The sequence below is a fragment of the Pseudocitrobacter sp. CD920760 genome (assembly GCF_057782505.1).
In genome coordinates, this window is the sequence record NZ_CM173490.1 from 4985363 (window position 1) to 5042557 (window position 57195).

General features: G+C 52.4%; 59 protein-coding genes and 1 pseudogene (2 of these 60 only partly in view). 29 read left to right on the forward strand and 31 right to left on the reverse strand.

The genetic code is table 11. The annotated features are described in order from the left end of the window. Both AC1MKH_RS23475 and avtA read left to right on the forward strand, forming a co-directional pair. Nucleotides 1-939 carry the end of an alpha-amylase gene (locus AC1MKH_RS23475; protein WP_276219023.1) on the forward strand. Its footprint begins 1095 nt before the window's first position, so 939 of the gene's 2034 nt are visible here — the last part of the coding sequence; its start codon lies off the left edge, out of view; it ends in the stop codon at nt 937-939. A gap of 173 nt (nt 940-1112) precedes the next feature. After that, the gene (gene avtA, locus AC1MKH_RS23480) at nt 1113-2372 is read left to right on the forward strand and encodes a valine--pyruvate transaminase (protein ID WP_253897268.1); all 1260 of its coding nucleotides are present in this window, start codon (nt 1113-1115) and stop codon (nt 2370-2372) included. A 5-nt stretch (nt 2373-2377) separates the two neighbouring features. Here the strand turns inward: avtA and AC1MKH_RS23485 are convergent, their stop codons facing one another. After that, complete coding sequence (locus AC1MKH_RS23485; protein ID WP_276219026.1) at nt 2378-2842, reverse strand: 4Fe-4S binding protein; 465 nt, start codon at nt 2840-2842, stop codon at nt 2378-2380. Nucleotides 2843-2969: 127 nt separating this feature from the next. After that, entirely contained in the window at nt 2970-3785 is an 816-nt protein-coding gene (yiaJ, locus tag AC1MKH_RS23490) for an IclR family transcriptional regulator YiaJ (RefSeq protein WP_108476478.1), read from the reverse strand. A gap of 260 nt (nt 3786-4045) precedes the next feature. Here yiaJ and yiaK point away from each other — a divergent pair, with 260 nt between their 5' ends. From yiaK to AC1MKH_RS23545, 11 genes are all read left to right on the forward strand, one after another. Continuing rightward, nucleotides 4046-5044: a 3-dehydro-L-gulonate 2-dehydrogenase gene (gene yiaK / locus AC1MKH_RS23495; protein WP_276219030.1), complete on the forward strand. Its 999-nt coding sequence runs from the start codon at nt 4046-4048 to the stop codon at nt 5042-5044. A gap of 11 nt (nt 5045-5055) precedes the next feature. Then, nucleotides 5056-5523: a YhcH/YjgK/YiaL family protein gene (locus AC1MKH_RS23500; protein ID WP_276219032.1), complete on the forward strand. Its 468-nt coding sequence runs from the start codon at nt 5056-5058 to the stop codon at nt 5521-5523. Between the two features lie 25 nt (nt 5524-5548). Then, nucleotides 5549-6475: a DUF4862 family protein gene (locus AC1MKH_RS23505; protein WP_276219034.1), complete on the forward strand. Its 927-nt coding sequence runs from the start codon at nt 5549-5551 to the stop codon at nt 6473-6475. Nucleotides 6476-6512: 37 nt separating this feature from the next. Next, nucleotides 6513-7829 (forward strand): MFS transporter, encoded by a 1317-nt coding sequence (locus tag AC1MKH_RS23510; protein ID WP_327621828.1) that lies wholly within the window; start codon nt 6513-6515, stop codon nt 7827-7829. A gap of 55 nt (nt 7830-7884) precedes the next feature. Then, complete coding sequence (locus AC1MKH_RS23515) at nt 7885-9390, forward strand: FGGY-family carbohydrate kinase (protein WP_327621827.1); 1506 nt, start codon at nt 7885-7887, stop codon at nt 9388-9390. Then, complete coding sequence (gene ulaD / locus AC1MKH_RS23520; protein WP_149463662.1) at nt 9387-10043, forward strand: 3-keto-L-gulonate-6-phosphate decarboxylase UlaD; 657 nt, start codon at nt 9387-9389, stop codon at nt 10041-10043. Before AC1MKH_RS23515 ends, ulaD begins: the two co-directional genes overlap by 4 nt. After that, on the forward strand, nt 10043-10903 hold the full coding sequence (locus AC1MKH_RS23525; protein ID WP_276219040.1) for an L-ribulose-5-phosphate 3-epimerase: 861 nt from the start codon (nt 10043-10045) through the stop codon (nt 10901-10903). The genes ulaD and AC1MKH_RS23525 overlap by 1 nt, the downstream gene beginning before the upstream one ends. Then, nucleotides 10897-11592, forward strand: a complete 696-nt coding sequence (gene araD / locus AC1MKH_RS23530; protein WP_276219042.1) for an L-ribulose-5-phosphate 4-epimerase — start codon at nt 10897-10899, stop codon at nt 11590-11592. The genes AC1MKH_RS23525 and araD overlap by 7 nt, the downstream gene beginning before the upstream one ends. A gap of 296 nt (nt 11593-11888) precedes the next feature. Continuing rightward, nucleotides 11889-12095 carry a hypothetical protein gene (locus AC1MKH_RS23535; RefSeq protein WP_488451400.1) on the forward strand — a complete coding sequence of 69 codons (207 nt, stop codon included), beginning with the start codon at nt 11889-11891 and terminating at the stop codon, nt 12093-12095. Then, a complete protein-coding gene (locus AC1MKH_RS23540) occupies nt 12056-12964 on the forward strand; it encodes a type I restriction enzyme HsdR N-terminal domain-containing protein (protein WP_488451402.1) in 909 nt (302 codons plus the stop codon). The genes AC1MKH_RS23535 and AC1MKH_RS23540 overlap by 40 nt, the downstream gene beginning before the upstream one ends. 154 nt (nt 12965-13118) lie before the next feature. After that, nucleotides 13119-13430: a hypothetical protein gene (locus AC1MKH_RS23545; protein ID WP_276219044.1), complete on the forward strand. Its 312-nt coding sequence runs from the start codon at nt 13119-13121 to the stop codon at nt 13428-13430. Here the strand turns inward: AC1MKH_RS23545 and AC1MKH_RS23550 are convergent. From AC1MKH_RS23550 to AC1MKH_RS23560, 3 genes are all read right to left on the reverse strand, one after another. Continuing rightward, nucleotides 13427-13834 (reverse strand): type II toxin-antitoxin system HicB family antitoxin, encoded by a 408-nt coding sequence (locus AC1MKH_RS23550; RefSeq protein WP_108476491.1) that lies wholly within the window; start codon nt 13832-13834, stop codon nt 13427-13429. The two genes, AC1MKH_RS23545 and AC1MKH_RS23550, sit on opposite strands and share 4 nt — an antisense overlap. Nucleotides 13835-13850: 16 nt before the next feature. Continuing rightward, entirely contained in the window at nt 13851-14036 is a 186-nt protein-coding gene (locus tag AC1MKH_RS23555) for a type II toxin-antitoxin system HicA family toxin (protein ID WP_015962514.1), read from the reverse strand. Nucleotides 14037-14253: 217 nt separating this feature from the next. Continuing rightward, the gene (locus AC1MKH_RS23560; protein WP_276219047.1) at nt 14254-14994 is read right to left on the reverse strand and encodes a MipA/OmpV family protein; all 741 of its coding nucleotides are present in this window, start codon (nt 14992-14994) and stop codon (nt 14254-14256) included. A 123-nt stretch (nt 14995-15117) separates the two neighbouring features. Between AC1MKH_RS23560 and AC1MKH_RS23565 the strand changes: the two genes are divergently transcribed. Further along, nucleotides 15118-16092, forward strand: coding sequence for a LysR family transcriptional regulator (locus tag AC1MKH_RS23565; RefSeq protein ID WP_276219049.1), 975 nt, complete (start codon nt 15118-15120; stop codon nt 16090-16092). Here the strand turns inward: AC1MKH_RS23565 and AC1MKH_RS23570 are convergent. The 9 genes from AC1MKH_RS23570 to AC1MKH_RS23610 all read right to left on the reverse strand — a co-directional run bounded on the left by AC1MKH_RS23570 (nt 16089) and on the right by AC1MKH_RS23610 (nt 26159). Continuing rightward, nucleotides 16089-17225: an HlyD family secretion protein gene (locus AC1MKH_RS23570; RefSeq protein WP_015962511.1), complete on the reverse strand. Its 1137-nt coding sequence runs from the start codon at nt 17223-17225 to the stop codon at nt 16089-16091. The genes AC1MKH_RS23565 and AC1MKH_RS23570 overlap by 4 nt on opposite strands. Before the next feature lie 5 nt (nt 17226-17230). Continuing rightward, complete coding sequence (locus AC1MKH_RS23575) at nt 17231-17554, reverse strand: DUF3302 domain-containing protein (protein WP_276219051.1); 324 nt, start codon at nt 17552-17554, stop codon at nt 17231-17233. Nucleotides 17555-17709: 155 nt separating this feature from the next. Next, the gene (gene aldB / locus AC1MKH_RS23580) at nt 17710-19248 is read right to left on the reverse strand and encodes an aldehyde dehydrogenase AldB (protein ID WP_189624094.1); all 1539 of its coding nucleotides are present in this window, start codon (nt 19246-19248) and stop codon (nt 17710-17712) included. A 94-nt stretch (nt 19249-19342) separates the two neighbouring features. Next, nucleotides 19343-20494: an L-threonine dehydrogenase gene (gene yiaY / locus AC1MKH_RS23585; protein ID WP_276219054.1), complete on the reverse strand. Its 1152-nt coding sequence runs from the start codon at nt 20492-20494 to the stop codon at nt 19343-19345. A gap of 166 nt (nt 20495-20660) precedes the next feature. Beyond that, nucleotides 20661-22517, reverse strand: coding sequence for a selenocysteine-specific translation elongation factor (gene selB / locus AC1MKH_RS23590; RefSeq protein WP_276219057.1), 1857 nt, complete (start codon nt 22515-22517; stop codon nt 20661-20663). After that, nucleotides 22514-23905, reverse strand: coding sequence for an L-seryl-tRNA(Sec) selenium transferase (gene selA / locus AC1MKH_RS23595; RefSeq protein ID WP_276219059.1), 1392 nt, complete (start codon nt 23903-23905; stop codon nt 22514-22516). The genes selB and selA overlap by 4 nt, the downstream gene beginning before the upstream one ends. Before the next feature lie 105 nt (nt 23906-24010). After that, entirely contained in the window at nt 24011-24619 is a 609-nt protein-coding gene (locus AC1MKH_RS23600; protein ID WP_276219060.1) for a glutathione S-transferase, read from the reverse strand. 68 nt (nt 24620-24687) lie between these two features. After that, complete coding sequence (locus AC1MKH_RS23605) at nt 24688-25824, reverse strand: HlyD family secretion protein (protein ID WP_276219062.1); 1137 nt, start codon at nt 25822-25824, stop codon at nt 24688-24690. A gap of 5 nt (nt 25825-25829) precedes the next feature. After that, entirely contained in the window at nt 25830-26159 is a 330-nt protein-coding gene (locus tag AC1MKH_RS23610) for a DUF3302 domain-containing protein (protein ID WP_276219064.1), read from the reverse strand. A gap of 536 nt (nt 26160-26695) precedes the next feature. Between AC1MKH_RS23610 and mtlA the strand changes: the two genes are divergently transcribed. The 3 genes from mtlA to mtlR all read left to right on the forward strand — a co-directional run bounded on the left by mtlA (nt 26696) and on the right by mtlR (nt 30434). Beyond that, a complete protein-coding gene (gene mtlA, locus AC1MKH_RS23615) occupies nt 26696-28603 on the forward strand; it encodes a PTS mannitol transporter subunit IICBA (protein ID WP_276219066.1) in 1908 nt (635 codons plus the stop codon). Nucleotides 28604-28698: 95 nt separating this feature from the next. Further along, on the forward strand, nt 28699-29847 hold the full coding sequence (gene mtlD, locus AC1MKH_RS23620) for a mannitol-1-phosphate 5-dehydrogenase (protein ID WP_276219068.1): 1149 nt from the start codon (nt 28699-28701) through the stop codon (nt 29845-29847). Beyond that, nucleotides 29844-30434 (forward strand): mannitol operon repressor MtlR, encoded by a 591-nt coding sequence (gene mtlR / locus AC1MKH_RS23625; protein ID WP_276219070.1) that lies wholly within the window; start codon nt 29844-29846, stop codon nt 30432-30434. Before mtlD ends, mtlR begins: the two co-directional genes overlap by 4 nt. A 5-nt stretch (nt 30435-30439) precedes the next feature. Here mtlR and AC1MKH_RS23630 read toward each other — a convergent pair whose 3' ends face one another. Beyond that, entirely contained in the window at nt 30440-30655 is a 216-nt protein-coding gene (locus tag AC1MKH_RS23630; RefSeq protein ID WP_015962499.1) for a glycogen synthase, read from the reverse strand. A gap of 272 nt (nt 30656-30927) precedes the next feature. Between AC1MKH_RS23630 and AC1MKH_RS23635 the strand changes: the two genes are divergently transcribed. From AC1MKH_RS23635 to trmL, 5 genes are all read left to right on the forward strand, one after another. Then, entirely contained in the window at nt 30928-31290 is a 363-nt protein-coding gene (locus AC1MKH_RS23635) for a YibL family ribosome-associated protein (RefSeq protein WP_276219073.1), read from the forward strand. 327 nt (nt 31291-31617) lie between these two features. Further along, entirely contained in the window at nt 31618-33273 is a 1656-nt protein-coding gene (gene lldP, locus AC1MKH_RS23640; protein ID WP_276219075.1) for an L-lactate permease, read from the forward strand. Then, nucleotides 33270-34046, forward strand: a complete 777-nt coding sequence (lldR, locus tag AC1MKH_RS23645; protein ID WP_231825922.1) for a transcriptional regulator LldR — start codon at nt 33270-33272, stop codon at nt 34044-34046. The genes lldP and lldR overlap by 4 nt, the downstream gene beginning before the upstream one ends. After that, on the forward strand, nt 34043-35233 hold the full coding sequence (gene lldD, locus AC1MKH_RS23650) for a quinone-dependent L-lactate dehydrogenase (RefSeq protein WP_276219077.1): 1191 nt from the start codon (nt 34043-34045) through the stop codon (nt 35231-35233). The genes lldR and lldD overlap by 4 nt, the downstream gene beginning before the upstream one ends. A 48-nt stretch (nt 35234-35281) precedes the next feature. Then, nucleotides 35282-35755 (forward strand): tRNA (uridine(34)/cytosine(34)/5-carboxymethylaminomethyluridine(34)-2'-O)-methyltransferase TrmL, encoded by a 474-nt coding sequence (gene trmL, locus AC1MKH_RS23655; protein WP_276219079.1) that lies wholly within the window; start codon nt 35282-35284, stop codon nt 35753-35755. A 1-nt stretch (nt 35756) separates the two neighbouring features. Here the strand turns inward: trmL and cysE are convergent, their stop codons facing one another. The 5 genes from cysE to AC1MKH_RS23680 form a co-directional block, all read right to left on the reverse strand. Beyond that, on the reverse strand, nt 35757-36578 hold the full coding sequence (cysE, locus tag AC1MKH_RS23660; RefSeq protein WP_015962494.1) for a serine O-acetyltransferase: 822 nt from the start codon (nt 36576-36578) through the stop codon (nt 35757-35759). Nucleotides 36579-36657: 79 nt separating this feature from the next. After that, complete coding sequence (gene gpsA / locus AC1MKH_RS23665) at nt 36658-37677, reverse strand: NAD(P)H-dependent glycerol-3-phosphate dehydrogenase (RefSeq protein ID WP_327621826.1); 1020 nt, start codon at nt 37675-37677, stop codon at nt 36658-36660. Further along, a complete protein-coding gene (gene secB, locus AC1MKH_RS23670) occupies nt 37677-38144 on the reverse strand; it encodes a protein-export chaperone SecB (RefSeq protein ID WP_041686358.1) in 468 nt (155 codons plus the stop codon). The genes gpsA and secB overlap by 1 nt, the downstream gene beginning before the upstream one ends. An 87-nt stretch (nt 38145-38231) precedes the next feature. Then, nucleotides 38232-38480, reverse strand: a complete 249-nt coding sequence (gene grxC, locus AC1MKH_RS23675) for a glutaredoxin 3 (RefSeq protein ID WP_015962491.1) — start codon at nt 38478-38480, stop codon at nt 38232-38234. 11 nt (nt 38481-38491) lie between these two features. Next, nucleotides 38492-38923, reverse strand: a complete 432-nt coding sequence (locus AC1MKH_RS23680; RefSeq protein WP_015962490.1) for a rhodanese-like domain-containing protein — start codon at nt 38921-38923, stop codon at nt 38492-38494. A gap of 250 nt (nt 38924-39173) precedes the next feature. On the opposite strand from AC1MKH_RS23680, the gene gpmM reads away from it, so the two are divergent. The 3 genes from gpmM to AC1MKH_RS23695 are packed head-to-tail and all read left to right on the forward strand — an operon-like array spanning nt 39174 to nt 42937. Further along, complete coding sequence (gene gpmM, locus AC1MKH_RS23685) at nt 39174-40721, forward strand: 2,3-bisphosphoglycerate-independent phosphoglycerate mutase (RefSeq protein WP_276219087.1); 1548 nt, start codon at nt 39174-39176, stop codon at nt 40719-40721. A 9-nt stretch (nt 40722-40730) separates the two neighbouring features. Beyond that, nucleotides 40731-42002, forward strand: coding sequence for a murein hydrolase activator EnvC (gene envC, locus AC1MKH_RS23690; protein WP_276219088.1), 1272 nt, complete (start codon nt 40731-40733; stop codon nt 42000-42002). A gap of 2 nt (nt 42003-42004) precedes the next feature. Then, complete coding sequence (locus AC1MKH_RS23695) at nt 42005-42937, forward strand: divergent polysaccharide deacetylase family protein (RefSeq protein ID WP_149463692.1); 933 nt, start codon at nt 42005-42007, stop codon at nt 42935-42937. A gap of 56 nt (nt 42938-42993) precedes the next feature. Here the strand turns inward: AC1MKH_RS23695 and AC1MKH_RS23700 are convergent, their stop codons facing one another. From AC1MKH_RS23700 to kbl, 3 genes are all read right to left on the reverse strand, one after another. After that, nucleotides 42994-44025 (reverse strand): glycosyltransferase, encoded by a 1032-nt coding sequence (locus tag AC1MKH_RS23700; RefSeq protein WP_276219329.1) that lies wholly within the window; start codon nt 44023-44025, stop codon nt 42994-42996. A gap of 284 nt (nt 44026-44309) precedes the next feature. Then, nucleotides 44310-45335 carry an L-threonine 3-dehydrogenase gene (gene tdh, locus AC1MKH_RS23705; protein WP_276219092.1) on the reverse strand — a complete coding sequence of 342 codons (1026 nt, stop codon included), beginning with the start codon at nt 45333-45335 and terminating at the stop codon, nt 44310-44312. Nucleotides 45336-45344: 9 nt separating this feature from the next. Continuing rightward, nucleotides 45345-46541: a glycine C-acetyltransferase gene (gene kbl, locus AC1MKH_RS23710; protein ID WP_276219094.1), complete on the reverse strand. Its 1197-nt coding sequence runs from the start codon at nt 46539-46541 to the stop codon at nt 45345-45347. Nucleotides 46542-46757: 216 nt separating this feature from the next. Between kbl and rfaD the strand changes: the two genes are divergently transcribed. From rfaD to AC1MKH_RS23730, 4 genes and pseudogenes are all read left to right on the forward strand, one after another. Then, on the forward strand, nt 46758-47690 hold the full coding sequence (gene rfaD, locus AC1MKH_RS23715) for an ADP-glyceromanno-heptose 6-epimerase (protein ID WP_231825916.1): 933 nt from the start codon (nt 46758-46760) through the stop codon (nt 47688-47690). 2 nt (nt 47691-47692) lie between these two features. Then, nucleotides 47693-48739 carry an ADP-heptose--LPS heptosyltransferase RfaF gene (rfaF, locus tag AC1MKH_RS23720; protein WP_276219096.1) on the forward strand — a complete coding sequence of 349 codons (1047 nt, stop codon included), beginning with the start codon at nt 47693-47695 and terminating at the stop codon, nt 48737-48739. Between the two features lie 3 nt (nt 48740-48742). Then, nucleotides 48743-49699: a lipopolysaccharide heptosyltransferase RfaC gene (gene rfaC / locus AC1MKH_RS23725; protein ID WP_276219098.1), complete on the forward strand. Its 957-nt coding sequence runs from the start codon at nt 48743-48745 to the stop codon at nt 49697-49699. Nucleotides 49700-50236: 537 nt separating this feature from the next. After that, nucleotides 50237-50713 (forward strand): annotated as a pseudogene (locus tag AC1MKH_RS23730) (O-antigen ligase family protein); the annotation flags it as partial. A 104-nt stretch (nt 50714-50817) separates the two neighbouring features. Here the strand turns inward: AC1MKH_RS23730 and AC1MKH_RS23735 are convergent. From AC1MKH_RS23735 to rfaP, 8 genes are all read right to left on the reverse strand, one after another. Then, on the reverse strand, nt 50818-50901 hold the full coding sequence (locus tag AC1MKH_RS23735) for a hypothetical protein (RefSeq protein WP_442961887.1): 84 nt from the start codon (nt 50899-50901) through the stop codon (nt 50818-50820). Nucleotides 50902-51021: 120 nt separating this feature from the next. Further along, entirely contained in the window at nt 51022-52083 is a 1062-nt protein-coding gene (locus tag AC1MKH_RS23740; RefSeq protein WP_276219103.1) for a glycosyltransferase family 9 protein, read from the reverse strand. A gap of 49 nt (nt 52084-52132) precedes the next feature. Beyond that, entirely contained in the window at nt 52133-52984 is an 852-nt protein-coding gene (waaZ, locus tag AC1MKH_RS23745) for a 3-deoxy-D-manno-oct-2-ulosonate III transferase WaaZ (RefSeq protein WP_276219105.1), read from the reverse strand. A gap of 199 nt (nt 52985-53183) precedes the next feature. Continuing rightward, complete coding sequence (gene rfaY, locus AC1MKH_RS23750) at nt 53184-53882, reverse strand: lipopolysaccharide core heptose(II) kinase RfaY (protein WP_276219107.1); 699 nt, start codon at nt 53880-53882, stop codon at nt 53184-53186. A 25-nt stretch (nt 53883-53907) separates the two neighbouring features. Beyond that, nucleotides 53908-54930, reverse strand: a complete 1023-nt coding sequence (locus tag AC1MKH_RS23755; RefSeq protein ID WP_276219109.1) for a glycosyltransferase family 8 protein — start codon at nt 54928-54930, stop codon at nt 53908-53910. Nucleotides 54931-54949: 19 nt separating this feature from the next. After that, nucleotides 54950-55966 (reverse strand): lipopolysaccharide 3-alpha-galactosyltransferase, encoded by a 1017-nt coding sequence (gene waaO, locus AC1MKH_RS23760; RefSeq protein ID WP_276219111.1) that lies wholly within the window; start codon nt 55964-55966, stop codon nt 54950-54952. Nucleotides 55967-56030: 64 nt separating this feature from the next. Then, entirely contained in the window at nt 56031-57035 is a 1005-nt protein-coding gene (locus AC1MKH_RS23765) for a glycosyltransferase family 8 protein (protein ID WP_276219113.1), read from the reverse strand. A gap of 21 nt (nt 57036-57056) precedes the next feature. Beyond that, nucleotides 57057-57195, reverse strand: the end of a protein-coding gene (rfaP, locus tag AC1MKH_RS23770; protein ID WP_276219115.1) for a lipopolysaccharide core heptose(I) kinase RfaP. 659 nt of this gene lie beyond the right edge of the window; only the last 139 of its 798 coding nucleotides appear in the window; its start codon lies beyond the right edge, outside the window; the stop codon is at nt 57057-57059.

Consider the following 57195-nt stretch of genomic DNA (forward strand, 5'->3'; position numbering starts at 1 on the left):
ATCAACTTCAGCGATAAAGCCGCATGGGAAAAATGGTGGGGGAAAGGCTGGATCCGCACCGATATCGGCGACTACGACAGCCCCGGTTTTGACGATCTCACCATGTCGCTGGCTTTCCTGCCAGATTTAAAAACCGAATCCGCCGCCGCCGTGGGCCTGCCCAATTTCTATGCCCATAAACCCGATACGCAGGCCAAAGCGCTGGCCGACTTCACGCCGCGCGATTACCTCACTCACTGGCTGAGCCAATGGGTGCGCGATTACGGCATCGACGGTTTCCGCGTGGACACCGCCAAACATGTAGAAATGGCGGGCTGGCAGCAACTGAAGACGCAATCCAGCCAGGCGCTGGCCGAGTGGAAAAAAGCCAACCCGGACAAAGCGCTGGATAACGCCCCCTTCTGGATGACCGGCGAAGCCTGGGGCCACGGCGTGATGGAGAGCGACTATTACCGTCACGGCTTTGACGCGATGATTAACTTCGATTATCAGGACCAGGCGGCGAAGGCGGCAGATTGCCTGGCGAATATCGATCTCACCTGGCAACAGATGGCCGACAAATTACAGTCGTTCAACGTGCTGAGCTACCTTTCATCCCACGACACCAGCCTGTTCCGCGAGAAAGGTAACAACGCCGCCGAGCTTCTGCTGCTGGCCCCCGGTGCGGTGCAGATTTTCTATGGCGACGAGTCGAATCGTCCGTTTGGCCCAACCGGCTCTGACCCGCTTCAGGGTACGCGCTCAGAGATGAACTGGCAGGATATCAGCGGGAAATCGGCCGCCAGCGTCGCGCACTGGCAGCGTTTAGGCCAGTTCCGCGCGCGCCACCCGGCGGTGGGCGCAGGCAAACAGACGACGCTGACGCTCCCACAGGGCTATGGTTTTGTGCGGCAAAACGGTGACGATAGCGTGATGGTTATCTGGGCCGGGAATCGCTAAAAATCCGCTATTTGGCCCGTTCTACGCAGAGCGGGCCACCGCAACATAAAGCTCCACATACGTAGATAATCGTAGGTAGTTATTCCGACGCACCTGTCATTAAGCCATTTGCACCGCGCGGGCGGTGGCGTTATGGTGAGCCTCTTTACAGCAATAGCAGTCGATGATCCGCGATGAAATTTTCACTTTTCGGCGATAAATTCGCCCGCCATTCAGGCATTACGCGCCTGATGGAAGACCTGAACGATGGCCTGCGCACTCCCGGCGCAATCATGCTCGGCGGCGGTAACCCCGCGCAAATCCCCCAGATGAATACGTACTTCAAAAACCTGTTGGCGGATATGCTTGAAAGCGGTAAAGCCACGGATGCGCTATGTAATTACGACGGTCCTCAGGGGAAAAGTGAGCTACTCGCGGCGCTGGCAGAAATGCTGCGCGAAGAATTAGGTTGGGATATTGAACCGCAGAACATTGCACTGACAAACGGCAGCCAGAGCGCGTTTTTCTACTTGTTCAATCTCTTCGCCGGTCGCCGTGCCGATGGCACCACCCGCAAGGTGCTGTTCCCGCTGACGCCGGAGTATATCGGCTATGCCGATTCCGGCCTGGAAGATGAACTGTTCGTCTCTACGCGCCCCAATATCGAGCTGCTGCCAGACGGCCAGTTTAAATATCACGTCGATTTTGACCGCCTGCCGATCAACGACGAAACGGGCATGATTTGCGTCTCGCGCCCAACCAACCCGACCGGCAACGTCATCACCGATGAGGAAGTGCTGCGTCTGGACGCGCTGGCGAATCAACACGGCATTCCGCTGGTGATTGATAACGCCTATGGTCTGCCGTTCCCGGGCATTATTTTCAGCGAAGCGCGCCCGCTGTGGAACCCGAACATTGTGCTGTGCATGAGCCTCTCCAAGCTCGGCCTGCCGGGCAGCCGTTGCGGGATTATCATCGCCAACGAAGAGATCATCACCGCCATCAGCAACATGAACGGCATTATCAGCCTTGCGCCTGGCGGAATGGGCCCGGCGATGATGTGCGAAATGATCAAACGCCGCGACCTGCTTAAGCTTTCAGAAACGGTGATTAAACCGTTCTACTATCAGCGTGTTCAGGAGACGATCGCGATCATTCGCCGCTATTTGCCGGAAGAACGCTGTTTAATTCACAAACCCGAAGGGGCGATTTTCCTCTGGCTGTGGTTTAAAGATTTGCCGATCACCACCGAACTGCTGTACCAGCGCCTGAAAAAGCGCGGCGTGTTGATGGTGCCGGGCGACTACTTCTTCCCGGGTCTGGAAAAACCGTGGCCGCATACACACCAGTGCATGCGTATGAACTACGTGCCGGAGCCGGATAAAATTGAAGCGGGCGTGAAAATTTTGGCGGAAGAAGTGGAACGCGCGTGGCAGGAAAGTAACTGCATCTGACCGCTTCAGGCAAACAGAGCCTTGATGCCAATTTTACTCGTGTCCACACAGCGCAATGCCGATGTCGGACACGCCTCCACACACGCTGGCCCCTGCGCGCGATGCTGACATAAATCGCATTTAATCGCCTGGGGCCGCGCATTCTGTACCACCACACGCATCGCGCCAAACGGGCACGCCACCATACAGCTTTTACAGCCAATACAACGCTGCTGTTCAACGGAAATGTACTCTTTTTCACGGCGAATCGCCCCCGTTGGGCACACGTTCATGCACGGCGCATCTTCGCACTGATGACACGCCACGGCGGACGAGAACGTATCGCCTTTCACCACCTGAATGCGGGGAAGGAAAGCCTCACGCGACACGGCTGCGCAATCCTGTTCCGCCTGATGCGACACCACGCAGGCCACTTCACAGGTACGGCAACCGATGCACTTCTGCGCATCCGCAACAATAAACGGGTTCATTCTCCACTCCATCCGGGGCTCCAGCCTTAAGAGTGCCAGAGCGGATGGCAGGCACGCCTTGATCCCGCGCGGGAAAGGCGTGTTTTTTGTCAGACGCCAGAGAGGATCTGGCGGTATGCCTGAAACGCTAGCTGCGAACGCTAAAACCGAGTTCGTTAGAAATAGCCAGCGCCGTTTCACGCAGCGGCTTCAGCAGGTTTTTCTCGCCTACCTGTTTAAGGCGCGACGTCGAGAGCGAAATCGAGATGGCGTAAGGCACACGACCATGAATATCAAACACCGGTACCGCAATACAGGATACGCCTAACTCATTCTCTTCCCGGTCCATCGCCATGCTGCTTTCGCGAATTTGCGCCAGCTCATCGTACATCGCCGGCAGGCCGGTAATGGTATTGCGGGTCAGCGGCTGAATTTGTTCCTTGTGGCTTTCCCAGTAGCTTTCGACGTAATCCGCATGGCCAAACGCCATATAAATTTTGCCCATCGCGGAGCAGTAGAGCGGCATGTGCTGGCCGATATAGGCACGCGTACGCAGCATCCCGGTAGTCGGTTCCAGCTTATAGATCAAAATCGCGTGGTCGTCTTCACGGCTGGAGAAGTTCACCGTCTCACCCGTCGCGAGGTTCAGCGCCTCAAGATGCGGCGCGGCAACGTGAATGATATTAAGCGACGAGAGCGCCTTTTGCCCGACGGCGATAAATTTAGTGGTCAGCCGATAGCTTCCGGCGGCAGGCGCGGGCGTCACATACCCGCACGATTGCAAACCTTGCAGCAGGCGGTGAACGGTACTCTTGTTTAACCCAGCCAGCTCAGACAAATGCGCCAGCGGGCAACCGTTGGGATAGTTACTTAAGATTTCAATCAGCATCAACCCACGAAACAGGCTCTGGCTTCCTGCTGGCCGCTCTTTCTCCGACGTCATTTCACTCTCTTTATCGCTCATGCCGCTGCTCCCGTTTTTATCGCGCTCTGATGGTAGCGCAAAGTGTGGCTCAGTTCACGATCTGGACAGAAAATTTGTAATCATTTGATTTTACGGTGTTTTGAAAAATATGGAACAGATTGCTTTGTTAAAAAACGATCGCTATATTTGAAATCAGATTTCGCAATGTGAAATATACAGATCAACAAGCACCCAGAAACAGCTTCCAAACGGATGCTTGCGCTGATGAAAAATCGAGCAAGATGTACTGGAGATGACGTATGTTAGTTAGCTTTGCAGACCTGAAAAATGAGTTCACCCGCGTCCTGCTGGCGCGTGGCGTGGCGGCAAATACGGCAGAAGCCTGTGCCGACATGTTCGCCCGCACCACCGAGTCAGGCGTCTATTCACACGGCGTCAACCGCTTCCCGCGCTTTATCCAACAACTGGAAAACGGCGACATCATTCCCGATGCCTTACCTGAGCGCATTACCAGCCTTGGCGCAATTGAACAGTGGGACGCGCAGCGTTCTATCGGCAACCTGACGGCGAAAAAGATGATGGATCGCGCCATTGACCTGGCTTCCGATCACGGTATTGGGCTGGTTGCGGTACGCAACGCTAATCACTGGATGCGCGGCGGCAGCTACGGCTGGCAGGCAGCGGAAAAAGGCTATATCGGCATTTGCTGGACGAACTCCATCGCGGTGATGCCCTCCTGGGGCGCAAAAGAGTGCAACATCGGCACCAACCCGCTGATCGTCGCGATTCCTTCCACGCCGATCACCATGGTGGATATGTCGATGTCGATGTTCTCTTACGGCATGCTGGAAGTGAATCGTCTGGCGGGTCGCCAGCTACCGGTCGATGGCGGCTTTGACGATGAAGGCAATCTCACCAAAGAACCAGGCGTGATTGAGAAAAACCGTCGCATTCTGCCGATGGGTTACTGGAAAGGTTCCGGCCTCTCTATCGTGCTGGATATGATTGCCACCCTGCTCTCTAACGGCGCATCCGTTGCCGAAGTCACCGAAGACAACAGCGATGAATACGGTATCTCGCAGATTTTCATCGCTATTGAAGTCGACAAACTGATCGACGGCGAAACGCGCGACGCCAAACTGCAACGCATCATGGATTACATCACCAGCGCCGAACGCGCGGATGAAAACGTCGCGATACGTCTGCCAGGCCATGAATTTACCCGACTTCTTGAAGAAAACCGCCGCAACGGCATTACCGTTGACGACAGCGTGTGGGCGAAAATTAAAGCCCTGTAAGGAGATGCGCCATGATTTTTGGTCATATTTCTCAGCCTAATCCCTGCCGGCTTCCGGCAGCGATTGAAAAAGCGCTCAATTTCCTGCGCACGACCGATTTCAGCCAGCTGTCGCCGGGCGTGGTAGAAATCGATGGCAAGACCATTTTCGCGCAGGTCATCGATTTAACCACGCGCGAACCACATGAAAATCGCCCCGAAGTACATCGCCGCTACCTGGATATTCAGTTTCTGGCGTGGGGAGAAGAGAAAATCGGTATTGCCATCGACACCGGTAATAATGAGGTGAGCGAAGAACTTCTTGAACAGCGCGACATTATTTTTTATCACCACAGCGAGAATGAATCGTTTATTGAAATGGTTCCCGGAAGCTACGCTATATTTTTCCCGCAAGACGTCCATCGCCCGGCGTGTAATAAAAACGGGGCAACGCCAATCAGGAAAATTGTGGTTAAAGTCGCGGTGTCGGCACTGAATTAACGAACTCAATTTTCAGGAGTGAAAAATGAATACTCATAACGCCGGTTATATTATCGGCGCGTATCCCTGCGCGCCGTCATTCCACCAGCAAAGTGAAGAGCAGGAAGCTGAATTCTGGAAGCAGCTTGCCGACACGCCGCATATTCGCGGGCTGGAACAACCGTGCCTGGAAAATCTGCATCCTTTTGGCGATGAATGGCTGTTAAAACACACGCCTGGTGAGTGGCAAATCGTGGTCACTGCCGTCATGGAAACCATGCGCCGTCGTGGGGGAAATGGTGCCTTTGGCCTGGCCTCTGCCGATGAAGAGCAGCGCCAGCAGTGCGTGGCGTATTATCGCCATCTGCTCAATAAAATTACAGCAGTAAATAAGGCGCACCCCGGCAAAGTTATCGCGCTGGAAATGCAGGCCGCACCGCAGGCGGGAAACAGCAATATACAGCAGGCCACCGCCGCTTTTGCCTGCTCAATCAACGAGATTACAGCCTGGGACTGGCCGTGCGAACTGGTGCTGGAACACTGCGATGCGATGACCTCCGCCGCGCCGCGCAAAGGCTTTCTTCCACTGGAAAATGTACTGGAGGTGCTCTCTGACCGCGACGTTGGCGTCTGCATCAACTGGGCGCGTTCCGCCATTGAAGGCCGCAACACCACTTTACCTCTCGAGCATACGGTGATGGCCAAACAGGCCGGGAAACTGCGCGCGCTGATGTTCTCCGGCACCACGCTTGAGGGTGAATATGGCGAGTGGCAGGATCTGCACGCACCGTTTGCGCCCTTCTGCCCGGACAGTTTAATGACCGCAGAACACGCCAAATCACTCTTTAATGCGGCGGGGCCTGCAACCTTACAATTTTCCGGTATCAAATTACTGGAAATTAATGCTAATGCCTCCGTTAATCACCGCGTAGAAATACTGCGTGACGGCATAAGCCAGTTACAGAAAATCTAATAATAAAAATACTTATCCTCTTTAAGAGAACATTATTATGAATACTTCATCATCTGTACCTACAGTAATACCACACCAGCGCTGGCTCAGAATTATTCCACCGATTCTGATTGCCTGTATTATTTCCTATATGGACCGCGTCAATATCGCCTTTGCTATGCCAGGCGGTATGGATGAAGAACTTGGTATTTCCGCCACTATGGCAGGGCTGGCGGGCGGGATATTCTTTATTGGTTATCTCTTTTTGCAGGTTCCCGGCGGCAAAATTGCCGTTCACGGTAGCGGTAAGAAATTTATCGGCTGGTCACTGGTGGCATGGGCTGTTATTTCCGTTCTCACCGGCGTGATCACCAACCAGTATCAATTACTGGTTCTGCGCTTCTTACTCGGTGTGGCAGAAGGCGGCATGCTGCCGGTGGTACTCACCATGATCAGCAACTGGTTCCCGGATGCCGAGCGTGGGCGTGCGAACGCGATTGTCATTATGTTCGTCCCTATCGCCGGAATTATCACGGCCCCGCTGTCAGGTTGGATCATCACGGTGCTCGACTGGCGCTGGCTGTTTATCATTGAAGGCCTGCTCTCTATCGTCGTCCTAGTGCTGTGGTCGCTGACGGTCTATGACCGCCCGCAGGAAGCGCGCTGGATAAGCGAAGCCGAGAAAAACTGGCTGGTGAAAACGCTGGCGGCAGAACAACAAGCTATCGCTGGCACAGAAGTGCGTAATGCTTCACTCAGCGCGGTGCTTTCCGATAAAACCATGTGGCAACTTATCGCGCTCAACTTCTTCTATCAGACCGGGATTTACGGCTACACCCTCTGGCTGCCAACCATTCTCAAAGAGTTAACCCACTCCAGCATGGGTCAGGTGGGGATGCTGGCGATTCTGCCTTATGTCGGCGCTATTGCCGGGATGTTCCTTTTCTCCTCGCTGTCGGACAAAACCGGCAAACGTAAGCTGTTCGTCTCTTTGCCGCTGATTGGTTTCGCGCTCTGCATGTTCCTTTCTGTAGCCCTGAAAGAGAACGTCTGGCTGGCCTATGCCGCTCTGGTTGGCTGTGGTTTCTTCCTGCAATCCGCAGCGGGTGTGTTCTGGACCATTCCGGCCCGCCTGTTCAGCGCCGAAATGGCCGGTGGCGCACGCGGCGTGATTAACGCCCTCGGTAACCTCGGCGGCTTCTGCGGCCCTTACGCAGTCGGCGTGCTGATTACCCTCTACAGCAAAGACGCGGGCGTTTACTGCCTGGCGATATCTCTGGCACTGGCGGCACTTATGGCCCTGCTGCTGCCAGCGAAATGCGATGCCGGCGCAGCACCAACGAAAGCCGTCACACCACGCAAACACGCAGCATAAGAAATTCGCCCGGTGAGCACTTTTCACCGGGCGCGTCAGCACACGGGAAAGAAAGATGAGTGATAAAGAAACCTTCTGGCTGGGTATCGATTGTGGCGGTACTTATCTGAAAGCCGGGTTGTATAACCGCCAGGGAGAGGAGTTCCGCGTGGAGCGCCAGTCGCTTCAAACGCTCAGCCCAAAACCGGGTTATGCCGAGCGGGATATGCCGTCGCTCTGGCAGGCCTGCGCCGACACCCTTCGTCGGCTAATACAAAACAGTGGTATTAGCCCCCATCAGGTGCAAGGCGTAGGCATTTCCGCTCAGGGTAAGGGGCTGTTTCCTCTTGATAAAAACGATAAACCGCTCGGTAACGCCATACTGTCTTCCGACCGCCGGGCGCTGGAGATCGTCCGTCGCTGGCAGCAGGATGGCATCCCAGAAAAACTCTACCCGCACACCCGCCAGACCTTATGGACCGGGCACCCCGTTTCGCTGCTGCGCTGGCTAAAAGAGAACGAACCGCAGCGTTATACGCATATCGGCTGCGTGATGATGGGCCACGATTTTCTGCGCTGGTGCCTTACCGGCGTGAAAGGCGCGGAAGAGAGCAATATCTCTGAATCCAACCTCTACAACATGAACAGCGGGCGTTACGACCCACAACTCACGCGCTGGCTGGGTATCAGTGAAATTGACGACGCGCTGCCCCCAGTCATCGGTTCAGCAGAAATTTGCGGGGAAATCACGCCTCAGGCGGCCGCTCTTACCGGTCTGGCTGCGGGAACACCCGTTGTTGGCGGTTTGTTTGACGTGGTTTCCACCGCACTCTGCGCGGGCCTTGAAGATGAACACACGCTTAACGCCGTGATGGGCACCTGGGCGGTGACCAGCGGTATTACCCAGGGGCTACGCGACCATGAACCACACCCTTATGTTTATGGCCGCTATGTGAATAACGGCGAATACATCGTTCACGAAGCCAGCCCCACGTCATCCGGCAATCTGGAATGGCTGACGGCGCAATGGGGCGATATCTCTTTTGATGAGATAAATCAGTCCGTCGCCAGTCTGCCCAAAGCGGGAAGCGGCCTCTTTTTCCTGCCTTTCCTCTACGGCAGTAACGCCGGGCTGGAGATGACCAGCGGCTTTTACGGCATGCAGTCATTACATACTCGTGCGCACTTACTTCAGGCCGTTTACGAAGGCGTGGTGTTCTGCCACATGACCCATCTCAACCGGATGCGCGAGCGCTTCACCAATGTTCACGCCCTGCGTGTCACCGGCGGCCCGGCCCACTCCGATGTCTGGATGCAAATGCTCGCCGACGTCAGCGGCCTGACGGTCGAACTGCCGCAAGTGGAAGAGACAGGATGTTTTGGCGCCGCGCTGGCCGCGCAGGTGGGAACAGGCCTTTTCGTCGATTTTCATGCCGCGCAACACGCCCGTCAGCTAACCATCCGCACGTTGAAGCCCGACGCCGCAGCTCACACGGCCTATCAGAAAAAATATCAGCACTATCAATTTCTTATTGAAGCCCTTCAGGGCTTCCATGCCCGCATCAAGGAGTACAACGCATGAGCATCCCTCTGTTACAACTGGCGCTCGACCACACCAGTCTGCAGGCCGCCCAGCACGACGTGGCGCTGCTGCGCGACCATGTGGATATCGTCGAAGCCGGAACCATTCTCTGCCTGACCGAAGGCCTGAACGCCGTTCGCGCGCTGCGCGAACAGTGCCCCGATAAAATCATTGTTGCCGACTGGAAGGTCGCGGACGCCGGTGAAACCCTGGCGCAGCAGGCGTTCAATGCCGGAGCGAACTGGATGACCATTATCTGCGCTGCTCCACTGGCGACCGTCATTAAAGGCCATGAAGTGGCACAGCAACACAACGCAGAAATTCAGATTGAGCTGTTCGGCAACTGGACGCTGGACGACGCTCGCGCCTGGTACGCCGCCGGTATCCGTCAGGCCATCTACCATCGCGGGCGCGATGCGCAGGCCAGCGGGCAACAGTGGGGCGAAGCAGACCTGTCACGTATGAAAGCGCTCTCCGATATCGGGCTGGAACTCTCCATCACCGGTGGTGTGACGCCCGCTGACCTGCCGCTGTTTAAAGAGATCAACGCCAAAGCCTTTATTGCCGGGCGAGCGCTGGCTGGCGCGGCGAACCCTGCACAGGTCGCGGCGGAATTCCACGCGCAGATCCACGCTATCTGGGGAGAGAAATAATGCGTCGTCACCCGTTAGGTATTTATGAGAAAGCGCTGGCGAAAGATCTCAGCTGGCCAGAAAGGCTGGTACTGGCAAAAAGCTGCGGCTTTGATTTTGTCGAGATGTCCGTCGATGAAACCGATGAACGTCTGTCCCGCCTCGACTGGAGCACCGCACAGCGTGCCTCTCTGGTAGAAGCGATGCTGGAAACCGGCGTCGCCATTCCATCAATGTGCCTGTCTGCGCATCGTCGTTTTCCATTTGGCAGCCGCGATGAAAATGTGCGCGAGCGTGCGCGCGAGATCATGACCAAAGCCATCAAACTGGCGCGCGACCTCGGCATTCGCACCATCCAGCTTGCGGGCTATGACGTTTATTACGAAGAACATGACGAAGGCACACAACAACGATTCGCTGAAGGGCTGGCGTGGGCAGTAGAGCAAGCCGCTGCCGCACAGGTCATGCTGGCGGTGGAGATCATGGACACCGCGTTTATGAACTCCATCAGCAAGTGGAAGAAATGGGATGAGATGCTCTCTTCCCCGTGGTTCAGCGTCTACCCGGACGTCGGCAATCTGAGCGCCTGGGGCAACGATGTGCCCGCTGAACTGGCGTTAGGCATTGACCGCATCGCCGCGATTCACCTGAAAGACACCCAACCGGTAACGAAACAAAGCCCAGGCCAGTTCCGCGATGTACCGTTTGGCGAAGGGTGCGTGGATTTTGTCGGCGTCTTCAATACGCTGCAAAAGCTCAATTATCGTGGTGCCTTCCTGATTGAAATGTGGACGGAAAAAGCCAAAGAGCCGGTGCTGGAAATTATTCAGGCGCGCCGCTGGATTGAAGCGCGCATGCAGGAGGGAGGATTCACATGTTAGAACAACTGAAAGCCGAAGTGCTGGCAGCAAATCTGGCGCTGCCTGCGCATCAACTGGTGACCTTCACATGGGGCAACGTCAGCGCAGTGGATGAAACGCGTAAACTGATGGTGATTAAACCTTCCGGCGTTGAATACGACGTGATGAGTGCGCAGGATATGGTGGTGGTGGATATCGCCACGGGTCAGGTCGTTGAAGGCAGCAAAAAACCCTCTTCCGATACGCCGACGCATCTGGCGCTCTACCGTCGTTACGCAGAGATTGGCGGTATTGTGCATACCCACTCGCGCCACGCCACGATTTGGTCACAGGCCGGGCTGGATCTCCCGGCATGGGGCACCACGCATGCCGACTATTTTTACGGTGCCATCCCCTGTACACGGCTGATGACCGACGCTGAAATCAACGGCGAATACGAATATCAAACCGGTGAAGTCATCATTAAAACCTTCGAGGAGCGCGAGCTAAATCCAATGCAGGTACCGGCAGTACTGGTACATTCTCACGGCCCGTTTGCCTGGGGAAAAAACGCCGCCGATGCGGTACACAATGCCGTGGTGCTGGAAGAGTGTGCGTATATGGGGCTGTTCTCCCGCCAGCTCGCACCACAGTTGCCGGAAATGCAAAATACGCTGCTTGATAAGCATTATCTGCGTAAGCATGGGGCGAAGGCGTATTACGGGCAGTAAGCTCTTTAGCCAGAGTTAATATGCTCCTTACAATACCGCCGCTTCCACGCGGCGGGTGTCAGATCATTGATATAACTCTCTAGGTTTATCAAATTAATTTGAAAAATGTGATTTACCTTCAAATAGATTTTTTTAAATTACCGCACCATCACTGATCTCAGACATATTTATTTCAAAGACATCATTCGTCATGAATGAATAATCATAAAATCATTTAATTCACAAATGCATTAAGAAATAGTTAGTGAATTCCGTAAAAGTCACGAATACGTTATCGCAAGAAGGAAATTGTTTAAATGATAGAATTTATAGAAAAGCTGAATGCTTTAGCATCAAAAATCAAACAACAGTCACATGCTATTGAGACGGAAGAGGCCACTAAAAATGCCTTTGTCATGCCATTTATTAATAATGTCTTAGGTTACGATGTTTTTGACCCTACAGAAGTCATACCCGAATTTGTTTGCGACATTGGTACAAAGAAATTGACTATGCTATTCTGAAGAATAGTGAGGTACAAATACTTATTGAGTGCAAAAAAATTGGTGACCCCTTAAACATCAATCATGCATCTCAGCTTTTTCGGTATTTTCATGTAACGAATGCAAGGATATCTATCCTTACGAATGGCCAACAGTACAAATTTTATACTGATCTTGAGGCCACTAATAAAATGGATGAAAAACCGTTTTTAGAAATAGATCTTCTTGATATAGATGAAACTGTTACTCCCGAATTGAAGAAACTAACAAAAACAGCATTTGATCTCGAATCTATTATCAATGCTGCTGGCGAGTTAAAATATGTCAGTCAGATCAAAAAATTGCTCCATACGCAGATGAGCGATCCGGAGGAAGATTTTGTCAAATTTTTTGCATCTAGAATTTACGATGGAATGCTAACCCAGAAAGTACGAGACACTTTTACACAACTAACAAAAAAAGCAGCGAGTCAGTATATTAATTCTCAGATTAATGAGAGATTAAAATCAGCTATGGGTGGAACCATAACCCATTCAATTGAATCCTCCACTTCTGATCAACACAATGAAAGCACTGAGGATATTACGAAAGATGAATCGAGTATCACAACGACAGTCGAAGAACTAGAAGGATTTCATATTGTCAAAGCAATAGTTAGAAAGGTAATTGATGTACAGAGAATCACACATCGAGACACTAAAAGCTACTTTGGTATTTTAATTGATGACAATAACAGAAAACCACTCTGTCGATTACACTTCAACAGGAATCAAAAATATATTGGTCTATTCGATCTTGAAAAAAATGAAACTCGTCATCCAATTGAATCATTAGATGATATTTATTCTTACAGCGATGAGTTAGTAGCAGCAGCAACATTATACATATAAAAATTTTGGGGGGGTGACAAGCTATCCCCGACTGATTTGTAATGGAAGAACAGTTGAAGCCTTATTGGATTTCAAATCCAATAAGGCTTGCAACAGCAAACTCATTTCCTCATGATATAATCACGCCACCTTACCTTCCCATGAGAAAATAAAAATGAGCAAGGACAGCAGTACCGACGTCACCCTGAAGCGCATCAAACCGTCATCCATCTATCGGCTGATGCTGATAGGTCTGGGTATTCCATTGCAAATTTTTGCGGTGGTGTGCGGGGTAATGGGGATCTTTGGCGCCGATATGGTGAAATGGAACGATCAGCCGGTACATGGCATTCTCGCGCTTCCTGCCGCGATATTCAGCGCCCTGTTCGTAACCGTCCTCTTTACCGCATTCCTGGGGTCCGTCGCTTGTCTGGGGCTGTGGATCTACAGCCGTTTCCGCCCGCTTGAGGTGAAAACGCTGGATTAACCCGGCAACACTCGCCGTGCAGCTTCAGCCAGAAACGCGCTTCTGTTGGCATAGTCAGGATTGTTACGAACAAACGAATCAATCTTTTGCAGAAGCCGTTTCGGCATAGTGATGTTAATCCGCTCGGCTCTGCCCTCAAACTGATTCATATTGATGTCGACGAGCAACCATTGCCCGCCAGTATAGTTTTGTGGATCACAAGCCAAATGCGTCTCCACAGAACCCGGTAAGGGCAATTCTTTATTAAGCTCACAAAGCGCTTCAAAATGCGCAACCAACGCCCCTCGCGCATCCTGAAAAGTGTCATCAAGAGAATCCCCCGCGAAATAACAACCCGGTACATCAGGGAAAAAACCACTGCTGCTGCCATCGGGGTCGGTGTGTATATAAGCCGGATAGAACATAAAAACTCCTGGTGATTTACATTTTTATCCCGGCCTGGCGGCAAATCTGGGCCAGGGTTCCCGGTTTAATATCTTTGCGAGGATGCGGTACAGTGACCAGCCCCGCTCGGCTGGGATGATGAAACTGCTGATGGCTTCCCCGGGTACGAACATGTACCCAGCCGTGCTGTTTCAGGATTGCAATAACCTCCGCGCTCTTCACATCCTTGCCCTTTTTTAATTATACACACAATACACACCATACCTATGTCCTCCATCACAATATCGCAGCGCCAAACGTGATGCAGCCAGGAGATTTTGCTTCAGGAAAGTGGCTCGAAAAGAAAAGCAGGGAAGCGTGTAATAGGTAGCTAAGAATGCGAATCTCTTCGCAAAACACAGTATTAACCCGGCAACATACTGCCGGGTTAATGCGCTTATCAGAAATGCCAGCTCGCGCCAGTCAGGAAGGTAAAACTGTCGTCACGATCGACCATCGGGCTGTTTTTAATGTCATCCGGCAGCACGCTGTACATCGCGCTCGCCTGCAAAATGATGTTCTTCGTTAAAGGATATTTCGCGCCGATGCCAATGTATGGCGTCCAGCTGTCGTCCGGAGAATATGACGAGAGCCCGCTACGGTGCGATTCTCCGGATGAGATGCCGTAGTAGTAGTCGTTAAAGTTTTTATCGTAATAGAGAACGCCAGCAGAAGGCGTGAGCGTCAGCTTACCAATCGGCATCACACGGAAGAGCGACATTTCTGCCACCCAGCCATCGCTGTTATCCAGAATATCGGTCGCAGCTGAAACCTTCAGGCTGCCCCATTTTTCGTGGTGATACCACGCGGCGCCCGCCATCGCTGTGCTGTCACGCTTATCCAGACGGCTCATCGCATAATCGTCGTTATCCGAAGGAGAAAACTCCAGCGGCATCCACGATGCAGTGATGCTGATTTCGTTCTTTTCACTCTTTGAAAGGATGTAACCTAAGGTTGTCTGGCGAATATATAAGGATTCGCCCTCATAACTGATTAGCGGCACGAGATGGGTATTTTCATTATAACCACGGTACGGTGATTCATTATATACCGCCCCCGCACCAATAGATAATTCAGACGCTGTTGCAGTTGCCATAAACGACAAAGCAATCAGCGCCGTAACATTGCGTGTATTTAACATTCCCGGCTGTCCATTTTAAAATAGGAAAATAAAGCGCGAGAATAATAATGTTTACAAATTCATCAATGCAATGTTCATATTTATATAGTAATATATAAAATCATATATATATTAGGTTTAGCGATGAATAATTTACAACTTAAGCCCCGGGAGCTGAAGATTATCTCGGTCATCGCGGCCAGTGAAAATATCAGCCATGCCGCCACAATTCTTGGCATTGCACAGGCCAACGTCAGTAAGTATCTTGCTGATTTTGAATCAAAAGTTGGGCTTAAAGTTTTTGACCGTTCACCCCGAAAACTGACCCTTACACCTTTCGGTACGGCCTTACTTCCCTACATCAATGACATGCTCGATAGACACGAGCAGCTTAACAATTTCATTGCTGACTATAAGCATGAGAAACGTGGTCGGGTGACTGTTTACGCCCCTACCGGGATAGTCGCTTATCTGGCAAAGAATGTCATCGCAAATATTGTGGATATTGGTGATATTACCTTTTCGCTTAAAACGTACAATCTGGAACCCAAAGCATTTTATGATGGTGTCGAGTTCCCGGACGATTGCGATGTCTTAATTACTTACGCGCAACCGAAAGATGAATCATTAGTCGCCAGTTTTATTACAAAATATTCCGTTACCGCGTTTGCCAGCCCCAATTATCTCAATAAACATCCGATTCATGGCCCGGAAGAACTGGTGCAGCATTCGTGTATTTTGATTGATTCGATGATGATTGGTGAGTCAAATATCTGGCGATTCAGCGCCGGAGAAAATAAATCATCCGTCGATTATCGGGTGAAAGGTAATTACGTTTGCGATAATACGCAGTCTGCGCTGGAGCTGGCGCGTAACGATCTTGGTATTGTATTTGCGCCCAAAGAGAGCGTCAGAAATGATATGCAGGCGGGTACGCTGGTAGCCTGTTTCCCCGATCAGCAGGAGTGGTGGTTGGATCTGGTGGCTATCTTCCGCAAACGCGAATATCAGCCGTGGCGGGTGCAGTTTATTCTGGATGCCATGCTCAGTGAAATACGTAAGCAGCTTGCTGTGACGCGTCTGTTGCCGTCACAGCAAGTGCCTTCAAACGATAATTAGTGGTCGAGATAGAGGTAATGCACCCAGCTGGTCATTCGCAGCAGCACTTTGCGCATCACCGATACATGACTGAAATGGTCGGAGTAGACCGCCGCCTGCGCGTAAATACCGTCGGGTAGCGCGCTGAGGTCAGCATTTTCGTCCAGTTCAATCGTCGCAATCACCCCTTCAGAGCCCGGCGTCGTATTCAGCGACTGCAACACGCCCGTGGATTGATACGTTCCGCCGGGAACCGCCGGGCTGATGGCCGCCAGTTTGCCGCTGAAAACCTGGCCCGGCAGCGCATTGAACACCACTTCAGCCTCATCGCCTGGCTCCAGCCTCAGCAAAGAGTTCTGGCGGAACTGGGCGATGATCTGCCGTTTCTGGTCTGGAATAAAGACCATCACCGGTCGCAGCGGCAGCGCGGCGGCGTAGGTTCCCGGCCGAATCAGAACCTGCGTGATGTAGCCGTCGCTGGGGGCGCGAACAACCGTCTGATCCAGGTTAAACTGTGCTTCCGCAAGCTGTGCTTTCAGGCTAGCGATTTGCGAATGCTCGCCCAGCACCATGCTATCCAGCTCGCTCTGGATCTGTTTCTGCTCTGCCGCAGATGACTTAACTGAGGCTTCCTGCGCCAGATAGTTTTGCCGCGCCGCGTCAATATCGCGTTCTGAGAACGGGTTTACTTTGGCCTGGCTGCCCTGAAGATAGCGCTGATAATCTTTCGCCAGCTTGTCACGCGTCGCTTTCGCCTGCTGGGTGTTGGCCATCATCTCATCGAGCTGCGCCACCAGCGCCTGTTGCTTGTGCTCTGCCGTCACAATATCGGCCTTCAGGCGGTCTACGCGCGCCTGATAGCGAGTCGGATCAAGCTTAAATAACACCTCACCTTTTTTAATCAGGGTATTTTTCTTGTCCGTGACCTCCGTTACCACACCGGTAACCAGCGGAACAACGGGAATAGATACCACCGCTTTTTGCGCTTTAAAGGTATAAGGATGGTTATAATTCATAAGCAGAATTAAACCGCTGACAATAAATATACCGCCCAATGCCGCCGTCGGAATGGTCCATTTATTAACGGGAATTTTGAATATTTTAAACAGCGCCCATGCGAAAGCCACATAGGTCAGGATGATCAATAAATCCATAACTATTACTCCGCTGAGGAAGCCTTCGCCTCAGCCAGTTGTTTCTCCAGCCCAGCCACGCGCTCCTGAAGCTGGATAAGCGACGAATCAGGGGTTTGCATTCCCCAACCGCGTTCAGGACGGTATAACGTTGCCCAAATCCACAGGAAAGGCCAGATAACATGCAGCGTAAAAAGACTCACCCAGCCCGCAACATGAATGGCGTCAGCGTGGGGATGATTGCGTTTTTTAGCAATCAAATAGGGAATATCATGTAAGATGATAATCCCATAGAAAATTACCAGGAATACAAATATCAGCACTCCCAGTGCGAAATAATTAAGAAACATAAATCCTCAGAGATTAAAATAAATAATCGGGGGATGGGAAATAGTAGAGGAATTATTAGATATCAGGCAAACATCTAATTTATATAATGCCATATGGGTTTTCATATACAACAGACCCAGCGGCGAAGCACCGCCGGGCCGTTAATGCAGGATGATTAGAACAGACCGAGTGGTTTGTCCGAGTAGCTTACCAGCAGGCATTTGGTTTGCTGATAGTGCTCCAGCATCATCTTGTGGGTCTCGCGGCCAATGCCCGACTGCTTATAGCCGCCAAATGCCGCGTGCGCAGGGTAGGCGTGATAGCAGTTGGTCCAGACGCGCCCGGCCTGAATGCCGCGCCCCATTTTGTATGCCAGATTGCCGTTGCGGCTCCAGACGCCCGCGCCCAGGCCATACTGAGTATCGTTCGCCAGCGCCAGCGCTTCTTCGGTGGTTTTAAAGGTGGTGACCGCCAGCACCGGGCCGAAGATCTCCTCCTGGAAGACACGCATGCTGTTCTGGCCAAACAGAATCGTCGGCTCCAGGTAATAGCCGTCGTGAAGCTCGCCGTCGAGGCGTTTGCGTCGCCCGCCGGTCAGCACATCCGCGCCCTCTTTCTTGCCGATATCGATGTAGTTGAGGATGGTCTCCATCTGCCCATGCGACACCTGTGCGCCCATTTGCGTGACGCTGTCGAGCGGGTTGCCGCTGCGGATGCTTTCCACCCGGCGAATCGCTCGCTCCATGAAGCGATCGTAGATAGATTCATGCACCAGTGCACGGCTTGGGCAGGTACACACTTCACCCTGGTTGAACGCAAAGAGCGCGAAGCCTTCCAGCGCCTTATCAAAGAAAGCGTCCTCTTCATCCATCACATCGGCAAAGAAGATATTCGGCGATTTCCCGCCCAGCTCCAGCGTCACCGGAATGATGTTTTGGGTCGCGTATTGCATGATTTGCTGGCCGACTTCAGTCGAGCCGGTGAAGGCAACTTTGGCGATGCGCTTAGAGGTCGCCAGATATTCGCCAATTTCCCCACCCGCGCCGTTCACCACATTGATGACGCCAGGCGGCAGTAAGTCACCGATGATTTCCATCAGCAGCAGCACCGAAAGCGGGGTTAATCGCGCCGGTTTTAGCACGATGCAGTTGCCTGCGGCCAGCGCCGGGGCCATTTTCCAGCTCGCCATCAGCAGCGGGAAATTCCATGGGATGATTTGCGCGACCACGCCCAATGGTTCATGGAAGTGATACGCCACGGTATCTTTATCCACTTCACTGATGCCGCCCTCTTGTGCACGGATGCACGAGGCAAAGTAGCGGAAATGGTCAATCGCCAGCGGCACATCGGCTGCGCTGGTTTCGCGGATCGGTTTACCGTTATCCCAGGTTTCCGCTGTCGCCAGCAGATCGAGGTTTTGCTCCATGCGATCGGCAATTTTCAGCAAGATCCCCGCACGATCCTGCACGGACATCTGCGCCCATTTATCTTTGGCTTTATGTGCAGCATCTAATGCCAGGTCGATATCACGCTTGCCGGATGAGGCCACTTCACAAAGCAGCTGCCCGGTCACTGGCGTCAAATTCTGGTAATACTCGCCGTCGACGGGCGCAACCCAATCGCCGCCGATAAAGTTGTCATAGCGAGGTTTAAGCTTAAGGGGAAAACCGTACTCACCCGGTTGAATGCGGGCTGAAGGGGGATTGTTAGTCATCGCCGTCTCTCCTTGCTGTTGTAGTCTTACAAGGGTAGACGCGGCTGGCGTTTTTTTCGCCAGCCGTTCATAGGTTTACGACAACGGTCACGAATTACATTGCGGCGCGGTAAATCGCCATAATTTCGTCGTGCGTCGCCTGAATCGGGTTAGTGAAACCGCAGGCATCTTTCAGGGCGTTGGTTGCCAGAACCGGGATATCTTCTTCTTTCACGTTCAGATCACGCAGGCCCGCCGGAATGTTCACTTCGCGCGCCAGTTTGCAGATAGCGTCGATGCAGGCTTTCGCGCCCTGTTCATCGCTCAGACCTGCAACGTTGACGTTCATTGCCTGTGCGCAGTCACGCAGACGCGCGGCGGCTACTTTGCTGTTGAATGCCTGCACGTGCGGCAGCAGGACGGCGTTGCAGACACCGTGCGGCAGGTCATAGAAACCACCCAGCTGGTGCGCCATCGCGTGAACATAGCCGAGAGACGCGTTGTTAAACGCCATTCCCGCCAGGAACTGCGCGTAAGCCATTGCTTCGCGTGCTTCCGCGTTCGCGCCATCCGCTACGGCAATGCTCAGGTTTTCGGCAATCATGGTGATCGCTTTCAGCGCGCAGGCGTCGGTAATTGGAGTAGCGGCGATAGACACATAGGCTTCGATAGCATGGGTCAGTGCATCCATCCCGGTCGCAGCGGTCAGCGATTTCGGCATGCCGGTCATCAGGGAGGAGTCATTCACGGACAGAATGGGCGTCACGTGTTTATCAACAATCGCCATTTTAATATGACGCGCCTCATCAGTGATGATGCAGAAGCGAGTCATTTCAGACGCGGTGCCTGCGGTGGTGTTAATGGCAATCATCGGCAGCTGTGGTTTAGCCGAGCGGTCAACGCCTTCGTAATCGCTAATTTTGCCACCGTTGGACGCCACCAGCGCAATACCTTTCGCACAGTCGTGCGGAGAACCGCCGCCTAAAGAAATGACGCAATCACAATTATTTTCCTGGAGAATTTTCAGGCCCGCGTTGACGTTCGCTGTGGTCGGGTTCGGCTGTACGCCATCATAAATCACGCTGAAAATATCGCGTGCGGCCAGCCCTTTTTGCACATCGCTCGCCATACCCAATTTATTCAGAATCGCATCCGTTACAATTAATGCGCGACGATAGCCGTAGTCGCGCATGGTATCCATTGCGCCATTTAATGAGTCAGCGCCAATAACATTCACTGAAGGAATATAAAAAGTGGATGCTGCCATGATCGTTCCTTAATTAATGAAAAATTGGCGGCAAGAGTACGGGATGGATAAAATAAAAAGTATGATCCATATTCTATTTTTGTAATTAAAAAATATTGGATGCGTTATTTCTGCGCATCCAATATTAATCAATATAAAATTTGTATTAATTCATTTAATATTTAAATTAATCGTTACTTTTATTGTCCGGGAAAAGTAACGCATCACGTAATAAGTGGTCATTCCCCCGGCGGCGGGTAAAGCCGATACGATTAAAATATTCCAGAATCTGGATCGCCAGCTTACGCCCGACGTTGAGTTTATCGCGAAAATCTGCGGCGCAGGTTGAGCCCTTTTCCTGATCCAGTTCGCGGATCATGCTCGCAAAGGTGACGATGCGATCGTTACGGTAATAACGATCTTTGACGATCGCCGTAATCATGCCCTGCTGCGCGGCCTGGCGAAGCACCGCGCGCATCAGTTGCTCATCGGTTCCGGTTTGCTGCGCTAAATCGCGCACCCACCAGGGTTCATCAGCAAACAACGGTGCCGCTTTTTGCCATACCGCATCCTGTTCGTCGGTAAACCCGGCTTTGTGATCCGGCAGATGCAGCCAACCGTGATGACTGGCCACGACACCGCTTTCACGCATCTGCTCAATCAGCGTCAGCACCAGCGCTTCATCTTCCATCGGCAGCGCGATACGACGCAGGCGTTCACGGCCTGGCCCCGGTTCATCTTTATGCTGCTCGTGGTAGGTCGCCAGCGCATCCAGCAGTTTACGCTGCCAGCGCGCGGCGAGCGGCGCATCCAGCAGCGCGTTGCCTGCCAGAATATAGCCCGGCCGGGAAATCAGCTGTTGCAAACCCTGCTCGCTCAGCTGGCGAGCCCAGGCGAAATCACTGAGCTGTACCGCATCGCGTTGCAGATGGATGGAGAGCGCCTGCGCATCGTTTTCAGCGGTAGCCAGTTCGGCAATCCACGCCAGATATTCGGCTTTACGCTTTCCGCGACGCGGTGAATTGAGCGTCACCACGCGCGCGCCGGCAAGAGTAAGACGTGCTGAAATATCGCGTAGCACCAGGCGGTCGTTGTCCGCCAGATACAGCGGCGTGTCCAGCACCAGCTCGGCCAGATTGTTCTCCAGCAGCGAGACGCGCCCGGTAATGTGGCTGGCGGCATGGTGAATATGCAGCGGCTGCCATTGGGTTAGCGGCACGTGGTTATGCAGCGCGACAATGACCCGCTCGACGGGCGCGGGCGGTTGCTGCGATAGCAGCCAGTCACCGCGATTCAATTCTTCTTTCTGCGCATCGCCGACGATATTCAGCGCAATACGCTGCCCACCGTGCGCCTGTTCGGTCGCCTGGTTTTGCGCGTGGATACCACGCACGCGCATCGGTTTATCGACGCCCGTCAGCCACAGCGTGTCTCCCACTTTTACATCGCCGGAAAGCGCAGTACCGGTGACCACCAGCCCGGCGCCTTTCACGGTAAATGCGCGGTCGATCGCCAGACGAAAACGCTGATTCTCCGGATTCACACGCTCCGGAAGTTGCAGCAGATGCGCGCGTAATTCATCGATACCCCGCCCCTGCGTGGCAGCGGTTTCAAACAGCGTGGCGTCTTCAAAACCGTATTCACGCAGTACAGCGTCTATCTCGTGACGCACCTCCGCCACGCGCGCCGCATCGACGCGATCGGTTTTAGTCAGCGCCACCGTCAGCGTCGGTTTGCCGGTCAGTTGCAGAATCGCCAGATGTTCGCGCGTTTGCGCCATCACACCATCGTCACAGGCCACCACCAACAGAGCATGATCGATCCCCCCCACGCCCGCCAGCATGTTAGAGAGAAATTTCTCGTGCCCTGGCACATCGATAAACCCGAGCACCCGTCCATCGGGCTGCGGCCAGTAGGCGTAGCCCAGGTCGATGGTCATCCCGCGAGATTTCTCTTCCGGCAGGCGGTCGGCGTTAACGCCGGTAATCGCCTGAAGCAGCGTGGTTTTGCCGTGGTCAACGTGCCCGGCGGTGGCAATAATCATTTCAGCAACATCTCCAGAAAACGTGATTCATCCTCAAGACAGCGCAGGTCGAGCCATAATCGCCCGTCGTAAATGCGCCCGATAACCGGCACCGGCAGGCTGCGCCAGCGGTTAGCCAGTGCATCAAGGCGACTACCTCGCCCGTCTTTAGGGGTAAAGGTGATGGCGGCACTCGGCAGGCGATCGACGGGCAAGGAGCCACTGCCGATTTGTGAGGCACATTCCATCACCGTAACAGAAAATTCGTCACCGTAGCGCTGCGTCAGCGAGGCACACAAGCGTTCAGCCTGCGCGCGGATTTCATCCGCGCGGCGGTTAAGCAAACGCAGCGTCGGCAGGTCAGCGGCCAGGCGTTCAGGATGCAGATAAAGGCGCAGCGTTGCCTCCAGCGCTGCCAGCGTCATTTTATCGGCACGCAGCGCGCGCTTGAGCGGATGCTGCTGTAGCTGAGCAATCATCGCTTTCTTGCCGACGATAATCCCCGCCTGCGGGCCACCCAGCAGTTTGTCGCCGGAAAAACTCACCAGGCTGACGCCTGCGGCGATCATCTCCTGCGGCATCGGCTCTTTCGGCAGGCCGTACTGGCTTAAATCGACCAGCGAGCCGCTGCCTAAATCGGCCACCACCGGGATATCCAGCTCGCGGCCAATCTCGGCCAGCTCGGCTTCTTCTACGGTTTTGGTGAAACCTTCAATGCTGTAGTTGCTGGTGTGTACTTTCATCAGCAGCCCGGTGTTTTCATTTACCGCCTGACGATAATCTTCAGCGTGGGTGCGGTTGGTTGTGCCGACTTCATGCAGCTCGCAGCCCGCCTGACGCATCACGTCCGGGATGCGAAACGCGCCGCCAATTTCCACCAGCTCGCCGCGCGAGACGACAACCTCTTTGCCGCTCGCCGTTGCCGCCAGCATCAGCAGGACGGCGGCAGCGTTATTGTTAACAATGCAGGCATCTTCCGCGCCGGTCAGGCGGCAAAGTAAATCCGCCAGCGCGCGATCGCGATGGCCGCGCCCGGCACCGTCGAGGTCATATTCCAGCGTCACCGGGTCGCGCATCACCTGCGTCACCGCCGCAATGGCGGCTTCCGCCTGCTGGGCTCGCCCAAGATTCGTATGCAGCACCGTACCGGTCAGGTTAATGACCGGGCGGATGGCGCTTTGTGTATCCGTGGTAAAACGACGCGCGACTTCCCCGGCCCAGTCGTCACTCCAGCCCGGAAGCGCGCCGGTATCGCGGATAGCCAGGCGGGCCTCCTCCTGAAGCTGGCGGATCTGTTCCACCACCTGAGAATGACCGTGGTTTTCCAGAAGGGAAGCAAAGGCGGCATCGCGCAGTAAGCGGTCGGTCGCAGGAAGCTGGCTGTAGAGTGAGCGAGTATCGGTAGTCATGAGTTGGCCTGACGGTTAACGATTTTCCCCCCTCCCGACGGGAGAGGGAGTCCATAGTGAGGAGGGATTGTACAGCGTACGACCATGAAGTGTTATAGCGCGTAATCAAGCCTTTGGCGGTTCTGTACGGGCAAAACTCTCGCGCTGGAACAACGTTTCCACCAGTTTGACCAGATTGGGGCGGTCAACGCACCAGCCCGGCGCGATGCGGCGAAAGTTGAGATAGCTAATGGCACAGGCGATGGCGATCGTCGCCAGGTTTAACGTATCGGTACTGAACGTGCCCTCTTTGAGATGGGTTTCAAGCGCATCAAGGCTGCGGCTGATTTTCTCGCGCTGGCGCAAACATTCTGCTTCCGATTGCTGTGCAGGCGGGCGGGCCAGTTCACGCACCGCCACCAGCCCGGCGTCCATAATGCCGTCGGCGAGCGCTTCCAGCTGACGCACTTTCAGACGCGCCAGCGGGTCAGACGGCAGCATCTGCGGCTCGACGTTCAGTAGTTCGATGTACTCGGCAATAATCGGTGAATCAAACCAACATTCACCGTCGTCGGTCATCAATGCCGGGACCTTGCCCAGCGGATTGTACTGCGCCACGCCATTTTCCAGGTTATAGGGCAGTTCATTGATAAATTCGAATGAAATGCCCTTTTCCAGCAATAAGATAGAAATTTTACGTACGAAAGGGCTGGTATAGCTGCCGATGAGTTTCATGCCATGTCCTTTTTGCCAACGAAAAAAAGAAGTATGGCTCAGCTGTGGCTAAAAAGATGCTTTTACCCTCAATGATCAAGGTAAAGATAATGCATCCAGCTCGTCATTCGCAGCAGTACCTTACGCATAATCGACAGGTGCTCAAAATGGTCAGAATAGACCGCGACCTGCGCATAAATACCATCCGGCAGCGAGTCCACCTCTTCACTCGGTTGAAGTTCAATCAGGGCCATCACGCCGTCGGTGCCGGGGACAATCGTCAGCGCCTGCAATGTGCCCTGAGCCTGATAAGAACCACCGGGCACAACGGGCAAAATGCTGGTGAGCTTGCCGCTAAAAATCTGCCCCGGTAGCGCATTAAACACCACTTCGGCTTCATCGCCAGGTTTTAGGCGCAGCAGTGAGTTCTGGCGGAACTGGGCCACAATCTGGCGTTTTTGTTCCGGCACGAACACCATTACCGGGCGCAGCGGTAGCGCGGCGGCATAGGTGCCAGGGCGAATCAACACCTGGGTGGCGAAACCATCGCTGGGAGCGCGAATCACGGTTTGATCGAGATTGAATTTGGCTTCGGTAAGCTGCGCGCGCAGGCTGGCAACCTGCGACTGATCGCCGTTCACCACGCTGTCCAGTTGGCTTTTAATTTGCGATTGATCGGCAATAGACGCTTTCACCAGCGCGTCCTGGGCCAGATAGTTTTGCCGCGCGTTATCGATATCGCTTTCCGAAAATGGATTCACCCGCGCCTTACTGCCCTGCAAATAGCGCTGATAATCTTTATACAGGCGGTCGCGTTCTGCCGAGACGCGCGTGGTATTTGCCAACGCTTCATCCAGCTGCGCCTTCAGCACTTGGGTATTATGGACGGCAGTGACTAAATCGGCCTCCAGCCGGTCAACGCGGGCCTGGTAGCGTGTCGGGTCAATCTTAAACAGCACCTCGCCCTTTTTAATAAGCTGGTTTTGTTTATTCGTCACCTCACTCACCACGCCGGTCACCTGTGGAGTGATCGGAATAGAGATAACCGCCTTCTGTGCCTGAAAGGTATAGGGGTGGTTATAGTTCATCCCTAATATCAGCGCACCGACAATAAATACTCCGCCTAATACTGCGGTAGGCACCGTCCATTTATTTACCGGGATCCTGAATATCTTAAAAATCGCCCATGCCAGGGCGACGTAGGTCAATATAATAAGCAGATCCATGATGGCTATTCCCCTGAAGGCGTTTGCATTTTTTTCAGTTGTTTTTCAAGCTCTTCAACGCGTTGTCGCAGCGCATCCTCGCCTTCAGACGCAGGAGGATGCTGCATCCCCCAGCCGCGATCGGGGCGATAAAGCGTCGCCCAAATCCACAGGAACGGCCAGAGAACATGTAATGTAAAAAGACTTACCCAGCCTGCAACGTGAATCGCATCGGCGTGGGGATGATTGCGTGCCTTCGCAATCATGTAGGGAATATCGTGAATAATAATAATGCCGTAAAAGATAACCAGAAAAACGAAGATCAGAATGCCAAGCGCAAAGTAATTCAGGAACATAGCCGTAACCTCGAATTCACGCTGTCGATAGTGAGCCCGCTATACGAAATAGCACGTAGCGGGCGTCTACTTTGAACATAATCGGCATTTCATCGTTCTGCCATACTCCTCATTCATTATTCTTTTTAGTGTGATGTTACTCAGTTACAGAGGGCGCTCATCACAGCGGCAGAACTTGCCACGGATCACATCTTGTTTTGGCGACCTGAAAATATCTTGTGAACTCAATCACAAAAAACAAACAAACCATCAAGAGTAAAATGTGATTAACATCACATTTACATGTGTTCTGCGATGCTTTTTCCTGCTGTGTTGTTTTTTTACACAGTTGTTTTGTGATGATGATCACTCAAAATCATCATGTATCTCCTATATTTGTGTGATCTAAGTCACATGAAGACCCGCTATCTGGACAGCTTAACGATTCAGTGCCAGATTTCGCATCATCAACCAGGGTTCGGCTACTACCTCTGCCGCCAATTAACAATAAACTTCAGGTGATCCACCTGCGGGCAAACAGAAACAAGGGGTGTTTTATGTCATCCGATATCAAGATCAAGGTGCAAAGCTTTGGTCGCTTCCTCAGCAACATGGTGATGCCAAATATCGGCGCGTTTATCGCGTGGGGTATTATCACCGCGTTATTTATTCCAACAGGGTGGTTGCCGAACGAAACGCTGGCGAAGCTGGTTGGCCCGATGATCACCTACCTGCTGCCGCTGCTCATCGGTTATACCGGTGGTAAGCTGATTGGCGGCGAACGTGGCGGCGTGGTCGGTGCGATTACCACAATGGGCGTTATCGTCGGTGCAGACATGCCGATGTTCCTGGGTTCCATGATTGCAGGCCCGCTGGGCGGCTGGGCAATCAAGAAATTCGACATCTGGGTAGACGGTAAAATCAAATCCGGTTTTGAGATGCTGGTGAATAACTTCTCCGCTGGCATCATTGGTATGATCCTCGCCATTCTGGCCTTTATGGGCATCGGCCCGGCGGTTGAAGTCCTGTCCAAGCTGCTGGCAGCTGGCGTTAACTTCATGGTTGTACACGACATGCTGCCGCTGGCATCTGTCTTTGTAGAACCAGCGAAAATTCTGTTCCTGAACAACGCGATTAACCACGGCATCTTCTCACCGCTGGGTATTCAGCAGTCTCATGACCTCGGCAAATCTATCTTCTTCCTGATTGAAGCCAACCCGGGCCCAGGTATGGGCGTTCTGCTGGCGTACATGTTCTTCGGTCGCGGCAGTGCTAAACAGTCTGCAGGCGGCGCGGCAATCATCCACTTCCTGGGTGGTATTCACGAAATTTACTTCCCGTATGTGCTGATGAACCCACGTCTGATCCTGGCGGTCATTCTGGGTGGTATGACTGGCGTGTTCACCCTGACGCTGCTGAACGGCGGTCTGGTATCTCCGGCTTCCCCTGGCTCCATCCTGGCCGTACTGGCGATGACGCCAAAAGGCGCGTACTTCGCCAACATCGCGGCTATCGTTGCGGCAATGGCGGTCTCCTTCATCGTTTCTGCCATCCTGCTGAAAACCAGCAAAGTGAAAGAAGAAGATGACATCGAAGCGGCAACCCGTCGTATGAATGACATGAAAGCTGAATCCAAAGGCGGTACCCCGCTGGCGGCTGGCGACGTCACCAACGACCTGAGCCACGTGCGTAAAATCATCGTAGCCTGCGACGCCGGTATGGGTTCCAGCGCAATGGGTGCGGGCGTACTGCGTAAGAAAGTACAGGATGCAGGCCTTAGCAACATCTCGGTCACCAACTGCGCGATTAACAACCTGCCGCCGGATGTTGACCTGGTCATCACCCACCGCGATCTGACCGAACGTGCCATGCGTCAGGTACCGCAGGCGCAGCATATTTCGCTGACCAACTTCCTCGACAGCGGCCTGTATACCAACCTGACCGAGCGTCTGGTTGCTGCACAGCGCCACACTGACAACGAAGTGAAGGTGAAAGACAGCCTGAAAGACAGCTTTGATGATTCCAGTGCCAACCTGTTTAAACTGGGCGCAGAGAACATCTTCCTGGGCCGCAAAGCCGCCACCAAAGAAGAAGCTATTCTCTTTGCCGGTGAGCAACTGGTGAAAGGTGGTTACGTTGAGCCTGAGTATGTACAGGCGATGCTGGACCGTGAAAAACTGACGCCAACTTATCTGGGCGAGTCCATCGCGGTACCGCACGGCACTATCGAAGCAAAAGACCGCGTGCTGAAAACCGGTATCGTGTTCTGTCAGTATCCGGAAGGCGTGCGCTTCGGCGAAGACGAGGACGACATTGCCCGTCTGGTAATTGGTATCGCTGCGCGTAACAACGAGCACATCCAGGTGATTACCGGCCTGACCAACGCGCTGGATGACGAATCCGTTATCGAACGTCTGGCCAGCACCACCAGCGTGGAAGAAGTTCTGGCGCTGTTGCAGAAGTAAGACACTATTCCCTCTCCCATTGGGAGAGGGTTAGGGTGAGGGAAAAGCCTCACCCCAGCCCTCTCGGGTCGAAAACATTAATGAAGGTTAATACTATGAAAGCATTACATTTTGGCGCAGGTAATATCGGACGTGGCTTTATCGGCAAACTGCTGGCCGACGCGGGCATTACATTGACGTTCGCCGATGTAAACCAGGTCGTTCTGGATGCCCTGAATGCCCGTCATAGCTATCAGGTTCATGTCGTGGGTGAAAATGAGCAGGTTGATACCGTTTCTGGCGTTAACGCGGTCAGCAGCATTGGTGACGACGTCGTCGAGCTGATTGCCCAGGTTGACCTGGTGACCACCGCCGTGGGCCCGGTTGTACTTGAACGGATTGCACCGGCTATCGCCAAAGGTCTCGCGAAACGCAAAGCGCAGGGCGTAAATACCCCGCTGAACATTATTGCCTGCGAAAACATGGTGCGCGGCACCAGCCAGCTGAAAGGCCACGTGATGGCCGCCGTTGCCGAAGACGAAAAAGCCTGGGTGGAAGCGAACGTCGGTTTCGTCGATTCCGCCGTTGACCGTATCGTGCCACCGTCCGCTTCTGCAACCAATGACCCGCTGGAAGTGACCGTTGAAACCTTCAGCGAGTGGATCGTCGATAAAACCCAGTTCAAAGGCACGCTGCCGAACATTCCAGGCATGGAATTAACCGATAACCTGATGGCATTTGTCGAACGTAAACTCTTCACGCTGAACACAGGTCATGCTATAACCGCCTACCTCGGCAAAATGGCCGGGCATCAAACTATCCGCGACGCAATCCTCGATGAGAAAATCCGCGCGGTGGTAAAAGGCGCGATGGAAGAAAGCGGCGCGGTGCTGATCAAACGCTACGGTTTTGATGCGCAGAAACATGCGGCATACATTCAGAAAATCCTCGGTCGTTTTGAAAACCCGTATCTGAAAGATGACGTTGAGCGCGTGGGCCGTCAGCCGCTGCGTAAACTGAGCGCGGGCGACCGTCTGATTAAACCGCTGCTGGGCACGCTGGAATACGGTTTGCCGCACGTTAACCTGGTGAAAGGTATCGCCGCTGCGATGCATTTCCGCAGTGAAGAAGATCCGCAGGCGCAGGAACTGGCCGCGCTGATTGATGAAAAAGGCCCGCAGGCCGCGCTGGCGCAGATCTCTGGTCTGGACGCGAACAGCGACGTGGTGAAAGCCGCCGTCGCCCTCTATAACGCCAGCAAATGATGCAAGACCCGGCGCAGGTTATCCTGCGCCTGAACAGTAGATTGTCAGATATGCAGGCAATAATGGAAGAAACACAGGCTTTTGAAAACCGTGTGCTTGAGCGTCTGAATGCTGGCAAAACCGTCAGAAGTTTCCTGATTGCCGCCGTCGAGTTACTGACCGAGGCGGTCAATATTCTGGTGCTTCAGGTGTTCCGCAAAGACGATTACGCGGTGAAATACGCCGTCGAACCGTTGCTTGACGGCAGCGGCCCGCTGGGCGACCTTTCGGTCCGGCTCAAGCTTATCTATGGGCTGGGCGTAATCAGTCGCCCGGAGTATGAAGATGCGGAATTGCTGATGGCGCTGCGTGAAGAACTAAATCATGATGGCAGCGAATATGCCTTCACCGATGACGAGATTCTCGGGCCGCTGGGTGAACTGCACTGCGTCTCTGCCCTTCCGCCAGCACCGCTCTTTGACGATAGCGATGCCGACCTGCTGGCAATGCAAAAACAGCGTTATCAACAGGTCGTTCGCTCAACGATGGTACTTTCTCTGACCGAGCTGATTTCCCGAATCAGCTTGAAAAAAGCCTTCCAGAAATAACGCACTCAAACTTCATTCGCCTGGTTTTCGACCGGCTGATAAAGTTTGCGGTAGTGCTCTAATCGCTCCAGAAACATTGCCGCTTTCTCTTCCGGGATCTCTTCCGGCACGTGACTCAGGCGAGGCGATTTCTTCAGGTACTCCATAAATGCCTGACTGGACGCCATAAAATCTACGGCTTTGTCGATGACAAGTGGTACGTTTTCGCCAAGTTTGCCCATAACGTAGTCCTCCTCATGATTCCTGCCTTCAGAATGGACAATTTAGGGCGGTGCGTTTGGGGAAAATGTGCGATTCCATGTGACGACGTGTCAAAAAAGAGATCTGCTTAACCATTTTCCATAAAATGCTATTAATTCATAGCATTACTAATAATGCGCAGGTAAATAAGTGCAGACCTAATCAGACTATTTTGTATAATTCGCTATCGGTTACGATCGCTGTCGCGCATACTATGCGCTATTACGTCATTTTTTTATCAGATATACGCAAAATGAAAGAAATCGAAAAAAACGAAATCAAACGCCTGAGCGACCGTCTGGACGCTATCCGTCACCAGCAGGCTGAACTGTCGCTGGTTGAAAACGCAGAGAAGTATGCCGAGCTGGAAAGCGAGAAAGAGAAGCTGGAAGTGGAAATCGCGCGTCTGCGTGAAGTTCATACCCAGAAGCTCAGCAAAGAAGCCCAAAAACTCACCAAAATGGCATTCAGCCGTCCAATCACCAAGAAAGAACAGGCTGATATGGGCAAGCTGAAGAAAAGCGTGCGCGGACTGGTGGTGGTTCACCCAATGACCGCGTTAGGCCGTGAGATGGGCCTCGAGGTGATGACCGGTTACGCGAAGACTGAGTTCTGATCGATACAGATAGCGCCCGGTAGCATTTCGCTTACCGGGCCTGGCTGATATGGCATTCCCGTAGATTGAATCTGCGGAATGCCATTCGGCAATTCTTTTCTCCCCTCGTCAATTGGCCCAACCAATTCCTCTCTTTCCTTCCAGTGGTTCACAATTTCGCTATTTATTCATACAATACCGTTGCTAGAACATAACAATTAGTTAACCATTCATTGTCATTATCCCTACACCATCATATTGGAAGGGCCACTTTTACATAACATGTGACGCCGAGATGAGCACAGACTCACCGCAAAGCAGGTTATGGGCCCCCAGGAGACCTGCACAATGAGCCTCTGGCAACAAAACTATGACCCGGCCAATAACATCTGGCTGTCGAGCCTGATAGCATCGCTACCCATTCTTTTTTTCTTCTTCGCGCTGATTAAGCTCAAGCTGAAAGGCTACGTCGCCGCCAGCTGGACCGTCGCCATCGCGCTCGCCGTTGCCCTGCTGTTCTACAAAATGCCGGTGGATAACGCGCTGGCATCGGTGGTGTATGGCTTCTTCTACGGCCTGTGGCCAATTGCGTGGATCATCATCGCCGCCGTTTTCGTCTACAAAATTTCGGTGAAAACAGGGCAGTTCGACATCATCCGATCATCAATACTGTCGATTACGCCCGACCAACGTTTGCAGATGCTGATCGTCGGTTTCTCCTTCGGCGCCTTTTTGGAAGGGGCCGCGGGCTTTGGCGCACCGGTGGCGATTACCGCCGCGCTGTTGGTCGGTTTAGGCTTCAACCCGCTGTATGCCGCGGGCCTGTGCCTGATCGTCAACACCGCACCCGTGGCCTTTGGCGCGATGGGGATTCCGATTCTGGTCGCCGGGCAGGTCACCGGTCTGGATAGCTTTGAGATTGGCCAGATGGTTGGCCGCCAGCTGCCGTTCCTGACCATTATCGTGCTGTTCTGGATCATGGCGATTATGGACGGCTGGCGCGGTGTCAAAGAAACCTGGCCTGCGGTAATGGTCGCAGGTGGTTCATTCGCCATTGCCCAGTATCTGAGCTCTAACTTTATTGGCCCGGAGCTGCCGGACATTATCTCTTCGCTGGTTTCTCTGGTGTGCCTGACGCTGTTCCTGAAACGCTGGCAGCCGGTACGTATCTTCCGCTTTGGCGATATGGGCGCATCGCAGGTCGATCAGACGCTGGCGCGTACCAACTACACTGCCGGGCAGATTGTTCGCGCCTGGTCGCCGTTCCTGTTCCTGACCGCCACCGTTACGCTGTGGAGTATTCCGCCGTTTAAAGCGCTGTTCGCGCCGGGCGGTGCGATGTATGAGTTTGTGATTAATATTCCGGTTCCGTTCCTCGACAAACTGGTGGCCCGTATGCCGCCTGTTGTGAGCGAAGCCACGGCCTACGCGGCGGTCTATAAGTTCGACTGGCTGTCGGCTACAGGCACCGCCATTCTGTTTGCGGCGCTGCTCTCTATCGTCTGGCTGCGCATGAAGCCGAAAGACGCTATCAGCACTTTCGGTACCACGCTGAAAGAACTGGCGCTGCCGATTTACTCTATCGGGATGGTGCTGGCGTTCGCGTTTATCTCGAACTACTCCGGCCTCTCTTCAACGCTGGCACTGGCATTAGCGCATACCGGTCATGCGTTTACCTTCTTCTCGCCATTCCTTGGCTGGCTGGGCGTATTCCTGACCGGTTCAGATACCTCATCAAACGCGCTGTTTGCCGCATTGCAGGCCACCGCCGCGCAGCAGATTGGCGTCTCTGACGTGCTGCTGGTTGCCGCCAATACCACCGGCGGCGTCACCGGCAAGATGATTTCACCGCAGTCCATCGCCATTGCCTGTGCGGCGGTAGGTCTGGTCGGCAAAGAGTCTGATCTGTTCCGCTTTACCGTGAAACACAGCCTGATATTCACCTGCATGGTGGGCGTAATCACCACGCTTCAGGCCTATGTCTTAACCTGGATGATCCCATGATAGTGATGCCCAGACGCCTGTCCGACGAGATTGCTTCTCGCGTGCGGGCGCTGATTGAAGAACAACAGCTGGAAGCGGGCATGAAATTGCCCGCCGAACGCCAGCTGGCAGCCCAGCTTGGCGTGTCGCGCAATTCCCTGCGTGAGGCGCTGGCAACGCTGGTCAGTGAAGGCGTGCTGCTCAGCCGTCGCGGCGGCGGCACGTTTGTGCGCTGGCCACATGAAGCGTGGTCAGAGCAAAACATCGTTCAGCCGCTGAAAACGCTGCTGGCCGATGACCCGGATTACAGCTTCGATATTCTTGAAGCGCGCCACGCCATTGAGGGCAGCACCGCCTGGCACGCCGCCATGCGTGCAACGGATGCCGATAAAGAGAAAATCGCCCTTTGCTTTGAAGCGACGCTCAGTGAAGACCCGGACCTCGCCTCGCAGGCCGACGTCCGTTTTCACCTGGCGATTGCCGAAGCCTCGCACAACGTCGTGCTGCTGCAAACCATGCGTGGTTTCTTCGATTTGCTGCAATCCTCAGTCAAACAGAGCCGTCAGCGTATGTATCTGGTGCCGCCGGTCTTTGCCCGCCTGACCGAACAACATCAGGCCATTCTTGATGCCATTGTGGCCGGTGACGCCGAAGGCGCACGCCAGGCGATGATGGCCCATTTAGGTTTCGTTCACACCACCATTAAACGTTTTGATGAAGATCTGGCTCGCCAGGCACGCATCACCCGCCTGCCCGACGACCACGCTGAAAATTCCAGGGAGAAAAAAGCATGATTATTTCAGCCGCGAGTGACTACCGTGCCGCCGCCGAGCGCATTCTGCCGCCGTTCCTGTTCCACTACATCGATGGCGGCGCGTATGCGGAATATACCCTGCGCCGCAACGTGGAAGATTTATCTCAGGTTGCCCTGCGCCAGCGCGTGCTGAAGAACATGGCCGACCTCAGCCTGGAAACCACGCTGTTTAAGGAAAAACTCTCCATGCCGGTCGCCCTTGCGCCGGTGGGCCTGTGCGGCATGTACGCACGTCGCGGCGAAGTACAGGCTGCGGCAGCTGCCGATGCTCACGGTATTCCGTTTACGCTCTCTACCGTGTCCGTTTGCCCCATTGAAGAGGTCGCGCCAACCATCAAGCGCCCAATGTGGTTCCAGCTGTACGTGCTGCGCGACCGGGGTTTTATGCGTAACGCGCTGGAACGCGCAAAGGCGGCGGGTTGCTCCACGCTGGTATTTACGGTTGATATGCCGACGCCCGGCGCGCGTTACCGCGATGCCCACTCGGGCATGAGCGGCCCGAATGCCGCGATGCGTCGCTACTGGCAGGCGGTAACCCATCCGCAATGGGCATGGGATGTCGGCCTGAACGGGCGTCCGCACGATCTGGGTAACATCTCCGCCTACCTCGGCAAACCAACCGGGCTGGAGGATTACATCGGCTGGCTGGCGAATAATTTCGATCCGTCCATTTCGTGGAAAGACCTGGAGTGGATCCGTGAATTCTGGGATGGCCCGATGGTGATCAAAGGGATCCTCGATCCGGAAGATGCACGCGATGCGGTACGCTTTGGCGCGGACGGGATTGTGGTCTCCAACCACGGTGGCCGCCAGCTGGATGGCGTGCTTTCTTCTGCCCGCGCACTGCCTGCGATTGCCGATGCGGTGAAAGGCGATATCGCGATTCTGGCCGACAGCGGTATTCGTAACGGGTTGGATGTAGTGCGCATGATTGCGCTGGGCGCGGATACCGTTCTGCTGGGCCGCGCGTATCTTTATGCGCTGGCAACCGCAGGACAGGCGGGCGTGGCGAATCTGCTGAGCCTGATTGAAAAAGAGATGAAGGTGGCGATGACGCTGACGGGTGCGAAAACGATCAGTGAAATCAGCCGCGATTCCCTGGTGCAGGAGTTGGGTAAAACCTTGCCTGCGGCACTGGCCCCGCTGGCGCGTGGCGATGCCGCGTGAGGGTGAAGTAAATATCTGCTATTCTGCCCCCGCACTTAAGGGGGCAGCATGCTTAACATCGTTTTATTCGAACCAGAAATCCCGCCAAATACCGGCAATATCATCCGCCTTTGCGCCAATACCGGCTTTCGTCTGCATATCATCGAACCGATGGGTTTTACCTGGGACGATAAGCGTCTGCGCCGCGCGGGGCTGGATTATCACGAATTTACCGCTGTCACGCGTTATCAAAACTACGACGTGTTTTTTGAGGCAGAGAAACCCCAGCGACTGTTTGCTCTGACCACCAAAGGCACGCCTGCACACAGTGCGGTAAGCTATCAGGATGGCGACTATCTGATGTTTGGCCCGGAAACGCGCGGCCTGCCAGCGTCTATTCTGGATGCCCTGCCGCCGGAACAAAAAATTCGGATACCCATGATGCCGGACAGCCGCAGCATGAACCTGTCAAATGCGGTGTCGGTGGTGGTGTATGAAGCGTGGCGCCAGCTGGGATATCCGGGCGCCATTTTACGAAGTTAAATTAAATCCCGTCGCCATACTCAAACGTATGGTGAATGCCGTTGAAGTGCTGGTCCATATCCATCGACGGCTTATCGCTGTCTGGCTTACCGACAATACGTGCCGGTACGCCTGCGGCGGTCGTGTGCGGTGGCACGGGTTGCAGAACCACAGAGCCTGCGCCAATTTTCGCGCCGCGCCCGACTTCAATATTGCCGAGGATTTTCGCCCCCGCGCCAATCATCACGCCTTCGCGGATTTTCGGATGACGATCGCCGCTGGTTTTCCCGGTACCGCCAAGGGTGACCGATTGCAGAATCGAGACGTCGTTCTCAATCACCGCCGTTTCACCCACGACGATCCCGGTGGCGTGGTCGAGCATGATACCACGACCGATTTTCGCGGCCGGGTGGATATCGACCTGGAACGTCACAGAGACCTGATTTTGCAGGAAAATCGCCAGAGCGCGACGCCCCTGCAACCACAGCCAGTGGCCAATACGGTAGGCCTGCAACGCGTGGAAGCCTTTCAGGTAGAGCAGCGGCGTGGAGTATTTATCAACCGCAGGGTCACGCGTGCGCACCGCCTGAATATCACAGGCCGCAGAGGCGATCATTTCCGGGTCAGCCGCGTAGGCTTCTTCTACCACTTCACGGATAGCGATGGCAGGCATAATCGGCGACGCCAGTTTATTGGCTAACATGTAGCTGAGGGCGCTGCCGAGATTTTCATGCTTGAGTAGCGTCGCGTGATAAAAGCTGGCCAGCATCGGCTCACAATCGGCCAGTGCCCGGGCTTCAGCTTTAATGTTGTTCCAGACAATCTCCAGTTCTTCACACGACATTGCATACTCCAGACGATGATGAATGACCGGCCAGTTCTGTGCCGGCCGGGTCATTTGAGGTGACAAAGGTTTCCTGTATTTACTTGCCGCTGCGTTCGTCCTTGCGAGCACGACCTAATAACGTCAATGCTGCCTCGCGCGCGCTTTTTCCGCAATATAATACCTGATAAATTTCCTCGGTTATTGGCATTTCGACACCCACACGGTGCGCCAATTCGCGAACTTCTTTGGTATTACGGTAACCTTCGACCACCTGGCCGATTTTATCCTGCGCATCCTGAACGTCTGCACCCTGGCCGAGCGCCATGCCGAAACGTCGGTTACGCGACTGGTTGTCAGTACAGGTCAGCACCAGATCGCCCAGCCCCGCCATCCCCATAAAGGTGACCGGATCGGCGCCCAGTGCCGCCCCCAGACGTGACATTTCGGTCAGGCCACGGGTGATCAGCGCCGTACGGGCATTTGCGCCAAAACCGATACCGTCGGAGATACCCGCGCCAATGGCAATGACGTTCTTCACCGCGCCGCCCAGCTGCACGCCGATAAAATCAGGGTTGCTGTAAACGCGGAAGCTTTTGCCGCAGTGCAGCAGTTGCTGTAAATCGTCGGCAAAGACCGGGTCGGTTGATGCCAGGGAGATCGCGGTCGGCAAGCCTGCCGCCAGCTCTTTGGCAAACGTCGGCCCGGAGATAACCGCCAGCGGGATATCATCGCCAAGGGCTTCTCGCGCCACATCCTGCAACAGACGCCCCGTTTCCGCTTCCAGCCCTTTCGTCGCCCACACCACGCGCGCATCGCTGCGCATCAGCGGTTTCATGTGGCGCAGCACCAGGCCGAAGACGTGACTCGGCACCACCACCAGCACATTGCGGCTGGCGGCCAGCGCCGTCGCGAGATCGCTTTCGAGGTGCAGAGAATCCGGGAAGGGAACATCGGGAAGAAACGCCACGTTGCAGCGGTCACGCTGTAAGGTCGCGATATGTTCAGGATCGTGGCCCCAGAGTACGACCTGGTGGCCGTTTCTTGCCAGTGTGATGGCAAGAGCGGTGCCGTACGAGCCGGCACCGATCACAGTCATTGAAGCATTAAGTGCGTTCATCAGGCATCCTGATGTTGTTCTGCACCTTCGCCGGACTGCTGCTGCAAATAGTTCATGAACAGCGCATCAAAGTTAACCGGCGCAAGGTTCAGCTGCGGGAAAGTCCCACGGGAAACCAGGCTGGTGATGCATTCACGCGCATACGGGAACAGGATGTTCGGGCAGTATGCACCCAGGCAGTGCGCCATCTGAGTACCTTCGATACCTTCGATGGAGAAAATACCGCCCTGCTGAACTTCACACAGGAAGCCCGTTTCTTCGCCCAGCGTCGCCGTTACGGTGACACGCAGCACCACTTCAAACACGCCTTCCGCCAGTTGGTTGGAAGCCGTATCAAGATCAAGTTTAACCTCTGGTTGCCAATCTTTCTGGAAAACGTGCGGCGCATTTGGCGCTTCGAAAGATACGTCCTTGGTGTAGATACGCTGGATCTGGAAATTCATTTCAGTATTGTTTTGCTCAGACATGTGTAAAAACCCTTTCGTGTTGTCCTTAAAATACGCGTTATTCTTCAGGCCGATACGTGTCGGCGTGACGCTCACGCAAATGCGTTATCACAGCAGGGGATCAAGTCCACCACGTGCATCAAGCGCATACAAGTCATCACAGCCGCCAATGTGCTGTGCATCAATAAAAATCTGCGGAACCGTCGTGCGGCCACTGCGCTTAATCATCTCTTCGCGTTTTTCCGCGTCGCCATCGATCGGCAGCTCCTGGAAGGTCACGCCTTTGCTGCTCAGCAATGCTTTTGCGCGATGGCAGAACGGGCAGGTCGCTTTGGTATAGATTTCGATAGTAGCCATGACAATTATCCTTACTTACCGCGAACTAAAGGAAGATTTTCGCCGCTCCAGCCTGCAATGCCTTCTTTCAGCACATAAACCTGTTCAAAGCCCGCTTTGAGCAGCGCGTTTGCTGATTCCTGAGCCTGCATGCCAGAAGCATCGGTGACGATCACCGGCTTATTCTTGTGCTTGTCTAACTCACCCACGTTGTTGGCTTTCACTTCCGCCGGCAACAGGTTGATAGAGCCTGCGATGTGGCCTTTACGGAAATCATCGCGCTGACGCAGGTCGACAACCACCGCGTCTTCTTTGTTGATAAGACGTGTAGCTTCACCACGGGTAATCACTTTAACTTTAGACGCCAGGCCTTTGAAGGTGGTGAACAGAACGGCCACCAGTAAGGCGATCCATGCGATGCTCAGCACAGGGTGACGGCTAACAAATTGCATAATTTCTTGCATGGGGGGTAACGACTCCCGACTTAATGATTAAAAAACCAGGGAAGGAGTATACCTGTGCAGTGGAGCAAATACAGCCAGGCCGCGCGATGTAATGCATTTTCTGCGGCGTACTCCGGAAAAAATGCCACAAAAGCGCCCTTTCATTGCTTAATCCTTCCTCTTTTTTTGATCTTCAGTGGCTGTTTGATCGATTCAGCTGTAGTAAAATTACGCAAAATTTTTTATCTCCTTCGAGCATGAGGTTGTCGCAATGTCGGTTTCTAAAAAACCTATGGTACTGGTAATCCTTGATGGCTACGGCTATCGCGAAGAAAGCCAGGATAACGCTATCTTCAGCGCAAAAACCCCTGTCATGGACGCCCTGTGGGCCAAACGTCCTCACACCCTGATCGACGCATCCGGTCTGGAAGTTGGCCTGCCGGATCGCCAGATGGGCAACTCCGAAGTCGGTCACGTTAACCTGGGCGCAGGCCGTATCGTGTATCAGGACCTGACCCGTCTCGACGTGGAAATTAAAGAACGCACCTTCTTCGCTAACCCGGTTCTGTGCGGCGCAGTCGATAAAGCCGCGAAAGCAGGCAAAGCCGTGCACATCATGGGGCTGCTCTCTGCGGGCGGCGTTCACAGCCACGAAGATCACATCCTGGCGATGGTTGAACTGGCCGCTGAACGCGGTGCGGAAAAAATCTATCTGCACGCTTTCCTGGATGGCCGCGATACGCCGCCGCGCAGCGCTGAAGGTTCACTGAAAAAATTTGAAGACAAATTTGCGGCGCTGGGCAAAGGCCGCGTGGCGTCCATCATTGGCCGTTACTACGCCATGGACCGCGACAACCGTTGGGATCGCGTTGAACAAGCCTACAACCTGATGACCCAGGCCAAAGGCGAGTTCCAGTTCGACACCGCAGTAGAAGGCCTGCAGGCTGCCTACGCGCGTGATGAAAACGATGAATTCGTGAAAGCGACCGTTATCCGTGCCGCAGGCCAGGCCGATGCCGCAATGGAAGATGGCGATGCGCTGATTTTCATGAACTTCCGTGCTGACCGTGCGCGTGAAATCACCCGCGCCTTCGTAAACGCTGATTTCGACGGTTTCAAACGTCAGAAAGAAGTGAAACTGGGCGACTTCATCCAGCTGACCGAATACGCTGCCGACATCAAAGCACCGTGCGCTTACCCGCCGGCGTCTCTGGCAAATACCTTCGGCGAGTGGATGGCGAAAAACGACAAAACCCAGCTGCGCATCTCCGAAACCGAGAAATACGCACACGTCACCTTCTTCTTTAACGGCGGTGTAGAAGAACCGTTCAAAGGTGAAGACCGCATTCTGATCAACTCGCCGAAAGTGGCGACCTACGATCTGCAGCCGGAAATGAGCTCCGAAGAGCTGACCGAAAAACTGGTCGCGGCAATCAAGAGCGGTAAATACGACACCATCATCTGTAACTACCCGAACGGCGACATGGTTGGCCACACCGGCGTGATGGATGCGGCAATCAAAGCCGTTGAAGCACTGGATAATTGTGTGGATCAGGTCACCAAAGCGGTTGAATCCGTTGGCGGCCAGCTGCTGATCACCGCAGACCACGGTAACGCTGAACAGATGCGTGACCCGTCTACCGGTCAGGCACACACCGCGCACACCAACCTGCCGGTTCCGCTGATCTACGTTGGCGAGAAAAATCTGAAAGCTGTCGATGGCGGCAAGCTTTCCGATATCGCGCCGACCATGCTGACGCTGATGGGCATGGAAATCCCGCAAGAGATGACTGGTAAGCCGCTGTTCATCGTGGAATAATCCCTCCCCATGAGGGGAAAGGCGATTTTTGTACTTAAAGGGGCCGTGGTTACGCTGCGGTCCACGTTATACGCCAGCGCACTCAGCGCTGGCGTATTGCTGTGCGCGTCATCTGCCCACGCCGACGATCGCACACAGCTGCAATCTATTCAGGCCGATATTGCCGCTAAAGAGCGCGCAGTACGCCAGCAACAACAGCAACGTTCCTCTCTGCTCGCCCAGTTGAAAGCGCAGGATCAGGCCATCGCCGCCGCCGCGCGTCAGCTTCGCGAAACGCAAGCTACGCTGACGCAGCTCAATAAGCAAATCGACGAAATGAACGCCTCGATTGCGAAGCTGGAAGCGCAGCGCGCCACGCAGGAGCGCAATCTTGCCGCTCAGCTCGATGCCGCGTTCCGCCAGGGTGAACACACCGGTATTCAGCTCATTCTCAGCGGCGAAGAGAGCCAGCGCGGCCAGCGCTTACAGGCTTACTTCGGCTACCTCAACCAGGCGCGCCAGGAAACCATCGCCGAGCTGAAACAGACGCGCGAGCAGGTCACCGCGCAGAAAGCCGAGCTGGAAGAGAAACAAAGCCAACAGCAAACCCTGCTGTATGAACAAAAAGCGCAGCAGGCGAAGCTTGAGCAGGCGCGCAGCGAACGACAGAAAACCATCGCCGGGCTGGAGTCTTCCATCCAGCAGGGCCAGCAGCAGTTAAGCGAACTGCGTGCGAACGAATCCCGTCTGCGTAACAGCATCGCCCGCGCGGCGGCGGCTGCCAAAGCGCGCGCCGAACGTGAAGCCCGTGAAGCCGATGCGGTTCGCGACCGTCAGAAAGAAGCCACCAGCAAAGGCAAAACCTACAAACCTACCGAAAGCGAACGCTCGCTGATGTCGCGTACCGGTGGCCTCGGCACACCGCGCGGTCAGGCCTACTGGCCGGTTCGCGGCTCTACGCTGCACCGCTATGGCGAACAGTTGCAGGGTGAGCTTCGCTGGAAAGGGATGGTCATTAGCGCCTCGGAAGGTACTGAGGTTAAAGCCATCGCCGATGGCCGCGTGATCCTCGCCGACTGGTTGCAGGGCTACGGTTTGGTCGTGGTGGTTGAGCACGGGAAAGGCGATATGAGTCTTTACGGCTATAATCAGAGTGCGCTGGTCAGCGTAGGTACGCAGGTTCGCGCCGGACAGCCGATTGCGCTGGTTGGTAACAGCGGAGGTCAGGGCCGACCGTCGCTCTATTTCGAAATTCGCCGCCAGGGTCAGGCGGTCAATCCACTACCGTGGTTGGGAAGATAAGTTTGCTTCAATTTCGCAGGATCCTTCTTCTTGGTGCCCTCACCTTAGCGGCGCCAGTCTTTGCGGGAAAGCTGGCGATTGTCATTGATGATTTTGGCTATCGCCCGCACAACGAAAATCAGGTGCTGGCGATGCCGTCAGCCGTCTCCGTCGCCGTTCTCCCCAATGCGCCCCATGCCCATGAAATGGCCACCAAAGCGCATAACAGCGGGCATGAAGTGCTCATCCATCTGCCGATGGCGCCGCTCAGCAAGCAGCCGCTGGAAAGAGATACGCTGCGCCCGGAAATGAGCAGTGATGAAATCGAACGCATCATTCGCGAAGCGGTAAACAAAGTGCCGTATGCCGTGGGGTTGAATAACCATATGGGCAGCGCGATGACCTCGAGCCTGTTCGGCATGCAGAAAGTGATGCAGGCGCTGAGCCGTTATAACCTTTATTTCCTCGATAGCATGACCATTGGCAACAGCCAGGCGATGCGCGCCGCCAGCGGCACGGGCGTGAAGGTAATTAAACGCAAAGTGTTCCTCGACGATACGCAGAACGAAGCCGATATTCGTCGTCAGTTTAACCGGGCGGTAGAAGTGGCACGCCGTAATGGTTCGGCGATTGCGATTGGTCACCCGCATCCGTCGACCGTACGTGTATTGCAGCAGATGCTGCCCACATTGCCGTCGGATATCACCCTGGTACGCCCGAGCGATCTGCTTAACGAACCACAGGTGGACACCTCCACGCCAAATCTGACGCCACCGAAAGGCACAACGCCAGACGCACCGCGCAATCCGTTCCGCGGCGTGAAGCTGTGTAAAACGAAGAAAGCGCCGGAACCGGTTTATGCCACCCAGTTCTTTACCGTGATGGCCGACAGCATTAGCAACAGTACCGTGATGCAGTACCTGCGGCTACAGTGGCAGGGTTGGGATAAGCCGTAACCTGCGAAAATGCCCGGTGGCGCTGCGCTTACCGGGCCTAATGATCTCGCTGAACATCAACGCAGGCTAAGCGCCTTACGTGCCAGCCTGCGGCTCGCCAGATCGCGATCCTGCCAGCTGTATAACCGCACCGACCACAGCAGCACCTGATACGCCATCTTCGGGCTACGTACATTAGCCACCATCCGTTTATACATTCCGGACGCAAATATCTCAGCAATCATCATTTTACGCGTAATTGAATCGTGCTCTTTACGCACCGCATGACAAACACGTAATGCTTCATAGGTTATTTGCTGATAAAACTCGGGATACATCTTAATTTTATCCGCATAATCACGATTTAATTTATCCAGCAGGCGGGTAATTTTAATGTAATGACGTTGATAGGAAAGGTTTTTACGCCCGGTACGTTTTTTACGGCTCACCGAAACATCATGCAGGAAATATTTATATAACGATTCTTCGGTATATCGCGCACGCGTGGCGTTATACATAAATTCCGTCGACCAGAGAATATCCTGATGGTGTAATCCCGGTACAAATTTCAGATTACATTGCTTAATTAATTCATGACGATAAACGCCCATCCAGACTACGTGCGTCCAGCGACGGCTGGCTAACGCCATACGCAGCCACTCCGGGCCGCTCATCACGCCGGTTGAGCGGATGCGTTCCTGCGGGATGGATTGCCAGGTTTTGCCCGTCTCGCGTTCACACCAGTCGGCATTACACTGGGCGACATCGAGATTATCCTGCAACGCCATGGTCATCAGCGTTTCATACAGTTGTGGATAGGTAATATCATCGGCATCCACAAACGCGATGTACTCACCGTGTGCCAGCTCCAGACCCCGATTTCGGGCAACCGATGCCCCGGCGTTGGCCTGATGAACCAAACGAACCTGTGGGTAATTCTCGGCATAATACGTTGCGATATCGACAGAATTATCCGTAGAGCCGTCATTCACAATGATAATTTCCAGCGCCGTCCTGGTTTGCGCCAGCAGCGATTCCATACAGGCTTTAAATGCATCGCCTGCGTTATAAAGTGGGATGATGACACTGAGTGTCCCTGGGCTATTCATCTTTTTCATTACCTGATCACCTTAACGTGTAGGTTACGTTTTACCCTTCCCACCTTAAGAATGAATTAAGGGCGAAAGATATTTCGGCGTCATTCCTTCGATCCGGCGAACTTTATTTTTATAAACAGGAATTAGCGTGCAACAGAGGGATTTGTAATGAAATAAGACTAACGCCCGAATACGAAACATTTATGACAATGACAAAGCTTTACATATATCAGGTAATTTTAAGATTAACTTCAGGAAATACGCCTCATGCCTGAAGAGACATGAGGCGATGAGCCTTAATCCCAGCTCAGAATGACTTTACCTGACTGGCCGGAACGCATCGCGTCGAAGCCTTTCTGGAAATCATCAATGCCGTAGTGGTGGGTGATAATCGGCGTTAAATCCAGGCCAGACTGAATGAGCGCCGCCATCTTGTACCAGGTTTCGAACATTTCGCGGCCATAAATCCCTTTGATAAACAGCCCTTTGAAGATGACTTTGGTCCAGTCGATCGACATATCAGACGGCGGAATACCCAGCATCGCAATACGCCCGCCGTGGTTCATGGTGTCGAGCATGGTGCGGAAGGCCGCTGGCGCGCCAGACATTTCCAGGCCGACATCAAAGCCTTCAGTCATACCGAGTTCAGCCATCACGTCGGTCAGGCTCTCTTTGGAGACGTTTACCGCGCGAGTGACGCCCATTTTACGCGCCAGATCGAGACGGTATTCATTCACATCAGTGATAACAACATTACGCGCGCCGACGTGTTTCGCGACCGCTGCCGCCATCACGCCAATCGGGCCTGCTCCGGATACCAGCACATCTTCGCCGACCAGGTCGAAAGAGAGCGCCGTGTGTACCGCGTTGCCAAACGGGTCAAAAATAGAGGCTAAATCATCGGAAATGTTATCCGGGATTTTGAAGGCGTTGAACGCAGGGATCACCAGATATTCCGCGAAGCAGCCCGGACGATTCACGCCCACGCCAATAGTGTTGCGGCACAGGTGCGTGCGGCCGCCACGGCAGTTACGGCAGTGGCCGCAGGTAATATGGCCTTCACCGGAAACGCGGTCGCCAATTTTAAAGCCTTTCACTTCCTGGCCGATACCGACAACTTCGCCGACATATTCATGACCGACCACCATCGGAACCGGGATGGTTTTCTGCGACCATTCATCCCAGTTATAAATGTGCACATCCGTACCGCAAATCGCCGTTTTACGGATTTTAATCAGCAGATCGTTATGGCCCACGTCCGGTTTCGGCACGTCGGTCATCCAGATCCCCTCTTCCGCTTTCAGTTTCGACAACGCTTTCATCTGGCTTCCTCAGGCAATCACGCCCAGTTGTTTACCAATGCGGATAAAGGCTTCCACCGCACGTTCGATTTGTTCAGGGGAGTGTGCCGCCGACATCTGGGTGCGAATGCGCGCCTGACCTTTCGGCACCACCGGATAGAAGAAACCGGTCACGTAGATCCCCTCTTTTTGCAGCAGACGGGCGAAATCCTGCGCCACAACCGCATCGCCCAGCATCACCGGGATAATGGCGTGATCGGCACCCGCCAGAGTAAACCCTGCGGCGCTCATTTTTTCACGGAACAGGCGGGCGTTAGACCACAGGCGATCGCGCAGTTCAGCGCCGGAAGCAACCATTTCCAGCACTTTGATAGAAGCCGAGACAATCGCCGGGGCCAGCGAGTTGGAGAACAGATACGGGCGGGAGCGCTGGCGCAGCCACTCAACCACTTCTTTGCGTGCCGCAGTGTAACCACCGGATGCGCCGCCGAGCGCTTTGCCCAGCGTGCCGGTGATAATGTCCACACGGCCCATCACGTCGCAATATTCATGGGAGCCACGCCCGTTTTCGCCGACAAAACCGACGGCGTGAGAGTCATCGACCATCACCAGCGCATCGTACTTATCGGCCAGGTCGCAGACGCCTTTCAGGTTGGCAATCACGCCGTCCATCGAGAACACGCCGTCGGTGGCAATCAGTACGTGGCGTGCCCCGGCGTCACGCGCCTCTTTCAGACGCGCTTCCAGTTCCTGCATGTCGTTGTTGGCATAGCGGAAGCGCTTCGCTTTACACAGGCGCACACCGTCAATGATGGAGGCGTGGTTCAGGGCGTCGGAGATAATCGCATCTTCCGGCCCCAGCAGCGTTTCAAACAGGCCGCCATTGGCGTCAAAGCAGGAGGAATAGAGAATTGCGTCTTCCATACCAAGGAATTCCGCCAATTTCTGCTCCAGCACTTTGTGGTTATCCTGGGTGCCGCAGATAAAGCGCACAGACGCCATACCAAAACCGTGGCTGTCGAGACCCGCTTTCGCGGCGGCAATCAGCGCCGGATGGTTCGCCAGCCCAAGATAGTTATTGGCGCAGAAGTTAATCACGTGGCTGCCATCGCCCACGGTGATATCCGCCTGCTGAGCTGACGTGATAATACGCTCTTCTTTAAACAACCCTTCCGCGCGGGCGGTATCCAGGTCACCGGCTAACTGTTTGTAAAAATCACCACGCATTGCAACTCTCCAGATTCGGCAAATGTCGGCACATATTACCTAAAGCTATACGTATGTACGAGATGACGCAGCACCAGTTACATTTTTTGTAGCATAAATCACGCGTCACACGGGGCTTTGATGGCGAAAGGCTGAAGGCGGGTCGATGTGATGTTATGATAAGAGTCATTAGCGCCCTGGATTGTCCAGGGTACTCACATTTCAAAGGTTACAGTTATGATCATCGTTACCGGCGGCGCTGGCTTTATCGGCAGCAACATCGTTAAAGCGCTCAATGACAAAGGCATCACCGACATTCTGGTGGTAGATAACCTGAAAGACGGCACCAAGTTCGTAAACCTGGTCGACCTGAATATCGCCGACTACATGGATAAAGAAGACTTTCTGATCCAGATTATGGCGGGTGAAGAGTTCGGTGAAATCGAAGCTATCTTCCACGAAGGCGCCTGCTCCTCCACCACCGAGTGGGACGGCAAGTACATGATGGATAACAACTATCAGTACTCTAAAGAGCTGCTGCACTACTGCCTGGAGCGCGAAATTCCGTTCCTGTACGCCTCCTCCGCAGCCACCTACGGCGGCCGCACCAGCGACTTCATCGAATCCCGCGAATATGAGAAACCGCTGAACGTTTACGGCTACTCCAAATTCCTGTTCGACGAATATGTCCGTCAGATCCTGCCAGAAGCGAACTCGCCGATTGTCGGCTTCCGCTACTTCAACGTCTACGGCCCGCGCGAAGGCCATAAAGGCAGCATGGCGAGCGTGGCATTCCACCTCAACACCCAGTTGAACAACGGCGAAAGCCCGAAACTGTTCGAAGGCAGCGATGGCTTCAAACGCGATTTCGTCTACGTGGGCGACGTGGCAGATGTGAACCTGTGGTTCTGGGAAAACGGTGTATCCGGTATTTACAACCTGGGGACCGGTCGCGCGGAATCCTTCCAGGCCGTAGCGGATGCTGCGCTGGCGTATCACAAAAAAGGGACGCTGGAATACATTCCGTTCCCGGAAAAACTGAAAGGTCGCTACCAGGCATTTACTCAGGCTGACCTGACAAACCTGCGTGCTGCTGGCTACGACAAGCCGTTCAAAACCGTCGCTGAAGGTGTGGCGGAATATATGGCCTGGTTGAACCGCGACGCTTAACAATGAATATTTTGGTGATTGGCCCGTCATGGGTAGGCGACATGATGATGTCGCAAAGTCTCTATCGCACGCTCAAGGCGCGCTATCCCCAGGCTATCATTGACGTGATGGCACCCGCGTGGTGCCGTCCGCTTTTAGCACGTATGCCGGAAGTCAACGACGCGATCCCGATGCCGCTTGGGCACGGAGCGCTGGAGTTGGGCGAACGTCGCAGGCTGGGTCACAGCCTGCGTGACCGCCGTTATGACCGTGCGTACGTGCTGCCTAATTCGTTTAAATCGGCACTGGTTCCCTTCTTTGCCGGTATTCCGCTGCGTACAGGCTGGCGTGGCGAAATGCGCTACGGCCTGCTCAACGACGCCCGCGTGCTGGATAAAAACGCCTGGCCGCTGATGGTCGAACGCTATGTGGCGCTGGCCTTTGATAAAGGCGTAATGCGCTGCGCAAAAGATTTACCGCAGCCGCTGCTGTGGCCGCAGTTGCATGTTGCCGAAGGCGAGAAATCGCAGATGTGCAACACCTTCACTATCTCCTCTGAACGCCCAATAATTGGCTTCTGCCCTGGCGCAGAGTTCGGCCCGGCAAAACGCTGGCCGCACTATCATTATGCCGAGCTGGCGAAACAGCTGATCGACGAAGGCTATCAAATCGCTCTATTTGGCTCCGCGAAAGATCATGAAGCCGGCAACGAAATTCTCGCCGCGCTGAGTTCGGAACAACAGGTGTGGTGCCGCAACCTGGCCGGAGAAACCCAGCTGGAGCAGGCTGTGGTCCTGATTGCCGCCTGCAAAGCGGTAGTCACTAATGACTCCGGTTTAATGCACGTCGCCGCGGCCCTGAACCGTCCGCTGGTTGCCCTTTACGGCCCCAGCAGCCCGGATTTCACCCCGCCGCTGTCGAACAAAGCACGCGTCATTCGTCTGATTACCGGCTACCACAAAGTGCGCAAAGGCGATACCGCAGAAGGCTACCATCAAAGCCTGATCGACATCACGCCAGCCCGTGTGCTGGAAGAGCTGAACGCCCTACTGCTGGACGAGGAAGCCTGACGGATGCGGGTACTGATCGTAAAAACCTCCTCGATGGGCGACGTATTGCATACATTACCCGCACTGACTGACGCCATGCAGGCATTTCCGGGCATTCGCTTCGACTGGGTGGTTGAAGAAGGTTTCGCGCAGATCCCTTCGTGGCACGAAGCCGTCGAGCGCGTTATCCCGGTGGCCATTCGTCGCTGGCGCAAAGCGTGGTTCTCCGCGCCGATTAAAGCCGAGCGTAAAGCGTTTCGCGAGGCGCTTCAGGCCGTGAAATACGATGCGGTGATTGATGCGCAGGGGCTGGTAAAAAGCGCCGCGCTCGTCACACGGTTGGCGCACGGCATCAAGCACGGCATGGACTGGCAGACCGCCCGCGAACCGCTGGCAAGCCTGTTCTACAACCGTCGCCACCATATCGCCAAACAGCAGCATGCCGTTGAACGCACACGCGAACTGTTTGCAAAAAGTTTGGGATATGCAAAACCGCAAATCCAGGGTGATTATGCGATTGCGCGTCACTTCCTGACGCAAACCGCGACCGAGCCTTACGTCGTATTCCTGCATGCCACCACGCGTGATGACAAACACTGGCCGGAAACGCACTGGCGAGAGTTAATTGGCTTGCTGAAAGAGAGCGGGCTGAAGGTGAAATTGCCGTGGGGCGCACCGCACGAAGAAGCGCGGGCAAAGCGGTTAGCGGAAGGATTTGATTATGTCGAAGTACTGCCGCGTCTGAGCCTCGAAGCCATCGCACATGTGCTGGCTGGCGCAAACTACGTTGTCTCGGTGGACACCGGGCTTAGCCATTTAACGGCGGCGCTGGACCGACCGAATATTACGTTGTATGGCCCAACGGACCCTGGGTTAATTGGTGGTTATGGGAAGAACCAGGTAGCGTGCCGCTCTACCGATCGTGATTTAGCGCATCTGACTGCAAATGCCGTATGGCATGAGATCTCAGCCCTTAAATAAAGGACCTGTATGTTAGCCTCTACAACCGTACCAGGCTGGAAGGGTTATACCCAAAAAACCGCTTCTGTCCTGGAAATCATCACATTTACACTCTGTGCTGTGACATTACTTACCGCACTAATTAATAATAACTTAAGTATGAAGTTATTTAATATTACCGGGGTTCTGGCCATACTGACGTTAATCGCAAGGGGAAAAGCGGCCACGCTAACAGGCAAAGCCTGCATTCTTCCGGCCGCTATCTTACTGATCGGTATTGTAGATGTTATCTGGTATTCCATGTTCAAGGTGGATAACTCACCCTTTCGGGCCACGTATCACAGCTATCTGAACACCGCGAAAATCTTTCTGTTCGGGACATTTATTGTTCTGCTGGCATCGACATCAAAATTTAAAGTTAAGAAAAATGCGCTGCTTTATCTCTTTTACGCGGTGTCATTTATTATTTTTGGCTATGCCGCCTGGCTGAAATTTAATGCCGGTATGGCGCGAATCGATTTCGGTATCGGCACGGCAACGGGTGCGGCCTACTCCATCATGCTGATTGGCATTATCAGCGCGATATCTATTCTCTATGTAGAGAAAAGCCATCCTCTGCTATTTCTGCTTAATACTGCCGCAATCTTCACTGCGCTGATCTTCACGCAAACTCGCTCTGCGGTGCTGCTGTTCCCGGTTATATGCGCCATCACGCTGGTGCTCTACTTGAGTAAGGCACCCAAAAAGCTCTTTTTATCGGTGATAACGTTCCTCACTTTACTTGTTGTCCTGAGCTTTATCTTCAGTAAGCCGATTTCTCAACGCTATGAAAGTGCAATGCACGATATTGAGAAATACCAGACCAAAAACAACAGCCAGTCTTCGTTAGGCGCTCGTCTGGCGATGTATCAGGTTGGGTTTGATATTTTTGAAGATGCGCCGCTGGCCTGGCGAAGCGCTGAAGAACGTGCGCAGAGCGCGAAGGGGTTAGTTGCCAGGGATAAATCGCTGATGGGTGTAATGCCCTTCCTCAATGTACATTTACATAATGAATTCATTGAGGCGGGATCGTTAAAAGGGCTGGCGGGAGTGTTATCTACGCTACTGTTCTATGCTGGGTTATTCTATGCCGTCTACTACTACCGTTCGCTCGGTCTGTTTGCATTTACCCTGGCCATTATTGGCCTGGGATTAAGCGATGTCCTGATCTGGTCGCGAAGCATACCAATAATTATTATCTGCGGCACCACGGTACTGCTCTTCTTCCAGAGCCAGCGTGAATTACCCGCCAGACCACAAGAATAAAATCGCCAAAAAAAAGTGAGCCATAATGGCTCACTTTTTTATTGGAACAACCGTTTTAAAGCATCCAACAAGACAGTCTCTTTGATATCGTATGCGCTACAGGTCGGCGATATCACCTGCTGCGCCCGTAGATTATTCGGTGCCCAAATGATCGGCGACGGATAATCTTCATGCCTTGCTTTCGGGTAGAAGGCCAGCGTTGGCCGGTCATAAGCAGAAGCAATATGGACCAGGGCGGTATCAACGGAGATAACGTACTGACAATATTTAGTCAGTGCGACGGCATGGATGAAATCTTTAAACGGCAGCGTCTCGAAATCCTTAATCGGGATCAGCGGGAGATCTTTTGGGTGCCCCGTATAAATAATTCGCAGCTCCGGATGATTCTCTTTTAACCAGCTATCGATGAGCTGAATTTGCTGAGTCGACATTCGGCAAATTTTCTTTGCCCCGATGGGATTAACAATCACCACCTTTGAATCGCCGACAAAGTCTTGTAACTGCTGTTCCACATCAGCGGGAAGCGGCAAATCATAACGCTCATCGTATTGAACGCCTTCGCCAAAAAGATGCTCACAGATAACGCGCGTCCGCGTGGCCATGTGCTCTGTTAACTGCTCATCATGCGGATGATAACTGGAGTAGTAGCGCTTGTACCACTTATCAAAGCCAAGGATATAATGATTTCTTAGCCCTGACAGAAGCAGCGCATGGCCGAAGCTGGGCAGCGTTTCAAAAGGGTCCAGCACAACATCGAATTGATGCCGTGCAAGCTCTCTGCGCAGCTTCAGAACGTCTGGGATACTATTTGAATCTTTGATAAAGAAGTGGGTAATGCCTGGGTTGGCTTTCAAAAATGCATGCCCGACACCACAAGAGATAATAGACAGCTTAATGCCTCGCTCAGCCAGCGCCCGATATAAGGCACTTAAGACAATCAGATCACCAAGCTTACTATTATCATGAATCAGCAAACAGCTTTTGATAGAGTCTGCAGGTAAAAGATTCACACCTTTATGGTTAAAAAGAAAAGAGAGAAAGTTGATTTTAATTTTATTAATTAATAATCTTTTTTTCTTGTGAAATGTTCCAAGGCGCATCTTTTTTACCAGCACATGGTCTAATTAATCAAACTATTCGATATGGCTTTTACGCGTGAACACGCGCATCATCAGATGTGAATTTTTTTTTAGTATCCACGATCTTTTTTGGCGTAGTATCGGCCAGTTCTGAAACTTCAATAAAAGGGATAATGTCGTAACTGATTGCAGTGTCATCAGACAGATTATAGATCCGCATATCAGGCACATTACGGCTCATAAACTTAAAGAACGGCAATATCTTATGCAGATCCTTACTCAGTTCAGAAGGCATCGGATTATTGCTTTCATCATAAAAACGCTGACAGGTACCGGTAAGATCGAGTCCGGAACATACAATCCGCGAATAGCACAATGAGTAAGCAATCTGAATCGCCGTATAAGCTACGGTATGGCACGAGCAGTAGCCAATCGCAATATCCTTACAAAAGCCGACGAGACGTCCTCTCTTCGAAAAGGGTACCTTAATCAGTAAATTGCGGTACAAACGCCTCAGCACCGCGAGCTTTACTTTTTTGGCAAATCCGCCTTTCTCCCGCTTATAAAATGCTTTGAGGATATGGCAATTTTCACGCAGATATTTTTTATCCTCTTCTGAGGCCTCTTCATAAACATCCGTATTTACGATTGTAAAGCGGCTACCGCGGCTGAAACGATAGAAATCGTCACGGCGTTGATGCAAAAAACGCGCATCCGTCAAAATGTAGATGAATGGCGCAATATTGTGACTGAGTAAATAGTCTGCAGACCCATTTACCGTGATGACATCTTTACTTTCCAGTATAGAAAGTGGCGTCTTCTTTGATGTTGGGCCTGACAGAAAAATGATCGCATCGTCCGATGTTTTCTGCTCAATCAGGCTCTGAACATCAGCATGTGTAATATATTTAATGTGTTTCATAAAAAACCTGTAGAGATAGGCTACTTTTCGCCGGCAAATGCAGCAAGCTTTAAACTACGATGAACTCCACAAAAACGTATAAAGCATATACAATTAAAACCAGGATTTGTCCACAGTTGAATATATATCCGTATCATTAATAATTTGTCAGTATGTATATTTCTAAAATCATTGATGACACATATAATAAGTAAAGACTTTACCGGACTTCTTTCCCTTTAAGTCTTCTAATAAAATTACGAAATTTCTTTTTAAAAATCAGACGATAGTAACCTGCATCTTTAACCTCATTAACAATACCATAATGACGTTCAAGATCGATTCGGTCCTTGGCCATGCGCATAGACGAAGGCGATTTACCCGATAAGTCGATAATTCTGACAACGCCATCTTCAATGATAAAGTTGCCTTTATGTGGATCGCCAGAAACCATACCGTGCTGATGTAACCCGGAAATTGACGCTTTGATTTTTTGTTTAAGTTCATCGTCTATTTCAGGAATATCAACCAGTTCAACACCTTCGATATACTCAATCAGCATGATGTAGTAATGCGCAAAGCGTAACGTTTTCTTCTCCGCCAGGAGATAGAAATCGTTAACTGAGTCGAGGCCTTCTTTCCTGACACGCTCGGTTTGTTCGAACAGTTTCTCGTAGTAATCGCCCTTCACCATCGCTTTGAGGAAACGTTCATTCTGCTTAACTTTTGGTGCAAAGATTTTTAAGATCATTTTCCCGTACTGGGTATCGATCAACAAAACCTTAGTATCCTCAATATTACGGAAGACTTTTACAATCTTAATATTGTAGGATAAAAAATCGTTAAACACATCGATGTATTTTTCACCATCTGATTTCGTGAAAACGACATAATCGTTAATGTGATGTTTAATACTCATAATAAACCAAAAGTTAATAAAATATTCAGCGAATGGAATGCTTTCTCAGTAAATAGGAAACGCCAGCAACAAATCCGGAGTAATATTTGTGTTGAACAAGCAGATGTTTATAGCGTTTTTTCAATTCAACAATAGTCTGTGCATCACGAGGGGGCTGGTCTTTCCACGGTGACACTGCCAGCGCCTGCAAGTAATAACGAACAGATGGATAAACAGCCCACTTATGCCACGGCTTGGTGACACCGGTATAATGGATAAGTACCGTTTCATCAAAAATGGTGTCTTTATATTTTTGATGTGTTCTGTCTTTTAGCTCACTTTTTATTGTATAAATAGTATTAAACTTCCTCGGCAGGAATTTTATTTTCCCTTTGAGCAAAATATTTAATACATCCTGATCAGGGTATTTATAGACAATATTGTCATGATTTTCATGCGTCAGCATTGCCAGAATTCGGTGAGTTAAATCGTTTTTCACCCACTCCTGCAAGTTGGCATAAACCACACCGGAGTTAAAATAGTTTCCCTGAAGCTCAGGGTCTTTCAACCGATCGACCACTTTTTTCTGCATCGAGTCGACATCTTTCACGACTGCTGCAATCGTTCCATTCAGGTCGCACGCGGCCAGCTCATCCAGACGCCCTTTGCAAAAGACATCGGCGTCCAGATAGAGCAGTTTATCCAGTTTGTTGCTAAAGAGTTGGAACGCAAACAGCCGGAAGTACATGGCGCGAGACCAGACTTTTGTTCTTGGTAAACAGTCCAGCCGATCGGCATTAATTAAATATAAACTAATTTTTAGTTTGTATTTCTTTGCTAAGGCTTCAATATTTTCCAGGAAAGAGGCATTGTATTCATCAGCCACAATATGATAATTAATATCAATACTGTTATTAATGACTACTGACGTGATGGATATTCCCACCCAGTCGAGGTAATTCCTGTCTACACCATAAGCAATATTCAATGCATCAATATCAGTACCACTATGTGGTCTATCATCAAAGACTTTATATTCTGATATTTCAATTACGGGAAGTGAGTTCACAGCATCACCTATATATATTTTATTTTGTGATTTTCTTTTTAAAATAAAGAACGTAACTCAAAATACCTTTAACGAATTGCTTCTGATGCAGCTGATGTTTGGCACAGTATCGGTATTGGGCCGCCGTTTTCGGTGCCAGCAGCGCATCATCCTTCCACGGTGAATGATCTTTTGCATTCAGGAAGCAGGCTGAAACCGGATAGTCTCCCCAGAGATGCCACGGTTTCGTGGGGCCGATGTAATGGATAAACACCGTTTTATCATTCACCGGCCTGACAACGGATTTTTTCAGTTCATAGTTGAGACTGTACTGCGTATTAAACTTCGGATCGATAAAGCGCGCTTTACCCACCAACAGCATGTTCAGGACATCCTGATCGAGGTGCGTTATCTTGCTGGTAACTTCCGGGTCCCGCAGCATTTCAATGGCTTTCTTCGATATCTCTTCGGCATTCCAGGCTGCGATATTAATGAGCAGGAAACCGGCATTGAAGTAACCTTCTGCCAGGCCTGGTGTATGCAGAGTTTCCGCTCTCTTACCCCACCAGGCGGTGTTCCCTTCCATGACTACAGCCGCGATCTCATTTTCAGTAAACTGCAAATCGATAAGCTCTTTAATACTTCCTTTGCAGCCGATATCCGCATCCAGGTATAAGACTTTTTTAGCTTTCCCTGCAAAATAGTCAGCAATAATGAAGCGAAAATAAGTCGCATAAGTCCAGTTCCTGGTACTCGGAAGTGATTTCAGGGCATCACAGTTGACCAGATAAATAACTATGCGCGCACAGTATTTCTGTGCAAGTTTCGAGAATTTATTACGAACATCTTCTGTCAAAAAATCAGTGAACACATGAAAAGTTAAACTAGTTCCCTGATTCGCTACAAGGATAGATGCGATTGAAATACCACAACCATAGAGAAAATTCTTATCAATCCCGTAGGATATATTGAAAGTTTCGCTAATATTATCAGATAAATAATTATAATCATTTACTGACAATATAACGTCTTTCTCATTGAAGTAAGTTGTTCTCATTAATTACTCATTCAATTCTGTGGAAATATCATCTATTGACATAAAAATTATCATCGGAGCAATTCTATAATTTACGTTTCGATAACTTAGAGACAATATATAAAATATAATACTTCAGACCTTCGAAATAGTTCCCTTGAGATACTTCATGCTTTGCTTTCAATCTAATCACACTGTATGAAGGTGATAGATATCGTTTACATAAAGACCATGGAGAGTTGTTAAAATAGGAATCAAAGCGTTTAGCTTGAAATATCTTATACCATGGTTTACTTGGGGTCACATAATGCATAATCAGAGTGCCATCTATATTTTTCTGCTCAACATCTTCGTTAACACTCAACGTTACTTTATTATTATATTTTGCATCGAGGTAAAGCAGTTTGTCATTTAATAGAATATTTAATACATCCTGATCTGCATATCGAAAAACCTTTCCACTATTAATCATTGTTAGCGCTTGCCCGGTGATATCACTACCCCTCCAGGCTTCAGTATTGATGAGCATAACGCCGGCATTAAAGTAACAATGAAAGTTAACATTATAACCGAGCTGTTCGACTCTATCTTTCATTTCCTGTGAGTCGGAAATCACCGCGGCGATGGCATTGCCAAAATCAACATGCATAAGTCCCGATATATCACCATGACAAATCACATCACAATCAAGATAAAGAATCGATTCTATTTCTTTATCGATTACCTCGGGAATTAAAAATCGTAAACATGTTGATAATGGAATACCTAAGACTAATGTATCAGAATTGATGTTGAAATTATCATCAATATAATAAACAGTTATTGATACATTACTTACTTTTAACTTTTTAAAAGAATCTACATCGGCATCAGTAATGCCTGTAGTAATAAGATGAAAATGTAAGTTCGTGTTCTTGTTATTTTCTATAATTGAAAATATAGCCACACCGGCAGGCATTGCAAAGTTATGGTCAAAACATAGCGCGATATGCAATGTCTTGTCCATTTCACTGTCATTGCTAAATAGTGCTTCCTGATGAGAGACAAAGTTATTACGATAGGCTGCAGTATTAATTTCTTGGTTCATCATTAATTTCTTGAATGGCTATCTTTAAAGTGATTTTCTTATTGTCCGCTCACGAATATATTCAGCTTTTTTCTCAGCGCGACTGATCAGATCTTTTTCCTGGATAAGAATCTCCCGCAGCGGCTTAGCAAAATAAACCTTCATAAAGCGGAAGATATCTCTC

Coding starts and splice junctions, on each gene's coding strand:
- AC1MKH_RS23700 (WP_276219329.1), bottom strand. CDS start 44,025: ATGAATAGCCCAGGGACACTCAGTGTCATCATCCCACTTTATAACGCA.
- avtA (WP_253897268.1), top strand. CDS start 1,113: ATGAAATTTTCACTTTTCGGCGATAAATTCGCCCGCCATTCAGGCATT.
- ulaD (WP_149463662.1), top strand. CDS start 9,387: ATGAGCATCCCTCTGTTACAACTGGCGCTCGACCACACCAGTCTGCAG.
- AC1MKH_RS23600 (WP_276219060.1), bottom strand. CDS start 24,619: ATGAAACTCATCGGCAGCTATACCAGCCCTTTCGTACGTAAAATTTCT.
- mtlA (WP_276219066.1), top strand. CDS start 26,696: ATGTCATCCGATATCAAGATCAAGGTGCAAAGCTTTGGTCGCTTCCTC.
- AC1MKH_RS23765 (WP_276219113.1), bottom strand. CDS start 57,035: ATGATGAACCAAGAAATTAATACTGCAGCCTATCGTAATAACTTTGTC.
- lldR (WP_231825922.1), top strand. CDS start 33,270: ATGATAGTGATGCCCAGACGCCTGTCCGACGAGATTGCTTCTCGCGTG.
- AC1MKH_RS23570 (WP_015962511.1), bottom strand. CDS start 17,225: ATGGATTTATTGATCATCCTGACCTATGTGGCTTTCGCATGGGCGCTG.
- aldB (WP_189624094.1), bottom strand. CDS start 19,248: ATGACTAACAATCCCCCTTCAGCCCGCATTCAACCGGGTGAGTACGGT.
- rfaC (WP_276219098.1), top strand. CDS start 48,743: ATGCGGGTACTGATCGTAAAAACCTCCTCGATGGGCGACGTATTGCAT.
- AC1MKH_RS23510 (WP_327621828.1), top strand. CDS start 6,513: ATGAATACTTCATCATCTGTACCTACAGTAATACCACACCAGCGCTGG.
- waaZ (WP_276219105.1), bottom strand. CDS start 52,984: ATGAAACACATTAAATATATTACACATGCTGATGTTCAGAGCCTGATT.
- AC1MKH_RS23505 (WP_276219034.1), top strand. CDS start 5,549: ATGAATACTCATAACGCCGGTTATATTATCGGCGCGTATCCCTGCGCG.
- AC1MKH_RS23525 (WP_276219040.1), top strand. CDS start 10,043: ATGCGTCGTCACCCGTTAGGTATTTATGAGAAAGCGCTGGCGAAAGAT.
- selB (WP_276219057.1), bottom strand. CDS start 22,517: ATGATTATTGCCACCGCCGGGCACGTTGACCACGGCAAAACCACGCTG.
- grxC (WP_015962491.1), bottom strand. CDS start 38,480: ATGGCTACTATCGAAATCTATACCAAAGCGACCTGCCCGTTCTGCCAT.
- yiaJ (WP_108476478.1), bottom strand. CDS start 3,785: ATGAGCGATAAAGAGAGTGAAATGACGTCGGAGAAAGAGCGGCCAGCA.
- AC1MKH_RS23735 (WP_442961887.1), bottom strand. CDS start 50,901: ATGCTTCGCGACCAGATCAGGACATCGCTTAATCCCAGGCCAATAATG.
- tdh (WP_276219092.1), bottom strand. CDS start 45,335: ATGAAAGCGTTGTCGAAACTGAAAGCGGAAGAGGGGATCTGGATGACC.
- AC1MKH_RS23740 (WP_276219103.1), bottom strand. CDS start 52,083: ATGCGCCTTGGAACATTTCACAAGAAAAAAAGATTATTAATTAATAAA.
- mtlR (WP_276219070.1), top strand. CDS start 29,844: ATGATGCAAGACCCGGCGCAGGTTATCCTGCGCCTGAACAGTAGATTG.
- rfaD (WP_231825916.1), top strand. CDS start 46,758: ATGATCATCGTTACCGGCGGCGCTGGCTTTATCGGCAGCAACATCGTT.
- secB (WP_041686358.1), bottom strand. CDS start 38,144: ATGTCTGAGCAAAACAATACTGAAATGAATTTCCAGATCCAGCGTATC.
- trmL (WP_276219079.1), top strand. CDS start 35,282: ATGCTTAACATCGTTTTATTCGAACCAGAAATCCCGCCAAATACCGGC.
- AC1MKH_RS23680 (WP_015962490.1), bottom strand. CDS start 38,923: ATGCAAGAAATTATGCAATTTGTTAGCCGTCACCCTGTGCTGAGCATC.
- AC1MKH_RS23500 (WP_276219032.1), top strand. CDS start 5,056: ATGATTTTTGGTCATATTTCTCAGCCTAATCCCTGCCGGCTTCCGGCA.
- rfaY (WP_276219107.1), bottom strand. CDS start 53,882: ATGAGTATTAAACATCACATTAACGATTATGTCGTTTTCACGAAATCA.
- araD (WP_276219042.1), top strand. CDS start 10,897: ATGTTAGAACAACTGAAAGCCGAAGTGCTGGCAGCAAATCTGGCGCTG.
- waaO (WP_276219111.1), bottom strand. CDS start 55,966: ATGAGAACAACTTACTTCAATGAGAAAGACGTTATATTGTCAGTAAAT.
- AC1MKH_RS23630 (WP_015962499.1), bottom strand. CDS start 30,655: ATGGGCAAACTTGGCGAAAACGTACCACTTGTCATCGACAAAGCCGTA.
- AC1MKH_RS23565 (WP_276219049.1), top strand. CDS start 15,118: ATGAATAATTTACAACTTAAGCCCCGGGAGCTGAAGATTATCTCGGTC.
- envC (WP_276219088.1), top strand. CDS start 40,731: ATGAGGGGAAAGGCGATTTTTGTACTTAAAGGGGCCGTGGTTACGCTG.
- selA (WP_276219059.1), bottom strand. CDS start 23,905: ATGACTACCGATACTCGCTCACTCTACAGCCAGCTTCCTGCGACCGAC.
- gpsA (WP_327621826.1), bottom strand. CDS start 37,677: ATGAACGCACTTAATGCTTCAATGACTGTGATCGGTGCCGGCTCGTAC.
- AC1MKH_RS23550 (WP_108476491.1), bottom strand. CDS start 13,834: ATGTTCTATCCGGCTTATATACACACCGACCCCGATGGCAGCAGCAGT.
- yiaY (WP_276219054.1), bottom strand. CDS start 20,494: ATGGCAGCATCCACTTTTTATATTCCTTCAGTGAATGTTATTGGCGCT.
- kbl (WP_276219094.1), bottom strand. CDS start 46,541: ATGCGTGGTGATTTTTACAAACAGTTAGCCGGTGACCTGGATACCGCC.
- AC1MKH_RS23610 (WP_276219064.1), bottom strand. CDS start 26,159: ATGTTCCTGAATTACTTTGCGCTTGGCATTCTGATCTTCGTTTTTCTG.
- rfaF (WP_276219096.1), top strand. CDS start 47,693: ATGAATATTTTGGTGATTGGCCCGTCATGGGTAGGCGACATGATGATG.
- cysE (WP_015962494.1), bottom strand. CDS start 36,578: ATGTCGTGTGAAGAACTGGAGATTGTCTGGAACAACATTAAAGCTGAA.
- lldD (WP_276219077.1), top strand. CDS start 34,043: ATGATTATTTCAGCCGCGAGTGACTACCGTGCCGCCGCCGAGCGCATT.
- lldP (WP_276219075.1), top strand. CDS start 31,618: ATGAGCCTCTGGCAACAAAACTATGACCCGGCCAATAACATCTGGCTG.
- AC1MKH_RS23545 (WP_276219044.1), top strand. CDS start 13,119: ATGAGCAAGGACAGCAGTACCGACGTCACCCTGAAGCGCATCAAACCG.
- AC1MKH_RS23515 (WP_327621827.1), top strand. CDS start 7,885: ATGAGTGATAAAGAAACCTTCTGGCTGGGTATCGATTGTGGCGGTACT.
- AC1MKH_RS23485 (WP_276219026.1), bottom strand. CDS start 2,842: ATGAACCCGTTTATTGTTGCGGATGCGCAGAAGTGCATCGGTTGCCGT.
- AC1MKH_RS23635 (WP_276219073.1), top strand. CDS start 30,928: ATGAAAGAAATCGAAAAAAACGAAATCAAACGCCTGAGCGACCGTCTG.
- gpmM (WP_276219087.1), top strand. CDS start 39,174: ATGTCGGTTTCTAAAAAACCTATGGTACTGGTAATCCTTGATGGCTAC.
- yiaK (WP_276219030.1), top strand. CDS start 4,046: ATGTTAGTTAGCTTTGCAGACCTGAAAAATGAGTTCACCCGCGTCCTG.
- AC1MKH_RS23560 (WP_276219047.1), bottom strand. CDS start 14,994: ATGTTAAATACACGCAATGTTACGGCGCTGATTGCTTTGTCGTTTATG.
- AC1MKH_RS23605 (WP_276219062.1), bottom strand. CDS start 25,824: ATGGATCTGCTTATTATATTGACCTACGTCGCCCTGGCATGGGCGATT.
- AC1MKH_RS23575 (WP_276219051.1), bottom strand. CDS start 17,554: ATGTTTCTTAATTATTTCGCACTGGGAGTGCTGATATTTGTATTCCTG.
- AC1MKH_RS23535 (WP_488451400.1), top strand. CDS start 11,889: ATGATAGAATTTATAGAAAAGCTGAATGCTTTAGCATCAAAAATCAAA.
- mtlD (WP_276219068.1), top strand. CDS start 28,699: ATGAAAGCATTACATTTTGGCGCAGGTAATATCGGACGTGGCTTTATC.